The following is a 57,671-nucleotide window of genomic DNA, read 5'->3' as shown; positions in this document are numbered from 1 at the left end:
GCCCTGGAGCTGCGCGGCGTAGTCGGGGGTCTCGAGGCCTTCGGCTTCGAGCCAGGTGACGCGGAGTTTGAGGTTGTGGGCGAGGGCGCCGTGGACGAGAGCTTCCTTGAGTGACTTGTAGGAGTCTTCGTACTCGACGTATTTGCCGACGATGGCGATGGAGACCTCGTCCTTGGGGTTGTAGGCGCGGCGGACGATGTCCTGCCAGCGGGAGAGGTCGGGAGCCTTGGTCTCGATGCGGAGATATTTGAGGGCGAGGGTGTCTACGCCTTCAGCGGCGAATGTGAGGGGAACTTCGTAGATGCTGGCGACGTCGCGGGCGGCGATGACGGCGGGCTCTTCAACGTTGCAGAAGAGGGCGATCTTGTTGCGCATCTCGCGGGGGACGGCGCGGTCGGAGCGGCAGAGGAGGATGTCGGGCTGGATTCCGATGGAGAGCATCTCCTTGACGGAGTGCTGGGTGGGCTTGGTTTTGAGCTCCTGCGCGGCGGCGATCCAGGGGATGAGGGTGACGTGGACGAAGCAGGTGTTCTCGCGGCCGAGGTCCTGGCGCATCTGGCGGATGGCTTCGAGGAAGGGGAGGGATTCGATGTCGCCTACGGTGCCGCCGATCTCTACGATGGCGACTTCGCAGTCTGCGGCGACCTTGCGCATGGCGTTTTTGATCTCGTTGGTGACGTGGGGAATGACCTGGACGGTCTTGCCGAGGTAGTCGCCGCGGCGCTCTTTGGTGATGATCTGCTCGTAGATGCGGCCGGTGGTGAGGTTGTTGTCGCGGGTGAGCCTGGCGTGGGTGAAGCGCTCGTAGTGGCCGAGATCGAGGTCGGTCTCGGCGCCGTCGTCGGTGACGAAGACTTCGCCGTGCTGGAAGGGCGACATGGTGCCGGGATCGACGTTGAGATAGGGGTCAAACTTCATGAGGTTGACCTTGATGCCGCGGGCCTCGAGGAGACAGCCGATAGAGGCTGCGGCGAGACCCTTGCCGAGCGAAGACACGACTCCGCCAGTTACGAAGATGTACTTTGCAGACATGTCCGCGACCTCTTTGTATGTATTTGAAGTTTGTGCAGGATGGGCACGGTTAAGTATCGCAGGGTCCGGGCGCGGAAGCAATGGGTTGACTTTTTGAGGGGAAGTCAGGTTGAGTCGTGAAAATTTTGCGAGTCAGGCGGACGCGATTCTTCTATTTTCCGGGGATGGGATTCTTCGGGATGCCACGTGAGAGCCGCTTGACGACGAACTCCTGGATGAGGGAGGAGGCTGCGCCTGAGGCTGTGTCGATGAGCCCGTTTCTGATGGTGAGTCCTGCTCCGTTGCGATCGCTGGAGGGGTAATAGAGGTTCGAGATGCCTGCGGAGGCGAAGTTGCCGAGGATGAAGGAGTAGTTGGGCTGCCAGTGGCCGTTGTCTCCTTTGCAGATGAAGGCAGTGGACAGGGCATAGAGCGTGCGGGAGCGAATGGTTCCGGTGCCTTTGTAGAAGTAGCGCGGGTCCTGATGGAAGACGGAGGGAAGGATCGCGTTGCCGAGGATGTTGCCGATGAAGCCGTCGCCGTAGGAGGCTCCGAAGCGCTTGAAGTAGCCGGCGGTGCCCTGGCCGTAACCGCTGAAGGTGTCCTGAGACTGCTCGGTGCCTGCGATGATTGCGGGGATGGCGAAGGAGACGGGATCGTAGGCGGTTCTGAGGGCGAGGCGGAACTTCTGGCCGGAGCTGAGGGGCACAGCATCCCAGTTGTAGGAGACGTAGAAGTTGGGGAAGACGCCGAGGACGCGCTGTTTTTCTTCGAGCGACACCTGCTCCTCGGCGATGTCGTGGCGCGTGAAGTTGACGTCGACGTTTGTGTTGGCGGAGGAGAGTTGCAGGGTGATCGTCGGGAGCTCATAGAGCTGGCCTTTTTGGAGGACAAGGGCTGAGGACACCCAGTTCGCAAAACCTGATGATACGACTGCAACCTTAAAGGTGCCGGGGTTGATTGCGGTGAAGTTGAAGGAGCCGGTTGCATCGGTCGCGAGGGTGCGTTGGGGCCTGGAGTCGAGGAATTGGATCGAGACGAGAGCGCCTTCGACCTGGGCTCCGCTGGGGTCTAAGACGGTGCCGCTGATGCTGCCGGAGGGTTGCTGGTCGGATGAATCGGATGCGTCGGATGAGATGAAATTGGCGGATTGCTGTCCGGGTGCTTCTGGTAGATCGTCGTGGAGTGGGGTGGGGAGGGGGGCGAGGGTGGCGATCTGCGGGATTGCGGCTGCTGACGTTGAGGGGATTGGATACGAAGGCGACGTGAGGCCGGATTGGCGGGAGAGCGTCTGCGCGTGAGCATACGGGCTGAGCATCGTGCACAGCAGGGTGGTCAGGAGAATGGGGCCCGCATTACGTAAACCTTGCATATCAGCTACGTTTCCAATTGTAGATGTCCACGCGCCATGCTTCACGGGAGGTGCGAGTGAGGGAGCCGATCTTGCTGACGGGATTGATCTTCTTAATCTTCGCCCTCTGATCAGCGATTCCGCAATCACCCATCGGTCCAATCATCTGGATCAGCATCGACAGGAGCTGTTGTTGCGTTGGATTCCAATATCACTCTTAGAGTTTGCAACTGCCGGACGGTTGCTACGGATGATTCTTATTTTTAGAGGGATATCGCAGCGGATGTTTACAGGGTGTTGATGTCTTTGGGCTCGAGGACGGGGCGAGGGAAGCCGTGTTTGGCGACCAGGAGCATGGCGCGGCCGACCTGTTCGGTGGTGCCGATCTGCGCGGGGAAGGCGCGTCGCATGAGGGGGAGGACCGGGTTCAGGACGGTATAGAAGATGCTGTACAACTTCGTTTTGGAGACGATGCCGTGGAGCGGCTGGATGAATCCGATGCGGAACATGTAGGCAGCTTTGAAGGGGAGTTTGAGGATGTCGTTTTCGGTTTTGCCTTTGACGCGAGCCCACATGGTGCGACCGCGCTCGGTGCCGTCGGTTCCTGATCCTGAGACGTAGATGAAGGTCATGGAGGGGTTGAGCTTTGCCAGGGTTGTTGCAGCGGCGAGGGCGAGGTCGTGGGTGACGTGGGTGTACTGCGCCTCGGACATGCCGGCAGAGGTGACGCCGAGACAGAAGAAGCAGGCGTCGTAGCCGGTGAGGTCGGCTTCGATGGTGGAGTAGTCGAAGAGATCTGTGTGCACGAGTTCGCGGAGTTTGGGGTGATGCTGGCCGGTTGGGCTGCGGCCGATGGTGAGGACCTGCTTTACGTCGAGGTCCAGCAGGCACTCACGTAGAGCGCCCTGGCCGACCATGCCGGTTGCGCCGAAGAGAATCACGTTCATCGGTTTGCCCTCATGTTGAGTGCGCGCAGTGGTGGATGCTGCGCGGCCCACCGACGTTCGTGGTGCGGATTACGTCGATGGTTCCATGCTACAGGTGTGGTTCGAGGGAGGGTGATTGCTGCTAACGTGATTGCAAGGCCGCTAATGGGACTGCAAGACTGGGGAAGGTGGGTTGAGGATGTTCGGTTTGGTGGGGCCGAGCTCTACGATTGAGAGCTGGCCGTCGGTGAGCAGCTCGTCGCCGGTTGCGTTGGCGGTCTTCTTCGGGGCGTGCGGACGATCGACCAGCGCGTAGGAGGTTGCGGTGCCGGAGTAGAGGAGATCGGTTTCAATCCATTCGCGTTCGCGATCGACGTGGGGATCGATGCGGTGGGACCATTTGGTGTTCTTTCTGGCGGTTGAGATGGCGATGTCGTGAGTTGCGGCTCCGATCCAGACGTCGCGGCCCTGATAGGTTCCGGGCTCCTTCCAGATGCGGATGTGATGGCGTTTGGCAAAGGTGTCGAGGGACTTTTGAAAGACGAGATCGGGTGGTTTGCCGTTGACGGTTAGGAGAGACACGGGAGCGTTGGTGTATCCGGCGCCGCGAATGGTCGCCTGGACCGACTTTGCTGCAGAGCCCATGCTGAGGGAGTCTGCCTCGAACCATCCTGATTCCTTAAAGGCTGCTTCGAGTTGTTGCCGGGAGCCGAGGAACATGAGATTGGTTACGTCTGAGGGCTTGTTGTCTTTGGTGTGGACGCGTAGAGGGGCTGAGGTTACGAGTGCCTTGAGGGGTGCATCGACGGGCAGTACGGGCCAGCCTGACCAGGTGTCGCGGGTCTTCAGCATGGAGGGCCGGACGACCTGGATCTGCAGGTCGGTTCCTGCGGGGAAGAGAATCTCGCGTCGAATGGAGAGGCCGTAGACCGCGGAGACGCCTTTGATGGTGTATCCCGCGATGGGATTGACCATGCTGAGGCCGGCGAGAGCAATGGATCCCTTGGTGGAGGCGTGAGGCTGGATGATGCCGAGGATCTCGTTGTTGCGGACGGTCTCGCGGGCGTTATCGACATCGATGACGCGAGCGTAGAGTGGCGAGCGTGTGCCGTCGGCATGAATGATGTTGGAGAAGTCGAGGACAAGGCGTGGGCGGGAGTATTTGTCCGGAGCTTTTTGCGCGAAGAGGACGGTTGCCTGAACCTTCGTGCCGGGGGCGATGACGAGTTCGCCAGCGGGACAGGAGATGTTTTCTCCGCTCTTGCAGAGAGGATAGGTGACGGTGCCTTCGACTGGGTCGCCGGTGCGGGAGTGCTCGCTGTAGACGGGGCCGTTGAGCCGGACGCTCAAGGTTTGGCCGGGGGCGAGATCGGCTTTCCTTGACTGCGCTACGCTGGCGGCAATGGAGTGCGGCATGTCGCCGTTCTCCTGATTGAAGAAGTGGAAGAAGGCGGTGAGAAATCCGCTGGTTGCGCCGTTTTCTATCAGCAGGGTCTGGATCTCGAAGTTGGGGGAGTAGAGGAGGTAGTCGAGGGCGGTGTCGTTGTAGATGTCTTCGCGATTGATCTCTACGCCGTGTTGTATGAGCTGGTCTGCGATACCTTCGTAGGCCACGATGATCTTCGGCTTGGTGTTGTAGCTGGAGCCAAAGATGGTCCAGTGAAGCGCGGTGCGGCCGTACTGGTCTGTTGCTTTGACGTCGGCTCCGTCCGCGATTAGTTTTTTGGCTTCGGTGAGCCGGTCGAGGATGGGCTGCTCTTTGGTTTCGCGGGTGGCCTGGTAGAGCTTTTGAATGAGCGGTGAGGTGTGGGAGAGATCGAGGGTTACGGCGGCAGTGTCCAGCTCGTCGTCCGGTGTCTCCTGCGTGTCTGCAGTGGCCTCGGCGGCTTCAGGCGGCGATTGTTGATCGGCTTGAGTTGATGGTGCCGGCTGGCTTTGAGCGATCGCTTGATCTCGCGCGGGTCCGGCGAGAGTCAAGAAGACCCCAAGGAGAAAGAGCGATGCTCTCGATGCGCTTGGCATGTGTGACCTCTGATTTTCAGGGGGCCCGTATCTGAGTGTGGAACAGGGAAGAGTTGGCGTAAGGACAGCGGTTCCAAAGCCACGTATTCTACTCGGAGATGGTGGCTGAAATCATATACGAGAGAACGGACGACAGCTACGGTGTGGATTGATCTTCAGGCTTGGGCGATGCGCAGGCTGGATTCTCTGAGTGTCCGTCGCGAAGGGGTGCCTGCTCATCTCGCGACGGGCGAGCAGGGCGAACGGGAGGCTCTGTTCCATCTGCGCAGGTTAGGGTATACGGTCGTAGCGCAGAGGTGGAAGACCGCGAAGGTGTGGGGGGATATCGACCTGGTGGGGTGGGATGGGCCGACGTTGTGCTTTGTCGAGGTGAAGGCGCGCGGTGCAAGGGATGGGATGACGGCGGAGTCGGCCGTGGACCGGGACAAGCGAGAGATGCTGCGGAGGATGGCGCGGGCTTATCTGAAGGGATTTCCGGAGAAGCTGAGGGACAATGTTTCGGTGCGGTTCGATGTGGTGTCGGTATACTTGCTGCCAACTGGAACTGAGTTTGAAGTGTATAAGGGAGCGTTTGGATGGTGATGTATGCGCAGGAGTCGGATGCTGCACTGCTGGATTCAGCCGAGTTGAGCGAGCGGCTCGCGACGGTGCTGCGTGAGTGGATGCCGTGGCTGGTGACACTCTCCGAGGCTGAGGCGAGCGTGCCGGAGCGGCCGGGTAAGTGGAGCGCGAAGCAGGTGATTGGGCATCTTATCGATTCAGCGGTGAATAATCTGGGAAGAGTTGTTCGATTACAGATTGAGCCGGGACAGAGCGAGTCAGGATATGAGCAGGTGGAGTGGGTAAACCTTCAACACTACGCCGAACGCGAGTGGGCGCAGGTGCTGGCGCTTTGGTTTGCGCTCAATGAGCATATGACGTGGACGGTTCGTCATATCGAAAAGTCGCGTCTGACAAGTGTCGGGTTGATTGAAGGCGAGTCTTTGACGCTGGGGTTCCTGATCGAGGACTACGTCGCACATATGCAACATCACTTGCGACTGATGAAGGTATGGCTGGGAACCGGCGGCGAGAAGGTAAGGCAGTCGTCCGGAATGGATGGCGCCGGTGTCTAATAAATTTGATCTGTTTTGATCTACAAGGATGAGGAACTATGACACTGCTGAATGCACCGGAGTTCGATAACCGCCGCGAGACACGAAACCGTAATTTGTTGATCGCTTCAGGGGTTCTGATTGTGCTGTTGGTCGTATTGGGGATGGGTGGATTCCTGTTGGGACATGGGTGGTTCTTTTCCAATCTTCCGGCCGAACATAAGGTAAGCAACTTCTTCGGCGCTCTGGAGACCCAGGATTATGGCAAGGCGTTTGCGATTTATACAAACGACCCGGACTGGCAGCAGCATCCCGAACGTCATGTGGACTATCCGCTGAAGAGATTTACCGAAGACTGGACGACTGCGAGCCCTGTGGGGGCTCCGATCCGTTCTCATCACGTGGATATTTCGAAGACCGATGGGACGGGGGCGTTTGGAAGCGGAATTATTGTTGCAGTGAGGGTGAATGGCGACCACAAGATTTTTATGTGGTACGAGCGTAAGGATGGAACGCTGACAGAGCCGGCGCCACATGAGCTGCAGTATGACTAGGGTTGGGTAGGAAGCGTAGCGCAGGATGGGGTTCGTCCCACGCTTTCAAGTAGAATCACTGAAGCCTGCGCGGCGCACTAAGGAGAACCTAGTTTTTTGAAGAAAGCCCTTATTACCGGAGTCACTGGCCAGGACGGAGCGTATCTTGCCGAATTCCTCCTCGCTAAAGGTTATGAAGTTCACGGAATCAAGCGACGGGCCTCACTTTTCAATACCTCTCGGGTAGACCATCTCTACGAGGATCCGCATAGTCCCTCGACCCGCTTCTTTCTCCACTATGGCGATCTGACGGACTCTTCTTCGCTCATCCACATCGTCCAGAAAGTTCAGCCTGACGAGATCTACAATCTTGGCGCTCAGTCGCACGTCCACGTCTCTTTCGAGCAGCCTGAGTACACGGCCGATGCGGATGCTATGGGTCCGCTGCGCCTATTGGAGGCAATCCGCATTCTTGGTCTGGAAAAGAAGACCAAGTTCTACCAAGCCAGCACCTCCGAACTCTACGGGTTAGTGCAGGAGACTCCACAGAGAGAGACGACACCCTTCTACCCGCGCAGCCCGTACGCCGTTGCGAAGCTGTATGCCTACTGGATATGTATCAACTATCGCGAAGCTTACGGGATCTATGCCTGTAACGGGATCCTCTTCAATCATGAATCCCCTCTCCGCGGGGAGACTTTCGTCACTCGCAAGATTACTCGTGGCCTCGCGCGGGTCAAGGCTGGGCTTCAAGATCAGATCTTTCTAGGGAATCTGAGCGCGAAACGAGACTGGGGCCACGCCCGCGACTATGTTGAGATGCAGTGGCTTATGCTTCAGCAGGAGAAGCCTCAGGACTATGTGATTGCAACCGGAGAGCAGTACAGCGTCAGAGACTTTGTGCAACGCTGCGCTACGCTTCTCGACTTGAATCTAACGTGGCAGGGGAGCGGATTAGAGGAAAAGGCCCTTGATTCAAAGGGAAAAATGGTTGTCGCGGTCGATCCTCGGTACTTTCGACCAACCGAGGTGGAGACCTTGCTTGGCGATCCCGGCAAGGCGAAGCGCGAACTGGGCTGGACGCCACGAATCAGTTTCGACGAGCTTGTCCGCGAGATGGTCGAGGCTGACTTTAGCGCTGCCCAGCGAGATGCGCTTGTTCGAAAGCATGGCTTTGCCGCTTATAACGTTCGCGAGAACTAGGATGGCCCTCATAAAATCGGAGCACCAAGAGACAGCATTGTGAAGCACCCGGGATGCCCGAAGGTCCGGCCGCTGCAACCAGCCTTCGGAGCAGGCCCAGAGATACTCTATGAAACTAGACTCCCGCATCTACATCGCTGGCCATCGCGGCCTGGTTGGATCTGCTATTCATCGGGCACTTCAGCAGCGAGGCTATACCAACCTCCTGACGCGCACGCGCGCGCAACTGGACCTTCTCGAAGCCTCTTCCGTTGCCCGATTCTTCGCGGAAAATAAGCCTCAATATGTCTTCCTTGCTGCGGCCAAGGTTGGTGGAATCGCAGCTAATATCACGTTTCCTGCCGACTTCCTTCGCGAAAATCTTATTATCCAGATGAATATCATCGAGGCCGCGCGTCGATCGGACGTCTCCCGTCTTCTCTTTCTTGGGTCTTCCTGTATCTATCCGAGACTGGCTTCTCAGCCGATGCCAGAGTCTTCGCTGCTCACTGGACCCCTTGAACCTACGAACCGTCCCTACGCGCTCGCAAAGATCGCCGGAATCGAGATGTGCTGGAGCTACAACCGGCAATATGGTACGAAGTATCTCGCTGCACTGCCCTCCAACATTTATGGACCCAACGATAACTTCGATCCCAAGACCTCTCACGTGCTGCCTGCGCTCATCCGCAAGACCTTCGAGGCGATCCGGTCCGGTGCCAAGGAGATCACCGTCTGGGGTACAGGCACTCCTCGCCGTGAGTTTCTCTATTCCGGTGATCTCGCCGAAGCCTGTTTGTTCCTGATGAATCTCGACGACGCCAGCTTTCAGTCTCTGCTCGTCGAGGACGCTCCGCCTCTTATCAATCTCGGCACAGGGGAGGACTTGACGATTCGTGAACTTGCAGAAATAGTTTGTCGCACCTTGGGTTATTCCGGCGAACTTGTCTTCGACTCCAGCAAGCCCGATGGCACGCTTCGTAAGTTGATGGATGTTACCCGCTTACACGACCTGGGCTGGCGACACTCCACTGGGCTGGAGCAGGGAATTGGTCTGACTTGGAGCGCCGTTCGCGATACTCTTTCAAAGGTTAGCGAATAATGGTGGCGATCTAAGCAGGCAAACGGGGTTGAGCGATCTGCAGAGAAGCTTTAGCCGCGACCCGATGCTCCAAACTCAGTTACACTTAAAGATACTGGAACGAGGTTGTGATAAGTCCTCGATTGAATATTCACGGATGAAGACGGACATACTAGTAGTGGGCGCGGGATTTGCCGGCGCCGTAATGGCGGAGCGCTTTGCTTCACGCGGAAGATCTGTTCTTGTCATCGATAAACGCCCGCATATTGGTGGCAATGCCTTCGACCAGTTCGATAGTGCTGGCGTACTGGTGCATCAGTATGGCCCTCACATCTTCCATACCAACGCTTCCCATGTTGAAGCATACCTTTCCCGGTTTACTGAATGGAGGAAGTACGAGCACAGGGTACTCTCCTCAGTCGGGGGGAGCCTTTACCCCATGCCGATCAATCGGGAGACGATTAACCGGCTGTATGATCTTTCGCTTGACGAAGATGGCGTAGCGACGTTTCTTGAAGGTGTTCGAGAGAAGCGGATGCCCATCCGCAATAGTGAAGACCTGGTTCTTAATAATGTGGGTCGAGATCTGTGTGATAAATTTTTCAGGAACTACACTCGAAAACAGTGGGGACTGGATCTCTCGGAGCTAAGTCCGGCCGTCGCTGGAAGAATTCCAGTGCGCACAAACGACGACGATCGTTACTTTACTGATACATTCCAGAATATGCCTGCAGATGGCTACACCAGGATGTTCGAGAGGATGCTGGATCATCCGAATATCCGAGTGGAGCTTGAGACAGACTTCAGGGATATTCGCCATAAAGTCGCTGCCGAAAAGATCTTCTACTGTGGTCCGCTGGATGCCTATTTTGATTTCTGCTACGGGAAGCTTCCTTATCGGTCCTTGTCTTTTCGACATCAACATCTCCCTCATGTAGGACAGCACCAACCGGTTGGGACCATTAACTATCCAAACGATTACGAATACACCCGGATTACAGAGTTCAAACATCTCACAGGCCAGGTCCATGCGGGGACTTCGATAGTCTACGAATACCCGGAAACTCACGGGGAACCTTATTATCCGGTGCCTACAACGGAAAATCAGGCTCTATATCAAAGCTACAAAAAACTAGCGGATGCCGAATCCTCAACTTTTTTTATAGGCCGACTAGCGGAGTACCGCTACTACAATATGGATCAAGTGGTCGCTGCTGCCTTACTGCTTAGCGGCAAGCTTCTTAATTAGCCTCTCGAATGACTCCAAGCACAAATGCCGCAGTTGTTGTTACCTTCAATCGCAAGCAGCTTTTGGCTGAGTGTCTCGACGCCTTGCTGAATCAGAGCCTTCCTCTTGATGCAGTCTTTATCGTGGACAATGCAAGCTCGGACGGGACGGAACTATTTCTACAGGAGAGAGGTTATCTAGAGAATCCGCTTGTTAACTATGTTCGACTCGCTGAGAATTTGGGTGGTGCCGGAGGCTTCCACGCTGGAATGAGCGCTGCCTGCAACGCAGGATTCGATTGGATATGGGTTATGGATGATGACACGGAACCCTACCTCGACTCCCTGGAACTGATGAATGTGTGGAAGTCTTATCCTCGAGTAGTTGCCATTGCAAATATCAAAGTCGATCGACTTGGCAATGAGACGGCAGATGGACTCAGGTTGATGTCCAGAGTGGCCACAGGTCCTTACACGAAGGTTCGGTTTTCATCCTTTGTAGGGCTGCTTATCCGAAATGACTCGATTAAGAAGATTGGACTTCCCATTCCTGAGTTTTTTATTCACCGCGATGACACCGAATTTTGCATGCGTCTGAGAACGATCGGAGATATCGCACTTGCAAACGGCAGCATCGTCGCTCACAAAGAGGTTGCCCGGCGGCAAAAAAGCAAGCAGATTTTCTCTCATGTTTTCTATCAAAAGGATATTCAAGGTTTTTGCTTCGATTATTATCGTCATCGCAATACAGCCTGGATCGAACAGCATTATCGTAAGAATCCTGTGATTCGCTATCTGCTTCTTGCTGTCAGGTTTGCTTGTTTTGCAGCGGCGGTAATAATTTTTGATGCCGACCATCGATGGCTGAGAATCAAGATATTAGCTAAAGCATATTTCGATGGGATTCGCGGGTGTTTCGACAATGGCTTCCCACAGCGTCTCCGCGAACGTCTCAAAACACTCGAATCCGAAGGAAGATAACGTCCGACCCGGCGCGTGTAGCTGAATTATGGATTCCAGGTTTTCACTCCCAATAGCATTGTCAAGACGCGCTGACGGTGCCGACCTCGCAAGCTAACGAGAGCTGAACCATCGTTGCATGTCCTCAGACGTGGCTACTCGGTTCTGCTGTACGATCTTCCTTTTTCTTAAGATTCGGGGAAGCAGTCTGAAGAACTCAGGAATGCCAGCGATCAACTTAGGTTCGATCAGGACGAGGTAGCCGAACAAAAGCAGCTCTCTTGTGACGATGAAAGGCGAATCTCGCAGGAAGCTACGCCCGAAATCATTTTTGATGATCGAAAAGAGATGATTTCTCCAATCCCAATACACAACGCGAGTCGGCAAATTCCTTATGTGCCGTGTGAACTCAGACGGTTTTCGAAATCCGTGTTTGCTCTGCCCTGCGAATCGCGAGTGATAGATAATTGCATTGGGCACGTAAACGCAACGGAAGCCGGCCAATCGTATTCGCCATGACAGGTCCAGGTCTTCCCAGTAGGTAAAAAAATCCTCATCGAAGTATTCTGATTCTCCAAACTTGATCGTCTCCAATGCACTCTTCCGATAGGCGGCGGCCGTTGCTGAGACCCCAAAGACTTCGATAGCCAGGTCATACTGCCCATGGTCTACTTCTAATTGCCCCCTCTCGCGAGCTCTTCTTGCGCGAGACACGGTCATGCCGGTACCGTCCAATATCCAAAGACCATCTGGAAGAGGCTCTGGCTTCAGCATCTTTCCCTCTGCGGCCGCAACGAGCGGGTCGATAAATGCGATCAACAACCTGCTTAAATAATCTGGCGGCATCACAGTATCTGGATTTAGTGGCATCACGAATTCAGAGTCGGAGTCGCGGAAGAATTTATTGTTGGCGCCGGCGAAGCCCAAGTTCTTTTTGTTATCAGTGAAACGAAATCTTGGATGGGTGCCAAACTGCGCGAGCAAGGAACTCTCAACGGAATCGCTAGATCCGTTTTCGGTCACCGTGACAGTATAGTCGTCGAAGTCTTGATTGAGGGCGGCACGAATGCATCTCTCAAGCAGGTCCAGGTCTTGATTGAAGCGGACTATGTGTACAGCTATCTTTTGCAAACAGGTTACGCCTTTGGTCGATGTTCATGTTCTAGTTTTGCACTGACAGCATTGTCATGATTCAGAGGTCGGGGCTAAAAATTACCAGTCGGAAGATCATAAGCCCGGGACATCCCGATGTCCAAGTTTTGATTGCAACGAAAAAGCAGAAAGCACAAACCAAACGCGCTTCCCAGGGCTGAGATATATGGATTGGTGAGTCCTGACGCAAACCAACCCAAAAATATGACTGTAAAGAAAAGATTATTACGTCGCTTCAGGCATGCGTAAAGCATGCCAATAAGGTTACAAACAAACCAGCTAACGCCAATAAATCCAAACTGCATAGTCATCGCATACCACTGGGCCTCATAGAAGTAGGGCGTCGATTCACTTCTCTTGAAGGTAGAAACGCTAGAGCCTACGCCGGTCCCCATAATGGGATAGTCAGCGATCACTCGTTTGAGATAGCTCACCTGCTCAACGCGAATGTCATCAGAAGCCTGCGTTTCAGCACTTGCAAACCGCGATAGGAGGCTGTCGTATAACAAGACGCTGGCGACTAAAATGACTCCAATACTAAAAACCGAGATGAGGTCTACCCTTTTTATCCAAATTGCCCTGACCAAAGTACAAACAAGATAAAAAGCAAACAGATAACGCGAGAAGCTCAGCAGGATAACAATTGCGGCACTCAAGAGGAGGAGGCTATCTTTAACCTTGCTCTTTCCCCCTACGTAGGTAGCTATCAAAAAGGGGATAATGATATCCGAGGGAAATTGAAGTCTCTGAAGGCCAAATCCAATGCCCTCAGTCACTGAGTCGAACCCGAGTGCATCGTGAAAGGCGTCCACGGTGTACCACCCAGCAAGCGAACCCCCGAGGATGATGACCTTGAGCAACATCATGAGAACTGCGATGGAAAAGATCAAATTGTCTAGATAGGCCCTACTGAGGCGACACCTCTGTGAGACATATCCGCCGGTACTGAGCACCACAAAGAATATCAAGAGCCTTATGAAATGGTTGGTTACGTCGGCCCTGACTACCGCGTGGAACATTGCTCCTACCGAGGCTCCTATCAGGAGGTTCAGTAGAACTGAGAAGAACCAGATCACGGATAGGATTGTGAAGCTGTCATTCAGCAGCCAATAGGACCATACGAGGAGAATTGCTACTGCCTTGACGGCGGCAGTACCGGGCAATGCGACACAAAACAAGGAGAGAGCGAAGAAGACGGTGCTAAATCTTTTTTGAAAGCCAGCTTGCGCCGATGTGATTGCCACCATAAACTCGGATTCTCGTTTCTAACGATACGTAAGGCTCTTGTCTGTAGTCTCCCAAAGCGCTGAACGTCGGCGGTTGTAAATGCGTCGAAGCTTTGTAAGGCTCATCGTGCGGTTGTTCGTGAGCCTCGGGGCTCGATCACGCTCCGTGCTGGATATACTGTGGATGCCTAAGCCAGTATAGATCAGCTGTATGTCGAGCGAGACGTTGCATTTTCGGAAGGAAGCGACGGTGCCTCGGCTTTCTCGGGCGGCGCCGAGAGCGGGAATAAAAACGCTGTACGCCAAGTCGGGCCTGCTCAATGGGCGGTGTCCTGAAAAGTCGTCACTTCAAAATCTCAGACGGCGTGGTATGTGGATTGAATAGCTGTATTCTAGAGATGTAGAATTTGAGCAATCCAACTATGTCGTCGAGATTAGACCGTCCGAGCAGTCTCTATCAGCCTGAGGAGAGTTTCAGCGAACCCGCCGACAGACGCATCGACTTTTTGAGTGCACTTGTGATTCTGGCGAAGCGTCGGCGACTTCTGGCTGTTTGCACTCTGGGAGGTTTGATCCTCGGAGTCATCCTGAGCTTCGTCCTAAAGCCGACGTATACCGCAACTGCAACCATTCTGCCCCCTCAGCAGTCGACCTCGTCAGCGGCTGCCTTTATTGGTCAGTTTGGATCCCTTATTGGGGGTTCGGGATTGGGTGGAGGTCTAGGGCTCAAGAATCCCGCTGATATGTACATTGGTATGCTCGAGGGCCATACAATCTCCGATCACGTTATTGCGAGCTGCAACCTCAAAGATCTGTACAAGACGAAGTATCTTGAAGATGCGCGTGTGATGCTCCGCCGGCACGTAACCTTCGAAACGGGAAAAGACAATCTAATTCATCTCAGCGTCAAAGATGGCGACCCCAATCGAGCAAGCCAGATTGCGAATAGCTATCTCGACCAGCTGTACAACCTGAACTCAGAATTGGCTACGGGCGAAGCCGCGCAACGTCGCACTTTCTATGCGCAACGCCTTGCGGAAGAAAAAGCTGCTCTCTCGGACGCGGAGATTGCGCTGCGAAACACTCAGCAGAAAACCGGTTTAATCCAGTTGAGCGGTCAGGCTGTTTCGATCATCAACTCGATCGCGCAAGCAAGGGCTCAACTGGCGAGTCGCGAAGTTGAATTGCAGTCCCTGCGGACCTATGCGACCCAGGAAAATCCAGATGCCATTCGCTTACAGGAAGAGATTTCTGCGCTCCGATCCAATCTGGTGAATTTGGAGAATAGCCAGCGCGCGATTCAACCTGGAGACATTCAATTGCCCGCCGGTCAGGTGCCGGAGGCGGCCCTTCAGTACGAGCGACAGACCCGCGAACTGAAGTATCACGTGACACTTTATGAGCTGCTTTCGCGGCAATCAGAGGCAGCGAAACTTGACGAAGCAAAATCTGCTCCCGTCATTCAAGTCGTTGATCATGCAACTCCGCCCGATAAAAAGTCTGGACCGCCCCGTACCTTGATCACGGTGGGCTGCGCGTTCTTAGGATTGGTGATCAGCTCATTGTGGTGCTTCCTTTGCGCTTCGCTGGAAAGAATGAAGCTTATCCCCGAGCAAGCTCAAAAGCTCAACGATTTAAAATCTGCGTTGCGATTTTAGGAGCACTGATGTTTTTGTGTGTTGTCTGAGGAATGGTTTAGCCGACAGCCAACCCATCATGCTATCTTCGAAATCATTAGGCTAATTCTCGAGTCTTAATAAGCAATTTTTCATGACGACAGGGGACATCGTGTTGCCCTGTAGTCTCAATTCATTTAGCTGCTATGTTTTTGTCTTGGCGACAGCACCTTCTTCAACTATGTTCAAAGATACGTGTCTCTTGAGAAGTAGCACAGCTGAAGTGGAGGATTCTGCGACAGTCGAGTTTTGGCCGCGGCCTCAGGCGGCTGGGTTGTGGGCCTTTCTGTCTCGGATGCTGCATTCCTATTTTTTGCTTTCCGCGGCTTTGACCTGTCTATTCACAATGGGATGCTCCAACGTTTCCTGCCGCAATGCCCCCTCAATTACTGGTCAACCCGCGAATCAGACGGTTACGGTTGGGGAGCCAGCAATCTTCACAGTGGCGGCAACCGGCGTTCAGTCGTACCAATGGTTCAGGAATGGTCAGGCGATCGTCGGCGCTACTCAAGCTATCTATATCACCCCTGTATCTAACGCTGTAGACAACGGGGCATCTTTCAGTGTGTCTGTGTCCGGCTACTTCGGTATGCTCCGTAGCGGTCCTGCGACGTTGACGGTAAAGCCACCGGCTTTGAATCAGGTTCTCTTTGTCGCTCCCAACGGCGATGACTCTAACGCAGGCACGATCGATCAGCCGTATAAGACGATTCAACACTGCGCTGCCACAATCGATGAAGGAGGAACTTGCGAGATCCGCTCCGGAACTTATCGTGAAGCGATCACACCGAACTCCAATATTACCATCACGGCGTACCACTTTGAGCCTGTCGTGATAGACGGGTCAGACCCTGTGACTGGATGGATGCTTGATCACGGTTCCGTCTATAAGGCAAAGGTTACGCTGAACGCAGATGACAGCAATCAGATCTTCCTTGGTACCGAGATGATGACCGAGGCCCGTTGGCCCAACGGTAACGACCTCTTCTATATCAATTGGGCGAAGGCCGAGAAGGGGACCAGTAGTAGCCAGATTGTTGACTCTAAAATACCGCACCTTGATTGGACAGCGGCCAAGGTGCACCTCTGGAGCGGCTCCGATCCCTTCGGGCATCAGACCGGCAGTGTCATATCCTCTGGAGTCGGCCAAATAGGTATTGATGTGGGTCAAACCGCAATATGCCCTTTTATTTGCCCTTCGGAAAACGGCTACTTTTATCTCTATGGGACGCTCAAGGCTCTGGACGCTGAGCGCGAGTGGTTTTACGACGTCAACTCCTCGACGCTGTATTTCATGGCTCCGGGTGGGGCCGATCCCAATAAACTTGATGTCCGCAGCAAGCAACGTCCTTACGCGTTCGACCTTCGAGGGAAGACGGGAGTAACCGTTGCAAACTTATCGATCTTTGCCGGGACTATCATCACCGACGAACAGAGTTCGAACAACACTTTGGACCGCATCAATGCGCAATATGTCTCGCAGTTTACCGATTTACCTCCGGCGGCAGACGACCCCACCGGGATCAACTTCAGCCTCCTTCAGGTCCATGTTGGGGATACGGGGATTATCCTAAACGGCACGGGGAACACCATTCAAAACAGCTCCATTAACTTTAGTGCCGGCACTGGCATCGCCGTCCTAGGCAACAACAATACAGTCAGAAACAACCTAATCCAAAATGTCGACTACGTTGGCGACTATGCCTCCGGCATCTACCTGGATGGCAGCAACAACGCCGTCCAATACAACACGATTTCGAATGTAGGCCGACAAGGGATCTATCTTCAGGGCGTAGTCAATCAGGATTTGGGCTATAACAACATCTTCAACGGGATGTTGCTCAGCAGAGACGGCGGAGAGATCTACGCCTGCTGTAACCAAGCTGCTACTGGAACCAGAATTCACCACAACTGGCTACACGACACCCAGGCTGCGACCCCCGGCCAGGCAGATACTTATCCACTCTCAGGTCTCGGAATAGATAATGGCAGTGGTGGTTTCGAAGCATCTCAAAACGTGCTGTGGAACAACAAAAAATATAACATCTTGATCAACGGTGTGACGAACAATTCTCCCAACAACAATCTCATTGTGAACAATACGATTCCCGACAGTTCGTCGGGCGCCGAAATCGAGATTACCTATGTACAGAGTTGTGCCTCGACTCGGATAACCGATAACAAGGTTGTGAAGGAAGTAGCTGAATCGTCGAACGGGAGCTCGTGCACGTTGTCTAACAATAGCGGAATGGGTCCCGGGGCTACCGAGATGACGACCTCTAGTGAAGTTGGGTGCAACTTCTTTGGCTGCTCGTCGAACCGCCCCCCAGCGATTGTAGGTGAAGACTCCGTTACCTCGTGTCCAGTTGATCCCACTCAATCAGTTCCTTAGCTGATTTGATGCTTCACTGATGAAAGGCTTCCATATGCATACCGAAACAAAGATCGGCGGTCGACGACTGAATGAAACCTCGCAGGAGAACGAGCCCCTGGTTTCTATTATTACCGTGGTATTTCGAGCTAGCCAAGATCTTCCAGCACTGCTGGACAGTGTATTTCGCCTCAAGGGTAATGACGTGGAGTTGATCGTCGTGGATGGCGGGTCGAACGACGGAACCACCGATCTACTTCGTGAACACGACTCCCAAATAGACTACTGGATCAGCGAGGCCGATCGTGGAATTTACGATGCAATGAATAAAGCGATCAGGTCGGCGCGAGGAAAATTCTTGCTCCATCTCAATGCTGGAGACAGGCTCCTCTCCATTCCACGCCGCGAACTCGAAGAGGCTGCATCAAGCGGGGTAGAGATTGCCGCGTTCCGCGTATCCATTGATGGTCGCTACGACTTTAGGCCGTCTCACGGTATGGAACTCAGATTCAACAATACGTTGCACCACCAGGGGACATTTTTTCGGAGGGAGACGTTTCCTGTGTATGACATTCGGTACAAAGTATTCGCGGATTTCGATATGAATCAAAAGTTCGCTCTTGGCGGAGTGAAGATGAAGATGTTCGATCAAGTGGTCGCATTCCACTCAACAGATGGGGTTTCAAGCGCGCCAAGCCGCTCGACGAACAGGGAGTTTTTCCGAATCATTAGAAAAAACTATGGACTGCACTACCTTCCAGGAGCTTGGATGTTGTGCAAGTGGCGCGGCCTCAAATCGAGGTTAGGACTACACAACTAAGAAAGATGATGCCGCTGGTTTTGGCTTGAGATTACTCATAGAAGAGTTGCGAGGCGCGTCCCGGTGGGCGGCGTGCAGTGGGGCAGCGATCGCTTGTGAGAGAAGGTTATTTCGTAGACGGTACCAACTTGTTCACGATGGTCTGATATGCTTCTCCGAACTCTCGTTGCCGAGCGGGAAAGCGGGCCATGGCTCTCGTCTGCATATCGGCATCTTGATGAATATCAAATCCATCATTCGCAGCGATCATTGCTGCGGCTAGTTCATCCGGATTCTCTGGAGAGAAGAATATGCCGCGTTCCGGTGCCTGCTCGCGGTGTACCGGTATGTCAGAGAGGAGAACCTGCTTGCCCATCGACTTTGCCTCCTCGACGCTGGTGCTCCACCCCTCAAAAAGGGAGGGATTGATGAAGGCGGTTGCGTGCTGCATGAGGCCGGCAAGATGATGGAATGGAATCTGGCCCAGAACGCGAAAGCGGTCCAAGACGTCGCATTGTTCAGCGTATTGCATCAACGAAGGGAAGAAAGCGGGATTGCGATAGTCACTCGATGAACCGGTGGCGAGAACAAGAAATTTCTTATCTTGTAGTTTGAGCTGATGCAATGCACTGATCACGACTCGATGATTTTTGTGAGCCCAAAACTGATTTGGCAGCAGAAAAAAAGGCTCGGCAAAGTTGTAGATCTGTCTCAAGTCCTCCAGGCTGGCGGCGTTGGCGAGCGGTACTGGAGTGGCGACAAATCGGAGAAGCCTAACCTTATGGGCATACTGGGGAGCAAAAGATATCAGGTCGCCGGCAGCGCACTTGCTACTAACTACCACCGCGTCACAGTGTTCGCATGCGCTCATGAAGTCTCGGTCCCGGCGTGTTCGTTCTTCTGGAGTAAAAAACTTTGGAAGATGGATGTGCTGAAGATCGGGGATCCATCCGACTGTCTTGATCGTCTTGCTTTGCCCGGTTTGAAAAGAATGGGACAGAACCGAAATATGGTGTTTCTTCAGCAGTCTCCACAAGGGAATGTCCTGTGAGGCCGTTTTTATCAAAACCCTGCGTGCGAACCGGGCGGCAGTCTTGTGGTCAAACATCGACGAAGTGACGACTTCAATATCGTGGAAATCAGATAAATCTTCATGATGTTCCCCTGTGAAGATGACTGGGGTTATCGTATGGTCAGGCACTGCCTGGATGGCGGCGAACAGATTTCGCAGGTAGTTTTTTCCGCCAAGCCAATGTCCCGGAGGCAAGACAAATCCAATCCGTATCTTCTCGCTCATAGTCCCCGTGAACTGCTCTTCCACCACGCAGCGTATTCGTCCATCCCCTGTTTCCATTGGCGTTTGGGAGCCCATCCCCACTCCCTGGAACCCTTGATATCCGCTACGTACCGACTGGGATCTCCTGTTCTTTTAACCCCGGAGAATGTCAGCTTTGAATCTCTCTGAGGAAAACTGCTCTTGAGGTGAGTCAGGACCTCTCTCACGGTGATTCCCTCGCCGCTGCCACCGTTGACCGTAGGGCATTCGACGGACGCGTTTTCAGTGGCGGCAAGGAGCAGTTCTGCAGCATCCTCGACATGCAGCCAGTCACGCACTTCATCACCAGTTCCCGTAAAGATACTGTCGCCAGCGGCGAACTTGCGGCAGGCATCCCACAGCAACTGTTTCTGCAGGCCACAACCGTAGATGGAGAAGAGGCGCACGATGGCGGTGGATGTTCCAAACTGACGGGCATACGAAGCGATGAACAATTCGGCCATCAGCTTATGCACTCCGTACTGAGAGATAGGAGCCGCATTTTGGTCAGCCGTGATCGGGAGATGGTCGACCGCGCCATATACGCTCGCGCTTGAGGGATAGACGACGCTACATTGTGGAGCAACAGTGCGAACATATTCGAGTACCTGCGCGGTTGTTTCTACAGTGCGCATGAAGTCTGCGATGGGATTCTCGATCGAGAATGCGACCGATCCGCCGCCGGCGCAATGAACGATCACCGATGGATCTTCGGTGTGCTCCCTCAGCGTCGCCAGGGTTACATCTGCTGACGTCCACGCGGCGAGCCCCCACTGCTCCCACTCGTCCCGCAGCCATCCTCCGTGGCCGATTCCGAGCACGCGGTAGCCCTCCCGCGCAAAGACGCGGGCCACATGTCTACCAACAAAACCGTTCGCACCAGTAACGAGTACCGTTTGACGGGACATCTCAAGAAACCTCTACCAGAGGAAGTTGATTGAGAATGGCAAGCTCCTGCGAGTCTGTCATGACAGCCACTCTACCATCGGGGTCGCGTGACTCTCGAAACTGCGACTTCTTAAAGCCTTGTATGGAAGTGAGTTCCGGAAGGGTTGGAGGTCTCAACTCCTTTCGTACGAAAAAGGCATTGTTGCCGGCCGTGTTGCATCCGACGAAGGAGTATCCTTTTCGCTCACTCAACAGACAAAGTGCGGCCAGCGACGCGCCGTAATAGATATTTGAGCGGTGTGCGTTGCCTCTTACGAAACTGGCGTCATAGGGGACGGTCACCGATCTTTCGGGTCCGAAGCGGGAGTTGTACTCCAACACCACCACGCTCGGAATGATAACGTTGATGGCCTCCCACACCCAGTAGTCGTTCCCATCGATGTCAACTGACAGCAGGCCGATCGGGCCTTCGATGCCATTGCGAAGGATGAGATTGTTTACGTTATCTCGAGTAATGAACGAGTTTTCGGCCTTGAGGTTATAGCGCCAGTAGATATCGTCGTTCTTTATATAGTCGACGTGTTTGGAGCTCCCGTCGATGACCAGTCCCGCCCAGTTGTGATTCGTAAGCAGAAAACGAGTGTTTGATTCCGTGTAATTTTCTACTCCAAACTCCACAAAGACCTTCCGAGAGACTGCCACATGACGCAAAAGATGCTGCAAAATGCCATCTTCGCCCCACTGTGAAAAAGTTCTGAACTCGGCCCTCTGGAGGTCTGCGATCGGAAGATCTTGCAGCTGCCTTTGCTCGATTCTGCCCAATGCTTCCTGGATCTTTTTGCAGCGCTCTTCGATGGAGCGAAGGCTTCGCACGCTGGCTTTCAAAGCGGAAAAAAACATTCAATACACCTTTAAGGTATAAGTCTAAAGAACCGCTACGGAGGATCCTCCGGCTGTGACGTGTGATCTCGATTGTCTCGAAGATCATAAAGCGGCTCTCATTCACGATTGTACTGGAGTGCCCACGTTGTCGCTTCATCACATAGTCGGTGACCTTCAGCTATCAGGATCATGGCTAGGGTTCCGCATGGCCAATTGTTTTGGCCGGATTGCCGGCGACGATTGCATAGGCAGGAACATCCTTTGTCACGACGGTCGCCGCTCCAACTATCGCTCCGCGGCCTATCCTTACGCCCTTGAGAATGGTTGAATTGAAACCGATCCAAGCATCATCTTCAATCACGATGGGGGCAGACGCAACATCTTCGAGATGAACAGGGTGGCCTTTAGAAAAAATCTCAATGATGTGCAGACGGCGTTTTTCGGCTGATAACGAATGAGCATTATGATCGTGGATGTTTACATTGTGCGAGATGAGTACCCTGTCCCCAATCGCGATTGAATCCGCCGACCAGATACGGGAATGTTCTCCAACAAAGCAGGATTCCCCAATCTTAATGATTCCTCCGTGGCCGAGAACAAGAAGTTGTCCTAAAATCTGAGAGCGAGCAGCGATTACTATGGCTTCCCTTTTCGCTTGATTGTTCTCGACCCGGCTTGAGGGATGCAAATGCGCGCCTTCTCCAAGGAGGCAGCTCTCTTTTTTGTGAAGAAGTTCCGCTTTTTCGACGAGCCGAGAGAATGTACAAAAAAACTTGTGAGCTAATTTGAAAAAAGTCTTCATCTAAATCTCCGCCCTTGTGATTTAGCCGAGTGGCTGTATATTTTCTGCGGTCATTCAGTCTTTAAAACACTTGTCTGAAATTTGGCGGAGCCTTCGCGAGATACGATGGACCAGCGACGTTGTAAACAGACCTTGAAGGTACCGATCGGTACTACGTGATGGAACGAAACTGGATGGATGGCGGAGAGGAAACTCGATGGCTCTTCGGGGTTGAATAAGGCGTGAGTCTATCTCCGCTGTGTGCGTTGCATCCATCCCGAAACCTATGTTCGATATCAGATTGGTTCGCGGGATGATATTGAGCGAATTGTTCTTCAATCGCGTGTAGAGCCATTGATAATCCCAGGTATTTGGTCCTGTGCGGTTGTGCATCGCATCGAAGATCTCTGTCCAATAGGCGACCGCTTTCGAGTCTCCAAAGATTTCAGAGAGCATCTTCTCCTGTTTCAGCTTCGGCCAATCTTTGAGATAGCGATCATATCGCTGCCACTCCGATCTCCAACTTGCCCACCCCCAGATGCCGCCCAGTTGGGAGAAGTAGTAGCTGGAATCCGTGTTGAGGTATTTCTCCACCAGATTCGTGCCAGTGATGGAGGCGACTCGGTCATCTCCGCGATATCGCTCAAGCAACTCCTGACAGAACGGGAAAAAAGACAGGTCGGGAAGGCAGTCGTCCTCCAGGATTATTGCCTCTTCCACCAGCGAGAAGACCCAGTCCAAGCCACTTATAACCCTTTCCTGGCAGCCAAGGTTTCCGTCAGCGAAGTTTGTGTAGACCTCGCATGGCCAATCGACCTGTGCAACGATGTCGCGCACTTTGAGACAGGCTTCTGCTTCGCCGTGGCGATCGTTTCTAGGGCCATCTGCTACTAGCAGCAATTTTATTGGTCGGACCTGTGCGATAGCCTCGAACACCTGGCGTGTGGTCTCGGGCCGCTTAAACACAAACAACGCCACAGGAGTTTGCAGTGCTTCGGGTTGCATGAACGTGGTCTACCTACCTCAGCCGAAGGATAGCGGGATCAGACGAACCTGCTGACCTCCTTGCTATAGTCTACAGATAGGAAGACGCACCATGCCGCGACGATACGAGTATTCCTCCTGGCGAGAAGACCGGGGTCGAATGACGAGTGCTGAAGATACCGCGAAATGGGAGATTCGGTTCTCCTCTCCAATACGCCAATGGTTCAAAGGGATCTCGACTTGAAGCAGTCAGTACTTGGCGCCCGCATAGCAAGAGAGTCAGACAAAATTGGACCCGGACTCCGCAAGATCATGGGGAACATGGGCTGGTTGATGGTCGACCGGATCGTCCGAATGGGAACAGGGCTTTTCGTCGGGGTGTGGGTCGCACGATATCTCGGCCCTGCGCAGTTTGGCAGTTTGAACTTTGCCCTCGCGTTCGTCGCTTTGTTTGCGACGATCACCACGCTCGGCCTCGACGGCATCGTGATCCGCGAACTTCTGCATCATCCCGAGGACGCCCACGAGATTCTGGGCACGTCCCTTGCGCTGCGAAGCGTTGGCAGTCTGGTAGCAGTATGCGGGTCAATCGGTAGTCTTAGGCTGATCCAGCCTAACGACAGGCAAGCTCTGCTGCTGGTGAGCATCATCTCGCTGACGTTGATCTTCCAGGCGTTCGATACGATCGACTATCTCTTCCAATCGCAGGTGCAATCCAAGATCACGGTCTGGGCGAAGAACGCGGCTTTTCTGATCTTCGCTGTGGTACGAGTGTCGCTGATCTATGTCAAAGCGCCTCTATGGACATTTGCAGCGGCAAACGCTGGTGAGTTTGCGCTGGGCGCGATCGGGCTCGTGCTCGGCTATCGCTTCTCAGGTGGCAGAATGATCTCCTGGAAGAGCAGCAAGAAAAGGGCAATACAGTTGCTTCAACAGAGTTGGCCCGCGCTGTTTTCTGGGATGGCGATCATGATCTATATGCGGCTGGACATGGTCATGCTCAAGATGATGAAGGGAGATCTGGCGGTCGGTCTGTACTCGGCAGCTACGAAAATATCGGAGATCTGGTACTTTATTCCAGCTGCCATCGTCTCTTCCGTTTCTCCTGCGATTATGCGGGCAAAGGACGATCACGAACTCTTTTATGGAAGGCTGCGCAAACTATTCTCGTTGATGACGATGCTAGCCTGCGTCATCGGTTCGCTGGTGGCGCTGGCCTCCCACGCAATCGTTCGCATCCTGTACTCGAATAGTTACAGCGGAGCGGCGCCAGTGCTCGCAGTTCACATCTGGGCGTCTGTTTTTGTTTTTCTGGGCCTCGCGCAGGCTCCCTGGGACATTACCAAGAACCTGTTGAAATTGTCCCTCTACCGATCGATTGCAGGGGCGGTTATCAATGTTGCCTTCAACGTCGTTCTGATTCCTAGATATGCAGCGTTGGGGGCTGCCATCGCCACGGTGGTCTCCTATGCAATTTCGGCAGTATTTGCGAATGCACTGAGCCGCGAGACTCGGCCAATATTCTTTATGCAAATGCGATCGTTTTTGCCGGCAAAGATCTGGAACTTTTCAGATTGAACTCAAGAGGCTAGAGACTGTTTTTGTGCAGAGAACCCTGCATCTCTAAGAGCTTCAGGATCGGATGTTTTTGCCTTCCGTGCGCTCGAGTCAACTTGAGAGGGCGGCAACAATCGAAACAGCACGGTGTTCATCGTCTTTGCGACGATCGAGTAGTTCTGGCTTAACAGCAGATGCCCCGCGGCGTCAGAGCTGATCTCTTCGAAAGTTGTGGAACCGAAACACTCTACCAGAATGAACTCTGGCGAGTATCGGCGCCAATCGTTCGATAGAAGTACATCAAAGTCCAAACCCTCAACATCGACAGTCAACAGATCAATCTTGGTATCTGGAGGAACATACTGATCGAGCAACTGCCACAATGGTCTGGTCGTTATGTTGACCTTCTTGATGATGGAATAGATCCCACCGACACGGTCCATTGCGAGATCTTCTTTGAAGGTATTCAGCGCGGGCTCATTGAAAATGTAGTAAGTCAGTTCCTGGGCGGCAGAGGACACTGCAGCTTCCACGTTGATGTCCTTCGGGCGGATCTGCTTGAACAAGGTCATGCTACCTGGATTGGCATCTATGTTGAGCCCACGCCACCCCCTGCGATACAGGTTATAGGTGTTTGAGTATCGTTTGGGGTGGTGTGCTCCGACATCGACATAAAAACCAGATTGCTTTTGCTCAAGAAATCGCTCCAGGATCATGTCCTCGCCCTCTTGAGAGTAGGATTTTTTGGCGTAAGTTTTCAACCAATTCTCTCGAAAGGGATAGAGGGCCCTCAAGAGTGTTTTTGGCAAGAGAGCTTTGATCAAACTTCTCATTTTCCTCCAATGATATCGCTGAACCGAGTAGTCTTTAATAGACTATCGCACCGTCCTCCGTGTTTGTCTTTACAGAGTGTTCGCCATCTATCTACCCGTGTGTGTCAAGTCTCAGTCCATTGGGCTAGTCAAGTCAAAGCCGCAGACATGCTCACCAGATTCGCGAAAGATCAGTGAGGTTTCAGCGTGAGTGGCTCAGCCAGGTCTTAGGATTGCTCCGACAACGACAGCAGTGATGGAGCCTGTGACGTTTTACCTGCGCGATCGAACGCGTTCCCCGATGACGCCGTAATCTTCTATCGGTTGGACCCGGTCGCTTCTCCCATGATTGGATGAGATGCCGCAAACGGCGCTGCCCCCGCTCAACACGCTGTCAGTAGCTACCGACGCTCTCACAACATCGTGCTTCAGCAGATAGAACGATACCGCCAGCAGCACGACGTCTTTCATCAGGAAGGCGACGTTCCCCACCATCGCAGGAAATCCGCCCGCCGACTGAGCCCAGCCATCTGGCATAAACGGGATGATCGTGATTGTCGTGATAAACGTCATCACCGAGCCCAGTGCTCCCAGTGCTCCCAGCTTCTTGTTCCAGAAGCCCGCCAGGATCAACGCGCCGAACAACCACTCGGAGACACCCAGAAGATACGTCGAGCCCTTCATCCCGAAGACCGAGTACATCCAGAAGATCAAAGGCCCATGTGTGAAGAACGGAACGAGACCTTGCATCTCGTAGTCAAACCACTTCTGATACCCAAAGAAGAAGTAGATGATCACCATCGAAACCCGAATCAGGTGATAGTCCAGGTCTCCCTGAAACGGCGCTGCCTTTGATAGAAACTTAGTAAGCTTGTCCATAGTTGTCTCCATTCGCTCCGGGAGCGCAACGCTGTACACGCGGCTCACAGCTTCACCTCAACTACAGGAAAGTCGATCTCGGTATCGGCAAGTTCATTGGCATAGTTGGTGAACGTATTCACAACGACATTGGCAACGACCTCCATCATCAGGCCGTCATCAATTCCAGCCTTTCGCGCGCGCTCAATATCCTTGTCCGAAACATGACCACGTTGACGAACGATGCTCTTCGCAAACGAGGCCAGCGCGCGCTCAAATGGATCCTCGCTGTCTGCTGTACGCGCCTTCAGCGCCTCCGCCTCGCTCACACCGGCAGACTTCGCCAACGCGGTATGCGCCGCGAGGCAGTACCGGCACTCGTTCTCCTGCGCCACGGTTAGCGACAGAATCTCGCGCTGACGGGCGGAAAGGCGGCCATGCGACAGCGCCTTCGACAGCGACAGAAATCCATCGAGAGCCACGGACGAATGTGCAAGCGTGGCAAAGAGGTTCGGGACCATACCCAGGCTCGCCTTCACCTGATTGAGGGTGGTGGCAACCTTAGGACTAACATTCGACGAAACAACAGGGGCAATACGGGACATCGTCTTCTCCAATCTCCTGTGACGCCTCAGCGCCCATCAGGAACCATCTGGAGATAAGATGGTACGTATTGTTGCTTAGGATATCGTTTGTATACCTTCTAGTCTCATGGGGATCACATGGATCGACTCGCCCCATTCTTCGAGCAGTTCACCCTCTCCGCCCGGATGTTCTACTCCGGAGCCTTCTGCGGTATCTCCCCGAACCTCGACGAACAGGCCGGCTATCTTCATGTGCTCAAAGAGGGAAGACTGACGATCGCTCACCCCAATGCTCGGCCGATCGTCGTCGATACCCCGAGCATCGTCTTCCTCCCACGCCCTCACGAGCATCGCCTTCACGCCTCAGAGGAGGAGCGCACCGAACTCATCTGCGCAACCGTCGAGTTTGGCACCGGCATGTTGAACCCCCTCACTGCCTCCTTCCCCGAGCCATTCGTCGTCCCTCTCGACGCCCTGCCCGAACTCGCCCCCACCCTCGAGCTCCTCTTCTCCGAGTCCTCCTCCGACTACCCCGGTCGCCAGACCGCCCTCGATCGCCTCTTCGAATACGTCCTCGTGCTCCTCTTCCGCTCAGCCATGAACGCACACCTCGTTGATAGCGGCGTATTGCTTGGGCTCAGCGATGATCGTCTCAGCAAGGCCATCGGGGCCATGCACAAGCAGCCTGAAATCTCCTGGTCGCTGGAACAGTTGGCGCAAATCTCAGGGATGTCACGGGCCCGCTTCGCCGCCCATTTCCGCAAGGTCGTCGGCATCACGCCGTTCGATTACCTGACGAACTGGCGCCTGGGAGTCGCCCAAACCATGTTGCGCAAGGGCAGTTCGCTCAAACTCATCGCAACCGCCGTCGGGTACACCAATGCCACCGCTCTCACCCGGGTCTTCACCCGGCGCCTCGGAATGTCTCCCTCCGACTGGCTGACTCGCAGCAAGCCTGGCACTGTCAAGAATCAAAGCTGATCTGAAGCCGCGCAACGTCACAAACCAAACCGTCCAGATCCAAAAGATCGGTCCAACTTGCAGGTGCTGCTGGCCTAATCCCACGCAATACCTTCAGTGCACTGAGGAGCGGGGAATTGAGATCTGGTGGGCCCGGAGGGATTTGAACCCCCAACCAAGGGATTATGAGTCCCCTGCTCTAACCGTTGAGCTACAGGCCCTTCGATAACATACGATCCTTCGAGACGCGCTGTGTTGGGATTTTGTGGAGGTCGAAGCCCCCTGCCCGTTCCAGAGCCCTACGACTGAAGGTCCGAGCCGGTTAAAGGCGAGTTGCACAGACTCCGGCGTTGCAGGAACATATCGCTGGCTCACTGTCACGCTGGAATGACCGGCCAGCTCTTTGATTGTAAATGCATCGGCGGCCACCTGACCAAGCGAGGTCGATACCCGATTCACCCGAGGAAAGAGTGTTTCCGACGAAGATGTCTTCGTCGTCAGGTTGAGTGAAGCTCCCGCGACTATGAACGCTCCTTGGACAGGTAGATCGGGCGCGCTCTCGTCCCGAATTTAGTGGCGCTTGACGCAGCTACTCAGACCAGAGCAATAAGTGTGTCTACCGCGGACTCCGATTTTGGAAGAGGATTCTGTTAAATCCAGTTAAGGATTACTAGCGTTCTTTCGCGGAGTTACTCCACGTACTTTGGTGCTGTTTCAAGAGTTCAGCCATTCTTCTGCTACTTCATTTTGAATTAATATCGGTTGCGCCAAACGGGCGTTATCCATAGATGAAGTCAGAGGAAGTCGCCGCGGGTTTCCAGATGCCCTGAAAGATACTAATACTTCCGTTTGCCCTGCAATGTTCTGCGCATTGATAACTATAGAGTCTACGATTCCACGGAATCTTTGGGGTTTTCCTTTGGCATGGCACGTGCTTGTTGAATGGCACAACCAAGGGTCATAAACGATAAGGTCCACCCGTGTACCGGCACAATTTCCTGATCCAAGCTGTGATTGCAGATCGTCACCTGAGTATTTCTGGAGGAATACAGAAAATGAAACATCTTCTTCGCGTCCTTTTTGTTCTGGCTCTGCTTTGTGGCGGTTCCAGCCTCGCCCATGCAAACGGCGTCGACTTCCGTATGACAGTTCTTGACCCTCCTTCGTGTGAACAAGGCAATACGTTTTGCCAAGAGTTCGATGGGGCAGATACCCTTCCCAGCGTTAGCCTGTCGACGGCTGCCTGCAACTCGGTGGGCATCAACCTTGGTCCGAACGCAACGCCGTACGGATGCTTTGTCCTGAGTAACTTTTCGGGTGAAACCATTGACAGCCTAACGCTTCATTTTCTTCTTGGGCCTCTTGGTAATCAGGATGCTAGCTGCGATTCACAGGGTCAGAGCGGAATTCCGAGTGCTCTAAACGTAGTGTCGTGTACTAATAACGAACAGACTGGGTTCTACGATCTCGTCTTTGGCGGTGGAGCAGGCGTTCCTACCGGCCAGAATCTCATTGTCTTCGAGCAAGGTGCAGACCCCAACCTGTTCCAGGGAGGAAACGGAACAGTTGGCGTTACACCTGAGCCTGACTCACTGCTATTGTTTTCGACCGGCGTCATGATGGCCGGCCTGTATATGTCGCGTCGGATCTGGACGACTTTCAGGAAAACCGCTGACGACAATCGCTGAGCAGAAGAGGTTTCTGAAACGGTTGTACTGTTATGTGAAGTGAGAAGAAAGCCCGGGCTCAGGCCTGGGCTTATTCGTTAAGAGAGGCGTCGGTAATCCCTGTGGTTGTTTAAGCAATGACCAATGAGGATCACTGCCTGTCCGATAGGCGGGCAGAGGTTTTGTACTGGGACCGGGTGGTTCGCAACTGATGGGGAACTGCTGTTACGTGGCCTGGATGGCAGATCGCGAGCCTGCAGCATTGCGGGACTGTGCCGCAAAGTCTCATCGTGTCAGAAAGATGACGTTGACAGGGGAGCTTCGATTTGCGTAACCTGCGGAGCAAGCACCCTGTGGGCTAACTACCTCCTCACCCGAATTTTCTTTGCCCGGCGATCGTTGGCACAGGGCTTTTTGGTAAGTCCCAAGAGAACCTCACTCGGAATCAGACGCGGGTTGATGTAAGGACAGTCGCAGCTGCCTTAGCGCAGTCTAGGGGAGCAGTGCTCGGGTTTTCATTCATGCTGACGGATTTTTATCAACAGGTCTTGAGAGTTGCATCTATGCGCCGTGCAAGAATTTCGACCGTGTTGTTGCTGCTCTTCGGTTTTGCAGCTGTACTGCGTGGACAGAAATCCCCGGCAGCTCCTGCACCTAGAGCGCAGCTCGAGGCCACGCTCGGAGACGGCACCGTCGAACTCTCTGGCCTCTGGAAGTTCCGCATGGGCGATGACATGGCCTGGGCGCAACCGGATTTCGACGACTCGAGTTGGGGGACGATCGATGTAACTCCGCCGGCTGGGTCGGCGAATCCGGAACTAGGCACCAGCGGATATATTCCGGGTTGGACGGCGAACGGCTACCCGAAACAGAGTGGGTTTGCGTGGTATCGGCTCAAAGTCAACGTACAGAGTTCTCATGGCAGGCTGGCGATCAAGATGCCGAACGAGGTCGACGATGCGTATCAGCTCTACGTCAACGGTCAGCTAATCGGGGAACTCGGCAAATTTGACGCACATAAGGCAACGGCTTATAGCACGCTGCCTCGAGAGTTTCGACTACCGAGAGAACTTCGCAACGGGCAAATAACTATTGCCGTCCGGATATATATGGACAGCGCGTCTCTCTTCCTTACTCCGGACGCCGGCGGGATGCATGAACCTCCGGTTCTTGGGCATGCCGGAGTAATCGGAACCCTGATTCAGATGGACTGGGACAATACCGCGCATGTTGTCGGCAGCGGCTTCCTCGAGATGCTGATTCTGCTCCTTGCGTGGATGGTGGCAGTCAGCCTTCTTTCGATGGACCGTACCGAACCTTCGTACTTATGGCTGAGCCTGGTTTGCGCTGTCACGATCCTGGGTAATGGCGTCGTTCTCATCGTCAGCTTCGTACCGTGGATTGCCCTTACGCCCGGAATTTTTCTACAGTCTGTCATTATTGGTCCGATTCGAATCGGGCTTTGGGTCATCTTCTGGGGCTATTGGTTCCGGATCAGCCGGATGCAGTGGGTTCATCGCATCGTGTGGACGCTTGTCGGTCTTACCATGATCGGAACGGCCATGATGAGTGCGCCGATTTATGGTGAACATATCCCCGTACACGCGGCCGTCTATCTGCTACCTATTCTGCTAGGGCTTAGGCTTAGTTTTGCGGCACTGTTATGCGCGATTACGTTCCGAGGGATTCACAAACAGAAGACTGAGGGATGGCTCGCCCTTTCGGCAGTGGTTCTGGTGGCTATCGCTCTTTTTCAGAGCCAGCTTCGCCTTCTTCATGTCCCGACTGCATTCAATATTCTCGGATTCGACGTTGAGTTGGGCACCATCTCGACGATCTTTTCCCTCTTTCTTATCACGGTCATGTTGGTTCGGCGATTCCTGAATACCCAGCGGGTCCGCGAGCAGTGGAAGGCGGAGATCGAACAGGCGCGGCAGATTCAACACGTGCTTATTCCAGAGCATCTACCGAAGACACCTGGTCTTGCTATCGAAAGTGAGTATCGTCCGGCACGTGAGGTTGGTGGGGACTTCTTCCAGATTCTGCCTGTGCAGGAGGATGGCAGCGTATTGATCGTGGTTGGCGACGTTACAGGGAAGGGCCTGCAGGCTGGAATGCTCGTTGCGCTGATCGTTGGAGCGATACGGACGGCGGTTCAATACGACTCCGATCCCTTGACCCTGATGAACAGCCTCAATGATCGACTGTGGGGGCGTGGCCGTGCCAGTGCGACCTGTCTCATCCTTCAGATCTGCACCGATGGACGGGTGACGCTGGCAAACGCGGGACATCTGCCGCCGTATTTGAATGGGATAGAGGTTGAGATGGGTGGGTCACTCCCCATCGGTGTGGTGCCAGGCGCGGAGTTCTTTGTCTCCCATTTCACACTGGAGCCGGGGGACACGTTGATGCTGATGTCCGACGGAGTCGCTGAGGCGCAGGATCAACAGAAGCAGTTATTTGGGTTTGAACGCATCGAGAAGATGCTGCAACAGCCTATCTCGGCCGCAGAGTTGGCGTCGGCTGCTCAGAACTTTGGGCAGGAGGATGACATTCTTGTGCTGCGGATTCAGCGCAGGCTTCAGCCTGAGAATGTTCCCGATGAGAAGGGTATTCTGACAGCGACCTGAACGGCGGATTTCAGCGGAGACGATTCGGTGGCTTTAGCGTGGCTCAGGTCTATTCGAAGCCAGCACAGGCGGCGGCTTCGTCAGGGTAGAGTTTGGTGTACTTCGTAATGCCTACCATGGTGAAGACTTTTTGGAAGTGCGGTGTCAGGCCAAACGTCTGGACGGTTTGTCCTTTTTGACTTGCAGCGTAAAGCAGTTGAATGATCAGTGCGATGCCGCTGGAGTTGAGATACTCCACCTTGGAAAAATCGAGCAGGATGCGCTTGGACGTCTCGGGGGAGAGGCCTCCATATGTGCCCAACACCGCAGGCTCGGACGAACTCGTAATATCACCGGCGAAACGCAGCACCGTGATTGGATCGCCAGAAGCGCATTTAACCTGCTCCATTTTGACTTTCGTACCTGAGTCCGCCATCTTGATCTCTCCTCAATCTTCAGTGTTGTTTAAGCGTATGACGAGTCGGGCGTAGCTTCCAGTGAGAGGCGCACTCACCCATTCTGCCTCGTCCACCAAAGACTGAATAAGAAACATTCCCATGCCGCGACTAGCCTCTTCTCCGTGCATTTTTTTGTCCATATCCGGGGCGTGAACCACGCCCGGAGGCCCGGTGCCCGTGTCGAGCACCTTTACTTCAAGGGAACCCTCGTTCATGGAGAGAATGACGTCGACAATCAGGGATTCGTCGAGTTTGTTTCCATGCTCCATGGCATTGATGCAAGCTTCGGCGACAGCGGTTTTAAGATCTTCAACTCGGTCAGGAGCGAAGCCCATCAGCTTGGCGACGCTGGAGGCCGTGCTCATTGCAACTTTTTCAAAGCCGAGACGCGAAGGAAGACGCAGCTCGATGCTGTTCACGTTCTTTCCGTTCACTTCCCCTCCTACGGCTTTCGTCCAATTACGAGTGCGGTCATATCGTCTGATTGGTTTTCCTGATTGGAGAAAGCATCCAGAGTCTGCCAAATAGAGTTCAGTGTTCCAGTCGCGTCCGAGAGTCGGCAGGTGCGGAATGCCTCCATGAGGCGATCCTGACCGAATTCTTCGTCACCTTTAAACACCTCAGTCATTCCGTCGGTGTAGATTAGCAGCTTCGCCTTATCGGACAGTACATATTTTTCTGCCGAGTAACCAGAGAAAGGCAACATCCCGACCGGGGTTCCGCTGGCCTCAATCAACTCAGGCGTATCGCTGCCGTTGAGAAGAAAGGCGGGATTGTGCCCGGCGTTAACTACTTCGACAGTATGGGTCTTTGGATCAAGCCTCAGGAACATGGCCGTGACATAGCGGCGGCGCGACTCTTCACCCTCTTTGTAATGAAGGAGGTTCATGTGTGTCGCCATGTCGGCGAGCGGCATCCCCGAGTTCGCGATGGCTCGCAATGCCGCCCGAAACGAGCTGCCAACCAGAGCCGAGGCGAGGCCTTTGCCCGCGACATCGGCTACGACGATCATGTATTCCCCTGATGAGAGTTCCATAAGATCGAGGTAGTCGCCGCCGACCTCGTAGCAGGTCTGCGAACGACCAGCGATGCTGTATCCCGAGATATTGGGAAACGTCTGTGGAAGAAGGCTTCGCTGGATGTCACGGGCGCAGGAGAGGTCCTGTTTTACCCGCTCCATATCCAGGGTTTGTTCATGATAGCGGGCGTTTTCGATAGCGACGGCAGCCTGGACCGCAAGATGCTCGAGGAAATCCTGTTCGAAGAGGGAGAGCGGCGCACCGTCACGGGTGATGACGACCATTTCGGTGAGGACTGCGCCGTGGCGATCCAGCAAGGGGAAGCGGTAACAACCACGTCTCGGATCAGAGGACGGCGGATGCAAGAGGAATCGTGGGGGGATCTCTCCGTAAGAAAACGGAAAGGCCGTGAAAAATGCACCCGCCATCTCAAGTTCGCGCACGGTGATCTGCAGGACGCTGCGGAGAACACTGTCCAGCTCAATGGTGCTATGGATTCTGTGGGTCGTGTCGAGGAGTGCCTGGAGCCGTGCGATTTGCTGTTGAAGATGGAGACTGCTTTCGATTTCCATGGAACTGCTCCTTCACGTAACCCCTTTCAGACGACGATAGAACTCTCTGCCGCATAGGCCGGCGAAGAGTTCGCTTCTGCCGTGGTCCACCCGTCTGTTGCGGATTCGTCTGCTGAATCCTACTCAAACAGGAGCGCAAACTTGATCGGAGCCGTGGCGGCAACAGATATCGACGTCTTGTAGGTCCTTTCAGGAGATATCACGGATGATAGACATTGAACAGAACAATCTTATTTCTTGTCGGTGGTGCCTGGGGTAGTGTTCGCATCTTCCGGCGCAGAGGGATTGATGCGCCCCTGATTGTTTTCCGGAGTGTTGGAGGTGACCGTCGTGGATCCCGGGCCTGCGGTCGACGGATTATCTCCCTTGGGACCTGAGGGTTCTACGGCGTGTTTAGGGTCGACAGGGTGCGTCTGATAGCGGGTTTGATTCGACTGTTGATTATTCGTGGTCATAAGGGTCACCTTTCGCGTCTCGATCTCCATTGGAGAGAACGGTGGAGTTTGCAGTTGCCTGGTTCTTCGCGAAGTCTAGAGAGGGTGCCGGGAAGTGACTCTGTAACGAGGTTCCCTGCGGAGATACAAAAGATGGATCATTTTTACGCAACCAGCCTGCAAATCCTGCCAAATAGACCCGTAACGAAGAGCGGCCTTTCGGCATCTCGCCGGATGGTGAAGGGGGAGGTAGCCTATATTAAAACTTGGAGTCGAAGTTCGGAGGCATTAGCAGCAACATGAGATTAGCAGCAGAGTCAGACGCGATCACGTGCAGTGATTCCGTTCTAGTGACCGGCGGAGCCGGGTTTATAGGAAGCAACTTCCTGCTGGACTGGCTGGCTGCGGGCCATGGGCCGATCGTCAATCTGGACAAGCTGACGTATGCGGGGAATCCGGAGAACCTTGCGTCTGTTGAGCACAGCTCTGCCTACACGTTTGTGCAGGGGGATATCTGCGACGCGAAGATGGTTGCCAGCTTGCTGCAAAGATACCGCCCGCGAGCGGTGATTCATTTCGCTGCCGAGAGCCATGTCGACCGTTCGATTTTGGGTCCCGAAGCGTTTCTGCGAACCAATATCGATGGCACATTTATCTTGCTCCAGGCGGCACGGGCATACTACGAGAGGCTCGCAAGCACAGATCGGGAGAGGTTCCGGTTTCTGCATGTTTCGACCGATGAGGTGTATGGCACGCTGACACCGGAGGCGCCGGCTTTCCATGAGGAGACGCCATACGCTCCAAACAGTCCTTATGCGGCGTCGAAGGCAGCGTCGGACCATCTGGTGAGGGCATGGGTGCATACCTATGGCTTACCGGCCATCATCACGAACTGCTCGAATAACTACGGGCCGTATCAGTTTCCAGAGAAGCTGATTCCGCTGATGATTACGAATGCGCTGCAGGGTAAACCACTGCCTGTATATGGAGATGGACAACAGGTTAGAGACTGGCTGTACGTGGGAGACCACACGAGTGCTCTGCGCACGGTTCTGGAGCGAGGCCGTATAGGCGAGACCTACAACGTCGGCGGCGGAAATCAACGCAGCAATCTCGAGGTAGTGACGACGGCATGCTCGCTGCTGGATGAGTTGGTGCCTCAGTCAACGTTCAAACCACATTTGCAACTGGTGAAATATGTAGCCGACCGGCCGGGACATGACCGGCGTTATGCGATCGATGCGCGAAAGCTTGAGGGGGAACTCGGCTGGCGAGCGCAGGAGAGCTTTGAGACGGGACTGAGGAAGACAGTGAAGTGGTACCTCGAAAACGCGTCATGGGTGGAGAATGTGACCAGCGGGGCCTATCAGCAGTGGGTGGTCCAAAACTACTCAAGTCGCGAAGATCAGGTCGCTGTTGCTGAGCGTGGCTCGATGACCGAGGCAGGCGAGAGGGTTCGATGAAGGGGATTATTCTTGCTGGGGGCTCTGGGACGAGGCTGCATCCAGTGACGCAGGTCGTTTCAAAGCAACTGCTGCCCGTCTATGACAAGCCGATGATCTACTATCCCCTTTCGGCGCTTTTGCTGGCGGGCGTTCGGGAGATTCTGGTGATCTCGACACCGGAGGACACGCCGCGTTTCGAACAGCTTCTAGGAGGTGGTGAACAGTGGGGAATCAAGCTGCAGTATGCCGTACAACCGTCCCCTGACGGTCTGGCGCAGGCGTTCTTGATTGGAAAGGGGTTTCTTGCGGGAGAGGGTTGTTGCCTGGTACTGGGAGACAACATCTTCTACGGACATGATTTTGCGAAGACCTTACGCGAGGCTGCTGCGGGTGGTCCGGGCGCGACGGTGTTCGCTTACCCGGTCCTTGACCCGGAGCGATACGGGGTGGTGGAGTTCGACAAGAGCCGCCGTGCGATCTCAATTGAAGAGAAGCCGCTGAAGGCAAAGTCTCGTTATGCGGTAACGGGAATCTACTTTTATGACGCGCAGGTGGTCGGCATCGCTGAGGGCCTAAAGCCATCTCCACGTGGCGAACTCGAGATCACCGATGTAAATCGCTGGTACCTGGAGCACGGGCAGTTGCGGACGCAGGTGCTCGGACGAGGAATCGCATGGCTCGATACCGGGACACACGATTCGCTGCTCGAGGCGGCGACGTTCATCCACACGATTGAGAAACGGCAGGGCCTCAAGGTGGCTTGCCCTGAAGAGATTGTGTACCGGCTCGGTTACATAAATGCCGATCAGCTGCGAACACTGGCATCGAAGATCGCCAAGAGCACATATGGACAATATCTGCTGCGAGTGCTGGAAGAGACGGTGTACTAATGGTGTTTGGGAGGCTGCCATCGGAGGAGCGGATTCTGCTGACGGGAGCTAAGGGCCAGGTTGGTGGGGAGTTATTGAAGACTCTGGAGCCGTTGGGCGTTGTGATTGCTCCGGAGCGCGCGATGATGGATCTTGCGGATGCGACTTCTGTTCGCGATACGATTCGGGCAGTGCGGCCAAGGTGGATCGTGAATCCCGGAGCCTATACGGAAGTGGATCGAGCGGAAAGCGAGCCGGATCTGGCCTACGCGATCAATGCTGAGGCCGTCAAAGTGATAGGAGAAGAGGCGCGAGTGCTGGGCGCTGGTGTCATCCACTTCTCCACAGACTATGTTTTTGATGGATCAGGAGAGGAACCTTATGTTGAAACTGATACTGTCGGACCGATGAGTGTCTACGGCGCCAGTAAACTCGCCGGAGAGAGGGCGTTGGCTGAGAGCGGCGCAGGCCACATGATCTTTCGGACGAGTTGGGTTTACGGGGCACGAGGGAAGAACTTTTTGCTGACGATCCTGAAGCTTGCGCGAGAGCGGGAGGCGTTACGGATCGTGGACGATCAGCATGGTGCTCCAACCTGGAGCCGCGATCTGGCGAGGATGACAGCGCACGTGATCAAGCGTTGTGAAGCAACTGCCCAGACGATAGGATGGAAGGCTGCGTTGCAGGACGCGAGCGGGGTTTACCACGCCGCTGGCGGGGGCGACACTTCCTGGTTCGAATTTGCAGCGGAGGCGGTTCAACAACAGCGCGAGAAGGAGCCTGGAGTGCGATTCGCGAAGATCGAGTCGATATCGACCGATCAGTATCCGACCCCTGCCAGGCGCCCGTCGAACTCGCGATTGAACTGTACCAAGCTAAAGGAACGGTTCGAATGGACCATGATGTACTGGCGGGACTCGCTGCGAGAGGTGCTGTCGGAGCTATGAAGCAGCGAGCGTTATTTCTAGATCGGGATGGGGTCGTAAATGAAGAGGTGGGATATCTGCATCGAGCCGAGGAGGTGAGGTTTGTCGACGGAATCTTTTCGCTTTGCAGGACCGCTGTGGGACTTGGATATCGCCTGATTGTTGTGACGAATCAGGCAGGCATCGCGCGAGGCTACTATTCGGAGGCTGATTTTCACAACCTGATGACGTTCATGCGTGGAAAGCTCCACGCGGAAGGAGTTGAGCTCGATGCCGTTTATTATTGTCCGTTCCATCCCGAGCACGGCGTGGGGGAGTACAAACGTGAGCATGAGGACCGGAAACCTGGCACGGGGATGCTGAGACGCGGAGTCGCTGAGTTTGGAGTGGTGCTAAGCGAGAGTGTGATGGTTGGCGACCGGTGCTCAGATGTGGCGGCGGCGAATGCGGCTGGATTGCGGCAGGCTTTTTTGATCGGCGGGACTGAGACTGCCGGCTGTAGTGGAGAACATCTGAAGGTGCAATCATTGGCTGAAGTGGAACGTTGGCTGGTGGCGTGCGGATAGCGTAGACCACTGGTCGACATGTCGAGACAAGCTTCGCTTCAAAGCTGTGTAGCGGGTAGATTCAGAGATCAGCCGATCAGGGATATCGCCAGGGCCTCCTTGTGCAGAGCTTTAGACCAGATGAGGCGCTTCGACCGGCGGGAGTTCGGCTTCGAGGAAGTGCTTCCCAAGAGCATCCTTTGGACTGACAGAGGGTGGGACGCCGTTAAGCGCCTCGATAGGCCAATCGATGGCAAGGACGGGATCGTTCCAGAGGATGGAGCGTTCTCCGGCCCGGTGGTAGAGGTTCGTGGTCTTGTAGAAGACCTCTGCGGTGTCCGAGAGGACAACAAAGCCGTGGGCAAAGCCTTCGGGAATCCAGAGGAGCTGCAGTTGGTCAGCGGAGGACTGGGCTTTCAGATGGAATCCGGCCCATCTGCCGAAGTCGGGGGATTCGCGCCGAAGATCGACCGCCACGTCCCAAATATGGCCGGAGAGAACTCGGACGAGCTTGGCTTGAGGCCTGCCGAGTTGATAGTGAAGGCCGCGAAGTACTCCTTTGACCGAGAAGGACTGATTGTCTTGCACAAAATTCGCCGATAGCCCGGCAGCGGCGAAGGTTGATTGATTGAATACCTCTGCAAACCAACCGCGACTATCTTCGAAGCGTTGGGGTTGAAGTAGCTTAACGTCACGTAGAGGCGTTTCAAGAACCTGCATTCGAGTAGTTTAGTGTCCTTAACTCGTACATGAAAACAGCGTGATGTGTTGTTCCAAAGTGGAACGAATAAAAGGCGAACCCAGTATGCGTAAACTCCTTTTTCAGAACACCGTCGGTTAGAATGGTGAAGTTGTGTCAGTGCGCTTTGTTTTCCCAGTCGTCGACTTGGTCCAACCCGACTTATAGAGAGGCCATCGTAAGGTCCATAGGCGGGTAGCATGAGCAGGCAGGTGGAAGTGATTTGGAAGCGCGGCCGTTTCCTGGGCTCATTGAGGCTCCAGGAGCGGGCTAGAGAAGGTACCGCGATACAAGGCGTGTAACAGGAACCGGTCCGGCTGATGAACGCAGAACATGCGCACATGCGAGCCGAACAGATACAGGATTCGAATGCAGGCTGAATACCAATCCCCCGAGTCGCGGACAGCGGCTATCGAAGGTTCTTATTCGTATCCGGAGTCGGTTGGTGGCTCGCTGGAAATTTCGCATCGAGCAGACGAAACTCCGTCAGAGTTTTTCCGATACCGGGTTATCAAACGCTGCGTCGATGTTGTGTTGGTTTTGATTTCGATGCCCATTGTGCTGTTGTTACTCGGTGTTGTGGCCGTCTCCGTGAAACTGAGTTCGCCTGGGCCAGTCTTTTATTCGCATCGGCGGATTCGCAAAAATGGCGCCTTTTTCTCGATGTGGAAGTTCCGCACGATGTGTATCAACTCGGCTGAAGTGCTGGAGACTCATCTGGCGCGATATCCAAAGGCCCGTGCGGAATGGAACAAGACCCACAAACTTCGTAAAGATCCACGGATTACTCCTGTGGGGCTTTTTCTTCGGCGATACAGCTTGGATGAGTTGCCGCAACTTTGGAATGTGCTTGCTGGGCAGATGAGCTTGGTGGGGCCACGGCCGATTGTAGCGGCGGAAGTAGAGAAGTACGGTGATTGCTTCGATTGCTACTGCAGGGTGAAGCCTGGATTGACGGGGCTTTGGCAGGTATCGGGACGCAGTGCCTTGAGCTACGAGAGACGTGTCGCACTCGACTGTGAATACGTGGAACGATGGTCGCTGATGAGCGACCTCTGGATTCTGATGAAGACGTTTGCGTCTGTAGTAAACCAGGATGGCGCGTATTAGCCTGACTCTCATAAAATGAAGAGCGGCGGGGCTGCAACCGTCTGTTCCCTCATCCACCAACGCGTGGAGTTGATTTTGTCGTTGTGCGGGTTTGCATTTTTGACTTAGCTCGTGCGGACGCTCCGTTAGATAAAACCTCTCTTCGTCGGATTGCCGATTTAACAATGAGCCATGAAGTTGGCAGATGTCCGACTCTAGCGGAAACTTCCTTTCAACTCCCCGCCGAGAATCTCAACCGTGACAACTTGATCGGAGCTTGCTGATGTCTTTAGAGGGAATGCGGGACATGCTGAAAGGTTCCCTGGGGAGGAGCCTGCAAGCGCTCCGGGAGGAGGATAGGCTGGCGGCAGCGTGGCCGGTGGCGTGTGGAAGGGCCATGGCGGAGCGGGGGCAGGTCGTAGGATTTGAGGATGGCGTGGTCCGAGTAGAGGTGGAAGATGGCGCATGGTTGCGGCAGTTGCTAAGTATGCGTCGACAGCTTGCCGCAGAGCTGTCGCGTATTTCGGGGGTGACTGTAAGCGAGATACACTTTGAGAAGAAGGGGAACTACAAGCGATGAAGGAACAGGCTGGCGTTACTCTGGAGGATGTGCGGCGGGTCGCAGAGTTGGCGAACCTGGAGCTGACGGCGGAGGAAGAGCCAAGGATGCAAAGAGACTTGAACGCCATTCTTGGCCATATCGATCAATTGAATGAGCTGGATACTTCCGGGATTCCTGCGATGGCGCAGGTAGGTGAGATGTTGGGGGGCACTTTGCTCGCTCGTGGAGAAGCGTTGCGGATGGACGAAGTACGGACGTCGCTTGACCGCGCGGAAGTGATGTCCGCGGCCCCGGATACCGACGGCCGGTTTTTCAAGGTTCCGAAGGTGATCGAAAGGTGAGCGCAAAAGTAGTGAACTTGGAAAATCTGACAATCGATGACACACGTCAAGCGATAGCTTCGGGTGAAACCACAGCAACAGCGCTTGCAGGGCAGCACTATGAGCGTATCGCCTTCCAGGATGGCGAGATCCATAGCTTTCTGGCGTTAAGTCGTGAGCGGGCGATGGCCCAGGCTAAGAAGATCGATGAGATGGCCGCCAAGGGTGACCCGTTGCCGCCGCTGGCGGGAGTTCCGGTGGGGATTAAAGATGTTCTCGTAATGAGGGGGGCCCCGGCCACTGCTGGTTCACTCATTTTGAAAGGGTACCGGCCACCGTATGATGCGACTGCCGTCGCGAAGCTGGAAGAGGCCGGGGCGGTGTTGTTGGGAAAGTTGAATTGCGACGAGTTTGCGATGGGTTCGTCGAATGAGAATTCAGCTTACGGACCTGTACTGAATCCAAAGGCGTTAGACCGTGTTCCGGGCGGCTCGAGCGGCGGTTCGGCGGCTGCGGTAGCGGCGAACTTCGCGGTAGCTACACTTGGAACCGATACTGGCGGGTCGATTCGCCAGCCGGCGGCCTTTTGCGGCGTGGTCGGAGTGTTGCCCACGTACGGCAGGGTTAGCCGCTATGGATTGATTGCGTTCGCCTCTTCGCTGGATCGCGTTGGGCCATTGACGACGACCGTAAAAGACGCGGCAACTGTGCTGCAAGTTATTGCAGGAAAAGATGTTATGGATGCAACTTCATCGACCAGGCCGGTGGATGACTATGTTGACGGACTGGCGAAACCTGTTCAGGGCTTGCGGATCGGAGTGCCCGAGGAGTACTTCGGCGAGGGATTGGATCCGGAGATTCGTAGCGCAATCGATGGTGTAGTTGCTGGTCTGAAGCTGGTAGGATGCGTGGTAAAGCCGGTCAGTTTACCCCACACCAAATACGCGATTCCAACCTACTACGTCATTGCTACAGCCGAGGCATCCTCAAATCTCTCTCGGTTCGATGGGGTCAGGTTCGGGTTGAGGGCGGAAGAGGCGAACACGTTATCCGCGATGTTTCGCAAGACTCGAGATGCAGGCTTTGGCGCCGAAGTGAAGCGGCGGATCCTGCTGGGCACCTATGCCCTCAGTGCGGGCTATTATGACGCGTACTACCGCAAGGCGCAGCAGGTTCGAACTCTCCTGACCCGCGACTTTCTGACAGCGTTTGCTGATGTGGATGTGCTGGTGGCTCCGGTAACTCCGACCCCTGCGTTCAAGCTGGGCGAAAAGACGGACGACCCTGTCCAGATGTATCTGGAGGACATTTACTCGGTGGCAGCGAGTCTGGCGGGTATCTGCGGCGTGTCCGTGCCCTGCGGGCAGACGAAGGAAGGACTGCCGATCGGCGTGCAGGTCCTGGGTAAGCATTTCGATGAATCGACCATGCTCCGGGTAGCGCAAGCCGTGGAGACGCAACAAGCGAGTCGGGAATCTGGTGCCTGAGGCCGGGTCCTCTATGCGGGACGTACTCCGCCATTTGGATGTGATCGGGCCGTCGGATATGTCCGTATGTCAGGTGCTCGATAGCTCTTTTCAGTGAGTTTGACTGCTGATTGTATGATGAACGATATCAGGCTAAAAGAAGGTTGCGAGGATTAGAGCAGATGCAGTTTGGTAGTTCCCCCAGAGTACGCAGGTTTGGATATGTGCTTCTAGTCAGCGTGTTCGGAACGCTAACGTCATCTGCTCAGTTCGACCAATTTGGTCAGGCGCTCAGTGGGCAAACTTCACAGCAGCAGTCTTGCGACCCGAATGATCCGACGTGTCAGTCTTCCGGAGATCAAAGCAACCTACAGACCCGCACCCCGTTGGCCAATCAGCAGCAGACTCTAACCCCCCAGATCGTTGTGCCTGGACAGCAGGATACGCAGACTACCACACAAAATAACAATCGCAACCTGCAGCAAAATCAGAACCCCCAGACTCCTCTTCCGTTGGACTCTCCAACAGAGTTTCAGCTTCTGGTTGCTAATTCGATCGGCAAGATGCTGCCGATCTATGGTGTGAATCTATTTCGCAACTTGCCGTCTACCTTTGCGCCGGTCAACATGGTCCCGGTGACGCCGGACTATGTAGTCGGACCGGGAGACGAATTACTCATCCAGATGTGGGGCCAGGTTACGCTGAACGGCCGCTTTCTGGTAGATCGATCTGGAAGCATCTTCGTGCCCCAGGTAGGCTCGATTCACGTTGCTGGCGTGAAGTTCGAGCAGATGCACGATTTCTTGAAGAGTCAGGTTAGCAGGGTCTTCCGAAACTTCGATCTCAATGTGAATCTGGGCCAGTTGAGGTCAATCCAGGTATTTGTCGTTGGACAGGCGCGCAGGCCTGGAAGCTATACGATCAGCTCGCTGAGCACACTCACCAACGCTCTTTTCGCCACGGGTGGACCAACTCCACAGGGTAGCCTGCGACACATTCAGTTGAAACGCGGCGATAAAGTCGTCGTTGATTTCGATTTGTATGATCTCTTGCAGCGTGGCGACAAATCGAAGGACGAGAAACTTCTGCCCGGCGATGTCATCTACATCCCGCCTGTCGGTCCGCAGGTAGCTGTCACTGGAAGTGTCAATCACCCAGCGATCTACGAACTCAAGTCCCTGGGCGATACAACCGTCGGTGATGTTCTCGAGTTGGCGGCAGGTTTGACGAACGTTGCTTCGGGACAGAGAGTTCGGTTAGAGAGAGTGGACGAGCGCAGTAGGCGCAGCATGCTTGAGATATCTCTTGACTCGCAGGGAAGAGCGATCGTGATGCAGAACGGCGACCTGTTGGAGCTGAACGCGGTGGTCAGCCAATACAAGGATGCAGTCACACTGCGCGGGAATGTGGCCAATCCGGGACGTTACACCTGGAAGCCGGGAATGCGCGTTCGCGATCTGCTGCCGGATAAAGATGCATTGATCACGCGCGACTATTGGTTGAAGCGAAGCCAACTCGGTCAGCCCACACTGACCTATATTCCTACATGCCTCCCATTGACCCCCTACGGTATTCCAAATCTACGTTACGGAATTCCTGTTGGAGAAGAGGGGACGAACCCCAACTGGAGATACTCCTCTACCAGGAATCCAAATTTAATTGGGCTGGCCTTCGGAGGCGAAGAGGGAAGTAGTTATCGAACGACAGGCGATACGGACAGCGACACGGATGCCCCCACTGATGGCGGACTCGACTGCATCAAAATTCCAGCTTCGCAGACTGCGTTGAGTGGAAGCAATGATCGGTATACCCCGTCCGCAGCAGCAAATGCAGCAAATGCAGCCGATGGAACCAATGGATCGAATTCGACGAACAACAATCAAAACGCCTACAGCGGTAGCAACTCCAACCCATCCGGGTTCCCGCAAAACGGCTCCCAGTTCAACACGCCACCTTCAAATCGCGTGAGTGCAGCCAGCGCCAGTTTGGGTTCAACCGTGGCAAATGCATCGTCTGGAGAATTTCGGCCGCGGAACAATGTGAAGTTGAGCGAGCCCGATATTGACTGGAGCTACGCTGTTATCGAGCGTCAGAGCAAGGCGAACCTGACGACATCCCTCCTTCCATTCAATCTTGGTAAGGCGGTGTTGGAGGAAGACGCCTCTCAAAATCTTGAGTTGCTTCCCGAGGACGTCGTTACTATCTTCTCGAAGGCAGATATTCGGGTGCCCCAGGCGCAACAGACCCGATTCGTGCGGCTGGAGGGAGAGTTTGCCTCCTCTGGTGTCTACAGCGTTCTGCCGGGCGAGACCTTGCGGCAGTTGGTAGAGCGTGCTGGCGGGTTTACCTCGGAAGCATACCTCTATGGCTCGGAGTTCACTCGCGAATCTACACGTCGGGTTCAACAACAACGCCTGAATCAATACGTCGACGAGATCGCGCTGCAGGTGAGTACAAACGCAACAAATAATGCGGGTCGAGCTATAAGCGCTTCGGACACCGCAGCTGCAGCTGCAACTCAGGCCCAGAATCAGAACATCATCGCCAGCTTGCGGCAAGCGAGGGCGACCGGACGCATCGTGCTGGATTTGAAGCCTGACAGCCGCGACTTGAGCCAGATCCCTGATCTCCCACTCGAAGATGGAGATCGTTTCATCGTGCCGCGTGTTCCCTCTACCATAAGCGTCGATGGAGCGGTCTACAACCAGAACTCTTTTGTTTTCGAGCCACAGCGCAGACTTGGCGGCTACATAAGACTAGCCGGCGGCTCCAACAGAGATGCTGATAAGAGCCGGGCTTATGTTATTCGAGCGAGCGGATCCGTGATCAGCAAGCAATATAGTTCTTCTCTGCGGGGAAACAACTTTGATTCGCTCCATTTGTATCCTGGCGACACGGTTGTCGTGCCTCTGAATCTTACGAAAGGCAACACGATACGACTCATTGTAGATATTGCCCAGATCGTCGGCCAATTTGGAATCGCTATAGCAGCAGCTAACGTCGTGTTCTAAGAGAAAAGCGAAGTGACCTGTTTTGTAGTCATACCCACCCTGAATGCTGTCAAAGACTGGCATCGCCTGGCGCCACCACTCCTCGAATCTATGGCCTCAGATCGTGTGCTGATTCTTGATTCTTCTTCTGTGGACGGGACGGCGGATTTGGCAAAAGCTGCTGGTTTTCGTGTGCATACGATTGCGAAATCTGAGTTCAATCACGGCGGAACAAGGCAAGTTGCAGTTGAGTTACTGCCTGATGCTGAAGTACTCGTGTTTTTAACGCAAGACGTGGAACTCGCGCAACCTGATGCTATTAGTCTGTTGCTCGAAGCCTTTGTTGATCCGGCTGTTGCGGCTGCCTATGGGCGCCAACTTCCGCGTCGCAGCGCGACCCCAATTGAAGCGCATGCGCGTTTGTATAACTACCCGGAACAATCCAGTGTGCGCACTTGGGCCAGCCGAGAACAGTTCGGATTTAAAACCATCTTCCTCTCAAATTCGTTTGCGGCTTATCGGCGCAATGCCCTCATGGCCGTCGGCGGCTTTCCATGCGACGTCATTTTCGGGGAAGATACAATCACTGCCGCAAGACTGCTGATGGCAGGGTGGAAGGTAGCTTATGTGGCCGAAGCACAGGTCTACCACTCCCATAACTACACGTGGGTGCAGGAATTCAAGCGATATTTCGACATTGGGGCGTTGCACGCGAAAGAGGATTGGTTGCTGGATAAGTTTGGACGCGCGGGCGGCGAAGGCAGTCGCTTCGTCCGATCGGAGCTTAGATATCTTTGGCAATCATCCAAGTTGTTGATCCCTTCAGCGCTTTTTCGAACCGTAATTAAGCTGGCGGGCTACAAATTCGGCAGCTTGGAGAAGAAGCTGAGTTTGGAATGGAAGCGCAGACTCAGTATGCATCCCGCATTCTGGAAGTGATAGTAGTTTAGTCATGTCCGCGGCTCTAACTCAACTCCTCCCCTCTACGGACTATCCGTGATCGCGCAGGGATTTGAGTAATCGACAGGCGTGCGTTAGGCTGTCAGACAGCGTGGAATCCCTACTGCTTTGAGAGAAGCAAGGTGCCGAAATCGATACTCTTTCGGATTACAGAGGGGCAGTTAAAGGGTACAAACGTAGGTAACGTCAGGGGTCAGTATATGGATCGTAGCCAATATGCAGCAATTATTGAAGAAAGACTTAGCGATGAACTCGAGCGGCTCCGTGACGAGTTCCGAGAGCATACTGTTCAGAGTTGTGTAATCGATCATCTGTTGCCGGAAGAGGAGGTTCTTAAAATCTTTAAGGCCTTTCCCGACAAAGACACAATGATGCTTAAGAAGAGCCTTCGAGAAAACAAGTATGTTGCGGCACAGATGAACAAGTATTCCGCAATTCTCGAGGAGATCATCTTTGCGTTTCAGGATCCGAGGGTCTTGAAGGTGGTAGAAGAGATAACCGGCATTTACGAGATGGTCCCCGACGAACACCTTTATGCCGGCGGGATCAGCCTTATGGCAAAGGATAATTTTCTTAATCCTCATCTGGATAACTCTCATGACAAGAACCGGCAGATGTACCGAGTCCTGAATCTTCTCTACTATGTGACTCCTGATTGGCACGAGGAATTCGGTGGAAACTTGGAACTTTGGGATAACGGTCCCAAAGAACCTCAACGTGTCATCGCTGCAAATTTTAATCGGCTTGCCCTCATGGCGACTCATGAAAAATCTTGGCACTCCGTGAGCCAAGTCGTCGTTGATCGTTCGCGGTGTTGTGTGTCGAACTACTACTTTTCTGCAAAACCGCTTGAGGATCATGAATACTTTCATGTCACTTCCTTTCGCGGTCGACCCGAACAACCAGTACGCGATCTGGTATTGCAGGGTGATATCGCTCTACGCCAAGCGGTTCGTACAGTATTCAAAAAAGGTATTGTCGAGAACAAGCACGTTTATAAGAAAGATTAGAAGACCACATCAAATTGACAGACAAGGGTGCCGGTCGAAGCAGGCACCCTTTGTCGGTGAGGTCATTACATGCTGTGAGTCGAAGAAAGAGGAGACCCTTCGAATAATGGGCCTAGCGGTGCAGATGAATCTCTGGTGTCCAGGTAATTTGCAACCATCCGCTTGTGTTGTGTTGTGAACCGCTCATGTAAGAGGGAATGAGAAACCGTTCGTACTGCGTGAAGAGCTGCGCCTGCCAGTGTTGATTGAAGGCATACGTGCTGTTTACAAATCCATCCGAAATCGTACTTCCGCCAGGAAGAAACAGGTTTCCCCCTTTATTCTGGCGGTAGCCGGCTTCGACTCGAGTGCGGGCGGAGAACCAATAACCTGAACGGGCTTCGATAGCGCGGCCATCGCGGCCCACAGCGTTGCCCAGCAGGAATCCTTTGTTGGTATTTCCGTCCAGGTATTGGTTATTGATGAAGAAATGCTGGCCGCCGAAGTCGTTCACAAGCCCCTGTGAACTGACGGCCTCGACGCGTAAATCCATGTGCGGTAGAAGGGGCAATCGCGCAAAGTAGATACCAGGGCTCCAGGCAGCCCTGCGGGGTGCATCGATTGGACTGGGGTCATCGTCGGAGTATGCATCCGCGTAGAGGGTGACGGCCCGTCTCAAAAATGGCAGGCGATAGCTGAAGTCGAAGTTGCTCTTGCGGTCGCCAGGATCGGCTCGGTCGCCATAGCCCCCGCTTCCACCATTTCCGGTAGTGATGTCACCGGTTGAGTTGAAGCTGAATACATTGTTCTTGAAGGTGTGGAGTGTGATGGGGTGCCCGACGCCCCAAAAGATGGACCAGCGTGTAAAGCTCATCTCGAGGTTATCGCCGAAATTAATGTCAAGCTTTTGCCCATTGAACCAAGGACGTGCGGGATAGCTGTGTCCGGATAGCTTTCCGAGCACGATATCGAAGCGATAGGTGCCCAGCGATGGTAGGAACGGTATCGGGTGTGGACGAGTTGATACGAAGCGCAGGTTGTACGTCGGCTCTGCATTGCTGGAGAAGGCGAGCGGACCTATCGTAGTCGGTCCCCAGTAGAGCTCCTGTTTACCCAAAGAAAGCGCATTACCCTCGAAGGCAACGCCTGCGTATAGCTCAATCGGCCGTTGACGAGTGTAGGCTGATCTTTCGGGGATTGGCTGTATGTACGGGTCGCCGAAATTCGGTATTCGATCCAACGCGTTGATCAGCTGATTTGTTGCCTGCGATTCAGCCGGATTCCCAGGACTCTGCTGCAGTTCCTGGCGATCGTAGAAGAACAGTCGCCCGTAGTTGGCGCGTATCGAGTATCCGGCGATGGCGCTGCCGCCACGGCCAAGCGGACGGCCGAAGTCGTTCCACCAGGTCTGTCCGAAGTGGAAGCTGTCTGCCAGCGCGGGACCTGCAATCGCGCCGTACCGTGCGTAGGCTGATTCGAGACTCAACGACTCGTAGTAGTTAGGTTCGGTCTCGAATTCATGTTGGAGATCGGCCATGAGGCGGCGAGCTTCAGAGACCAGCTTGGGGCTGTTGTATTGCTCCATGTCAATCTGATCCTCCGCTACTCTAAGCTGACGGAGGCACTCCTGCCGGGTCCACGGGCGGATCGAGACACTCTGACCAGGGATGAATCCCATCGCGGCGAGTCGTTCCAGCGCCGGATAGACCCAACTGTCCATGGGGACGTTGGTCGATCCGATCGAATCCGGATCGTCATCTTCGGTGAAGAGCCGCGGCGGATGATGAGCGACAGGCGCCGGCTGAGAAGCTCCCTGCGCTTGTGGCGTCTTGTGGGTCCGGGGCACCCCGAAGTCATCCGGCATCGCCTTGGAGTCGAATGGGTTCAGGCTGAAGTTGTGGTGCGCGCGATAGACGTAATGACCGATCAGCCATCCGGTCGCGCTTCCGATCAGAACGTCTGAGGGGAAGTGCTGTTCGGCCAGCACGCGGCTGACGCTCACGCCGGTGGCCAGTCCATAGACCGCAGTGCGGGTAATCCAGCCCGGATATTCCTCTCCAATTACTGAAGCCATGGCCCATGCCGCAGTCGCGTGATTTGAGGGGAAGCCTGACGTAGACGGGCTGGAGTTGAAGAAGTCACCCTTGGCATTGTTTACAAGGGGACGGTCGCGCAGGGAGATGAATTTGCCTACTTCGCTTACCGCGAGGCTGTCCGCCAGCGCTTCTCCTGTCAGCAGGCCAGTCTCGTGAGCCTGGGGCGCGTCGTTGAAGAGGCTCCAGAGGTACATGGCTGCCGGCGCCGCCCCAAGCGCCACCACGCCGGCGTTCGAAAAGGTGTTGAACTTGCTCCGATCATCCGCGTTGATTTGGATCAACGATGTCATGGTGTGTTGGTCGCTGCCGATCAACAAACCTGTCGTCGCGCCAAGGGGAGCCAACCAGATTGCGTCACTGGGCCGAAGATGCAGAGGGCTGGTCCAGATGGCCTTCTGATCGGCCAGGAGACGCCGTGGGGTGCCAGCCAGGGTGATCGGGGTCTCAGCCTTATCCTCCGTTGTTTTGGGGGCCGGGTCGGTGGCGACTTGCGGCTCCGGCGCATCTGGCAGAGAGCTTGACGCCTCCACTGAAGCATTCATCGACGCTGGCTGTACGGCTGCGTTTTGAGCGAAGCACAGTCGCCCAATCGAAAGCAAAAGGAATGCTGTGAGGCGGAGGTATCGATCAGGTTGTGGTTGAGCTACAAGCATCGGCAACGGTTCGGGGTGGGCGTACTCGGATAATGCAACCCCTTGCAGGAGGCTACCATAGCTGGGCGATCCCCGATGACACCGTGACGAAAGCGTGACAACTTTCCCACCCGAGACTCCCGCTTTGCTCGACGACAATCTGCGAAACGGGAGCGCCCACAAAGTGGTGATTTTAGAGATGGAAGAAGTGGTTGGCACCCAGGACGAGCAGCAGGGTAATGGCGGCGATAGCGACCTCGCCGACAGCTCCCACGATGAACGGCCTGGCTCCTTGCTTGAAGAGATCCTTCAGGTTCGTGCGCAGACCTACGCCGGCAAAGGTGAGCAGGAAGGCCCATCGGCTGAGATTCCCTAACGCTGCGAGCTGAGGCTTCGAGAAGCCCAGCGCGGCTACATGAGGGTTGGTCGAAGAGCCCAGGGTGGCCAGCAAAGAGATAAAGAGGAAGCCGAGGACGAACTTGGGGAACTTCTTCCAGAGGAATGCGGCTTTGTTCTCGAGCTGCGCTGTGGCGGCACGGCTGGCGAGGCCCTTCCGTGCCCACTGGATCGCGTAGGCCAGCACGACGAAGCCGATGAGGGCGTTGCGGCAGGTCTTGGCGAGCACGGCGAACTTGCCGGCGGCGTCCGAGTAGAGGGCTCCGGCGGCGGTGGCTTCGGCGGTATTGTCGACCGCGAGACCGGCCCAAAGACCGTAGGCGCGGTCGCTCATGTGCAGCGCGTGGCCGATGAGCGGAAAGGTGAACAGCGAGATTGCGCCGAGAGCGAGAATGGCGGCGATGGCAGTCGAGGAGTCCTCTTCGTCGGCGTCAATCGCGCCTTGGGTGGCAATGATGGCAGAGACGCCGCAGACGCTGGAGCCAACGGCTAACAGCGTAGTGAGTTGAGGGCCTAGTTTGAAGGTGCGGCCCAGCCACGTCATGAAGGTCAGCGAGAAGGCGAAGGCGACGAAGACCAGGGCCAGTGAGATGCCGCCGAGTTTAAGGATATCGCCAAGAATAAAGCGCGCGCCTAGCAGGATGATGCCTGCCTTTAGCCAGAACTCGTAGGTAGCGACGCCCGCGCGAAAGATCCGGGGTAGACCGACGGTGTTGGCGATGAGGATCCCAAAAAGAATAGCCCAGAGCACATATTCGATGTTGGGCAGGACGTAGTGGTGAGCCTTCCCGTAGGTGTTGATGAAGTGCTCGACGAACTTGCCCGCGTAGCCGACGACGGCCAGAAGCGCAATGCCTGGAAGCAGGCCGAGGAGGGAGGAGCGTTCGGCTGGGACGCGGCCCGGCGCGTGTGGGGGGTACTCAGTGCGAAGATCGGGTAGATCGATTGAGGCGGCCATAGACTCTCCTTCGTGCTATTTGTTTGGGGCGCGGACTTCGATGCTTACCAGGCGACCGATTTGAGCAGGCCTGCGCGGACGATGATGGCGAGAGCAAGAGACAACACAATTGCCCAGGTGTCGGTGGAAAAAGAGAGACGGGTGCGAGGGATGGACATGGAGAAGTCTCCTTGGAGAAAGAGTGGTGCACACGAAGCGACGTGTGGGCTACAACACTGAACTTGTAGAAAAAGGGGGAACTGCGAAGGAAGGACTAGCTACAACAACAACGAGTCGGCATGAGGTGCAGCTGCGCGGGTTGGCGGAAGACCGTCATGTCAGAGTCCAGTGTACACCAGGGGGCAGGCGGTCGGCTGCTCAGGCTTTCAAAAGATGCGCCGCCTTCGACTCAGCCTGGCGCCGCAACAGTCCAGCCTTCGCGTAAAGCTTTTTGATGACAGGACTTCCACTCGGCAGCCGGGTCTGAGCTCGATCCAGCAGAAGAAGATAGTCGTGCCACGCGCCGGTTGTCTGCTGGACGTCCTCCAAGCGTTTCGCAAACTTCGCTGCGGCCTTGGACTCCTCGCTGCCGATCTCTGCGATGTACCGTGCGGTCTTGCAGGCCTTCCGGATCGAATGAAGGTCACCATCCTCGTGAGGATCGAGCCCGCTAACCGCCGGTGCTAGCCAGCTTCGCGCGACGTGGATCAGTCTTTCTCCACTAAGATTGAAGTCATTTACTCCCGCAAAAACCATCTCGAGTTTGTCGAGCGCGCGGAGGATTTCATCTTCGTCGGCGCTGATCTGCTGTTGCAATTTCTTCACCTTCTTTTTTCTCGATGCTTCCAGTTGCGTCTCCAACTCAGTCGCGCCACCTGTCGTTTGATAGGGGCCGAGAAGTTCACGGTGAACATCCAGATCGCGGACGTCGCCGGCGATGCGTCGGATCTTACGGACGGAACGTTTGAAGGCGCTGGACCTCTTCGGCAGAGCGGGCAGGTCGGCCGCAGGAGTCAGTAGTTCGAGCACAGCCTCCAGCCGACGAGTGCTCGAGCGAAGCTGGTGAACAGCCTTGGGCTTTGGGTCGGCGAGGCAATCGGCAAGTGCTGCTTTCAGCTCAAGCGAATAGCGAAGAAAGGTGATGACCGGTTGCGGCATAGAACACCCTGCTTGTTACAGATGCAGCTTTTGCGGATTTGGACTTCACGACACCGGATCGCCGCGATAGTTGCGCGCAACCGGTTCGAGTAAGGTGGGTTTCATTGGGTGTAGGCAGGAGGTTGTTATGAAGATCACAAACGTAAAAGCGATGGTTGCAAAGGGTGTAACGGTTGGCTTACTGGCAGGTGCGTTTGTGTTGGCAGCACCCGCGAAGGCTGACGCACAGCAGTTCGCAGTGGGGGTACGGGTTGGCTATCCGGCTTACTATGGCTATCCCGCTTACGGCTACTACGGGCCCGACTACTATGCTCATCTGCGCTTCGAACAGGAGCGTCGGCACGCCGAGTGGGTGCGAGCGCATGAGTTTGAGCGCTACCACCACGATCATCGCGGACGCTGGTAGTCCACGCATAAGGCTGCAGTCTTGCAGCGCCTAACAATGTTCGCAGGCCGGTTGCGGAGAGGTTTCCGCGCCGGCCTTGCTGTTGTTAGAGAGCTCCGCTTCCGTAAGCGGCCGATAGTAGCGGGCCTCGGGAAAGGCGCACCCCTGGCAAAGTGTTCTTCCGTCGCGCAGGTACTCGCGATCGTAGTTGATGCCCTCGCCGCACTGCGCGCAGGTGATACGCGCCGACTTGTAGCCAGGCATCTCACGCGAGTGGATCGGCACTGCAACCCACTCTTCGTGGAAGAGATCTTCGTCAGGCAGCTCGCGATAAGCACGCATCTGCTGCTCGTTCTTGTTCTCAATGTGCGGGAAGAGTTCGCGGGCACGTTGCTTGGATGATTCGAGCGCGGCAATCCGCAGAGCTTTGAAAACAGGAGTATCGCCCTGCGGTGTCAGGGGTGACGTCAGGTCGACAAAGGTAGCCGCCATCTTGCCCCAGTCGCGAAACTTGATGGCGCGCTTGCCCAGGCGGCAGCCAGTGACGACGGCAATGGCGTCCGTTGCGCAGCGGTCGATCTCGATGAAGGTGACCAGGCGCTTGCGGTCGGCACCCTTGGGATCTTCGACGCCAAGCCGTTCGCAGCCCAGCATGGCCATGCGGACGCCGAGAATCTGGCCGGCGCAAAGGTGGCCGTGGGCGATCTCGGCTTCGTGGAGAAGTGCGTCAAAAGACTGCATAGCCTGATGATACTGCTGGACGCGGGAGCGCGTTTTTAAGTGTTTGCGCGAGGTTGCTCAGGGGGGGTACTATTCGATGCCCGAGGTGACCCATGAGTGAGTTTGGAACGACGATTGGTATGGTGCTGAAGCAGAAGTCCGGGCCAGTGGCTACGATCGCGCCCGATGCCTCCGTCTATCAGGCCATCGAGATGATGGCAGAGCGGCAGGTAGGCGCGCTGCTGGTGATGACCCAGCAATCGCTTCTCGGAATCATCTCCGAACGGGACTACGCGCGCAAAGTTATCCTGCAGGGCCGCTCGTCGAAGGACACCCCGGTCGCGGAGATCATGAGCAGCCCTGTGATCTCAGTCTCGCCAAAACACACGGTGGGCGAGTGCATGCGCATCATCACCAAAAATCGCATTCGGCACCTGCCGGTGGTCGAGGGCGGCGCAGTCGTCGGCGTCGTCTCGATCGGCGACCTCGTCAACACTGTGATCAGCGAGCAGGAGATGACGATCCGGCATCTCGAAGCCTATATCTCGGGTGCGGCTACGACTTAACGGATGGCTGCGCTGCCGCGATGGACAACGCCGGGTTCTTCGCCGCGAATGCCTCGAAGGCGTCGAGCGCGTCGTGCAGCCGATTGAAGATCCATGCGCTGCCGATGACCTCGGTCAGGTGATGGCGGTCGAAGTCTGCCCTCGTGTTCCATGGCACTCGAGCGAATCCCAGCTGGACGCCGGCATCTGTCAGATTTTTCTTCAACTCCTCAACCACTCGCGCAGCGCTGTAGTCCAGGTTGGTAATCGCCTCGGCATCAACGATGAACCAGCGCACGGTGGTCGGGGATGGGCCTACCAGGCCGAGAACCTCGTCGGAGAACCGGCTCGCGTTGGCGTAGAACAGCGCGGCGCCAAAGCGGTACATCACTAACCCAGGTTCGGTTACTGCGCCCGGAGTCGGAGGAATCAGCTTCCATACATTGGCCTCGTCCGGAATCATGACGCCGGTGCGGGGATGATAGCTGTGATGCACGATGCGCAGCAGCGACAGGACCATCGCCAGCACGATACCCACCTCGACGCCCGCGGTAATCACGACGAGGGTAGTTGTCACGGCAAGCGCGAATTCGGCAGGGCTTTCGCGGAGAATATCCTTCAGACTGCGTAGCTTGATCAGCCGGATCGCGACCAGGAAGACCAGTGTGCCAAGTACGCACTGAGGCAGGTATTGAAGCGGCTTGGTCAGAAACAGCAGGACCAGCGCGACGACGATCGCCGTGGTGACCTGCGCGACCTGGCTCCGACTGCCAACGCTTTCCACCATGGCGGTCTGCGTCGGGCTACCGTTGACGACGAACGTCCCGCTGAACGCAGCGGCTGCGTTGGCCGCGGACAGGCCGATGAGGTCCTGATTCTCGTCCAGCCGTTGATGATGACGCGCAGCGTAGATGCGTGAGGTGGCAGCGCTCTGGGTAAGGATCATGATGGCGCATGACCCGGCGACCGGGAGCAGTGGTCGGATGTCGCTCCAGCTGACGTCCGGCATCGCAAGGTGAGGCAGACCGCCAGCCACTGCGCCAATGATGGCGATGCCATGTCCGGCAAAGTTCCATAGCGCGCTTGCTGCTGTGGCCAGAATGACGGCCAGCATTGGCCCCGGCGCCTTCGGGGCAGACCAGCGGAGAGCAAAAACGAACGCAAGCACGGCAAGGGTCACCGCCAGCGTGTGCAGATGCACCTTCGGGAGGTTGCGACTGATCTCGACGAGTTGGAGAATCGATCTGCGAGAGGTGACCTGAATGCCAAGCATCTGTCCCAGAACCGCAATGCCGACCTGAAGTCCTATGCCCGTCAGAAAGCCGACGAGCACCGTCTGCGACAGGAAGTCGGCGACGAATCCCAACCCGCACAACCGCCCCAACAGTAGGAAGACGGCGGTGAGCAGCGCCACCAGGCTCGCCAGTGCAACATATCGGGTGCTCGCGGCTGGCGCCATGCCGGCCAGGCCGCTATGAAGGATGGCTGCGGTGGCCGAGTCGGCGGCGACGACCAGAAACCGCGACGAACCGAAGGTTGCAAAGGCAAATAGCGGCAACAGAAGGGAATAGAGGCCGGTTACGACAGGCATTCCTGCGATCCGGGTGTACCCGAGAGCCTGAGGAATGTTCATCGCGGCAAACGCAACCCCGGCAACGGCGTCTCGTACAACGCCGTTTCGCTTCACGGGTCTGATGCCTTGGAACAGATTCAACAAATTCGAAACTCCTGCCTGGGGAGACAGCGCAAAGTTCCCAGCCTTCGCAGCGGTTGTCTTGTAACTAGACGTTGATCCTAAACCAAATACCGCTGATTTGATGCAGGTCGTGTCGCGAATCCTCAACCCTGGCGACCAGCCGACGCTCTACTATTCGTCTGAGTTATCGCCCTCTTCCAGCAGAGAGACGGTGCCGACCACGTCGTAAGTGGTGGCCTCGCCGCCAGTCGGCTTTAGTGTCACCCGCATGGGCAGCCGCTGCCACTGAGCAGGCTGGCAGACCGGGATAAAGTGATCAGACTCGGGCCACTTTCCAATCTGCTTCTGGACCACAGGGCGACGCGCTCCCAGTTCGGCCACAATGGCGTAGAGGCCTCCCTTGGCCGTCGTGGCGATGCCGCAGTACGCCGCATAGTCGCGGAACCAAACCACGTCGGAGACAGCGAAGTCGAAGTCGGGCAGGTGGAGCACCGTGATGTGGCCAGTGACGCGATCAACCGAAAGCCACGGTCCAGGCTGCCAGATCCAATGCGGCGCAGCATCATTCGGCAGCGCGTCGTTGAGCCGAAGCGCGCGACGAACAGTAAAGGTGCGGTCTGTGACATCGTGGACCTCGCCCGTCGTCCACTCCTTCTGGCGGTCATCTACGAAGAGCGGGCGCACCTTCAGGCTGCTGGTCTCGTCCACTTTCGTGTCGGGGGTGGCGTCCGGCTGCGTGTAGGGAACCTTGCGGTACGCCCCCAGCGTGACCGTATGAATCTTAGGGCCGGCCGCCAGAAGCGGATGTCCCGAATAAATCGATGACAAAGTCAAAAAAAATAATGTCGGGAGAAGATGAGAAAACTGCAGCCTGGCGCGGGTCGTGCAGGGAGTCGAACTCAAAGGATAGGGCTCTCACAGAGGAATTTTCAGTTGTTGCCATCCTACCTGACACACAGTCTTTTCTATGCGGTAGGGGCTTTAAGCCACATACCACTTTCGAGGTGGAAGAAAAGTGGGAAAAGGGAGAAGAAACTTCGGAGGAGTCGGAAAGAACTCCATAGGTAACGGAAAAGGTACAAACGTTGTGGAATAGATTGTGAATACGGGGCAATCCACGGGCCTTTGCAGAGTAGTATCGTGGAAAGTATGCGTGCTGCCGTCGTGGTAGCGCGTGCGACAGACCGCGGCGGATCATTTGAAGCAGTACGAAAG

General features: G+C 55.1%; 53 protein-coding genes and 1 tRNA gene (1 of these 54 only partly in view). 28 read left to right on the top strand and 26 right to left on the bottom strand.

What is annotated here, in order from left to right:
* The 4 genes from pyrG to HDF09_RS09345 form a co-directional block, all read right to left on the bottom strand.
* Positions 1-1,032, bottom strand: the 5' portion of a protein-coding gene (gene pyrG, locus HDF09_RS09360; protein ID WP_183765093.1) for a CTP synthase. 612 nt of this gene lie to the left of the window's left edge; 1,032 of the gene's 1,644 nt are visible here — the first part of the coding sequence; its start codon is at positions 1,030-1,032; its stop codon lies beyond the left edge, outside the window.
* Positions 1,033-1,183: 151 nt separating this feature from the next.
* The gene (locus HDF09_RS09355) at positions 1,184-2,383 is read right to left on the bottom strand and encodes a carboxypeptidase-like regulatory domain-containing protein (RefSeq protein WP_183765089.1); all 1,200 of its coding nucleotides are present in this window, start codon (positions 2,381-2,383) and stop codon (positions 1,184-1,186) included.
* 266 nt (positions 2,384-2,649) lie between these two features.
* The gene (locus HDF09_RS09350; RefSeq protein ID WP_183765086.1) at positions 2,650-3,309 is read right to left on the bottom strand and encodes an NAD-dependent epimerase/dehydratase family protein; all 660 of its coding nucleotides are present in this window, start codon (positions 3,307-3,309) and stop codon (positions 2,650-2,652) included.
* Positions 3,310-3,450: 141 nt separating this feature from the next.
* The gene (locus HDF09_RS09345; protein ID WP_183765083.1) at positions 3,451-5,310 is read right to left on the bottom strand and encodes an LssY C-terminal domain-containing protein; all 1,860 of its coding nucleotides are present in this window, start codon (positions 5,308-5,310) and stop codon (positions 3,451-3,453) included.
* A 141-nt stretch (positions 5,311-5,451) separates the two neighbouring features.
* On the opposite strand from HDF09_RS09345, the gene HDF09_RS09340 reads away from it, so the two are divergent.
* From HDF09_RS09340 to HDF09_RS09310, 7 genes are all read left to right on the top strand, one after another.
* Complete coding sequence (locus tag HDF09_RS09340; protein WP_311719131.1) at positions 5,452-5,892, top strand: YraN family protein; 441 nt, start codon at positions 5,452-5,454, stop codon at positions 5,890-5,892.
* Positions 5,886-6,425, top strand: a complete 540-nt coding sequence (locus HDF09_RS09335; protein WP_183765080.1) for a DinB family protein — start codon at positions 5,886-5,888, stop codon at positions 6,423-6,425. Before HDF09_RS09340 ends, HDF09_RS09335 begins: the two co-directional genes overlap by 7 nt.
* Before the next feature lie 38 nt (positions 6,426-6,463).
* Positions 6,464-6,958, top strand: a complete 495-nt coding sequence (locus HDF09_RS09330; protein ID WP_183765077.1) for a hypothetical protein — start codon at positions 6,464-6,466, stop codon at positions 6,956-6,958.
* Positions 6,959-7,054: 96 nt separating this feature from the next.
* A complete protein-coding gene (gmd, locus tag HDF09_RS09325) occupies positions 7,055-8,140 on the top strand; it encodes a GDP-mannose 4,6-dehydratase (protein ID WP_183765072.1) in 1,086 nt (361 codons plus the stop codon).
* Positions 8,141-8,249: 109 nt separating this feature from the next.
* Positions 8,250-9,221 (top strand): GDP-L-fucose synthase family protein, encoded by a 972-nt coding sequence (locus HDF09_RS09320; protein ID WP_183765069.1) that lies wholly within the window; start codon positions 8,250-8,252, stop codon positions 9,219-9,221.
* A 28-nt stretch (positions 9,222-9,249) separates the two neighbouring features.
* Positions 9,250-10,449 carry a UDP-galactopyranose mutase gene (gene glf / locus HDF09_RS09315; RefSeq protein ID WP_260181044.1) on the top strand — a complete coding sequence of 400 codons (1,200 nt, stop codon included), beginning with the start codon at positions 9,250-9,252 and terminating at the stop codon, positions 10,447-10,449.
* 8 nt (positions 10,450-10,457) lie between these two features.
* Positions 10,458-11,408 (top strand): glycosyltransferase, encoded by a 951-nt coding sequence (locus HDF09_RS09310; protein ID WP_183765066.1) that lies wholly within the window; start codon positions 10,458-10,460, stop codon positions 11,406-11,408.
* 93 nt (positions 11,409-11,501) lie between these two features.
* Here HDF09_RS09310 and HDF09_RS09305 read toward each other — a convergent pair whose 3' ends face one another.
* On the bottom strand, positions 11,502-12,518 hold the full coding sequence (locus HDF09_RS09305; protein WP_183765062.1) for a glycosyltransferase family 2 protein: 1,017 nt from the start codon (positions 12,516-12,518) through the stop codon (positions 11,502-11,504).
* A 74-nt stretch (positions 12,519-12,592) separates the two neighbouring features.
* Complete coding sequence (locus HDF09_RS09300) at positions 12,593-13,786, bottom strand: O-antigen ligase family protein (RefSeq protein WP_183765059.1); 1,194 nt, start codon at positions 13,784-13,786, stop codon at positions 12,593-12,595.
* Between the two features lie 386 nt (positions 13,787-14,172).
* Between HDF09_RS09300 and HDF09_RS09295 the strand changes: the two genes are divergently transcribed.
* The 3 genes from HDF09_RS09295 (at position 14,173) to HDF09_RS09285 (ending at position 18,632) form a co-directional block, all read left to right on the top strand.
* A complete protein-coding gene (locus HDF09_RS09295; RefSeq protein ID WP_183765056.1) occupies positions 14,173-15,423 on the top strand; it encodes a GumC family protein in 1,251 nt (416 codons plus the stop codon).
* Between the two features lie 460 nt (positions 15,424-15,883).
* Positions 15,884-17,833: a right-handed parallel beta-helix repeat-containing protein gene (locus HDF09_RS21120; protein ID WP_183765053.1), complete on the top strand. Its 1,950-nt coding sequence runs from the start codon at positions 15,884-15,886 to the stop codon at positions 17,831-17,833.
* Positions 17,834-17,867: 34 nt separating this feature from the next.
* Entirely contained in the window at positions 17,868-18,632 is a 765-nt protein-coding gene (locus HDF09_RS09285; protein ID WP_183765050.1) for a glycosyltransferase family 2 protein, read from the top strand.
* A gap of 106 nt (positions 18,633-18,738) precedes the next feature.
* Here the strand turns inward: HDF09_RS09285 and HDF09_RS09280 are convergent, their stop codons facing one another.
* From HDF09_RS09280 to HDF09_RS09260, 5 genes are all read right to left on the bottom strand, one after another.
* Positions 18,739-19,908, bottom strand: coding sequence for a glycosyltransferase family 4 protein (locus HDF09_RS09280; RefSeq protein WP_183765047.1), 1,170 nt, complete (start codon positions 19,906-19,908; stop codon positions 18,739-18,741).
* Positions 19,905-20,834 (bottom strand): NAD-dependent epimerase/dehydratase family protein, encoded by a 930-nt coding sequence (locus HDF09_RS09275; RefSeq protein WP_183765044.1) that lies wholly within the window; start codon positions 20,832-20,834, stop codon positions 19,905-19,907. Before HDF09_RS09275 ends, HDF09_RS09280 begins: the two co-directional genes overlap by 4 nt.
* Before the next feature lies 1 nt (position 20,835).
* Positions 20,836-21,537 (bottom strand): hypothetical protein, encoded by a 702-nt coding sequence (locus HDF09_RS09270; RefSeq protein ID WP_221270082.1) that lies wholly within the window; start codon positions 21,535-21,537, stop codon positions 20,836-20,838.
* A 352-nt stretch (positions 21,538-21,889) separates the two neighbouring features.
* Positions 21,890-22,498, bottom strand: coding sequence for an acyltransferase (locus HDF09_RS09265; protein WP_183765039.1), 609 nt, complete (start codon positions 22,496-22,498; stop codon positions 21,890-21,892).
* 54 nt (positions 22,499-22,552) lie between these two features.
* Positions 22,553-23,482 carry a glycosyltransferase family 2 protein gene (locus tag HDF09_RS09260; protein WP_183765036.1) on the bottom strand — a complete coding sequence of 310 codons (930 nt, stop codon included), beginning with the start codon at positions 23,480-23,482 and terminating at the stop codon, positions 22,553-22,555.
* Positions 23,483-23,647: 165 nt separating this feature from the next.
* On the opposite strand from HDF09_RS09260, the gene HDF09_RS09255 reads away from it, so the two are divergent.
* Complete coding sequence (locus tag HDF09_RS09255) at positions 23,648-25,039, top strand: flippase (RefSeq protein ID WP_311719122.1); 1,392 nt, start codon at positions 23,648-23,650, stop codon at positions 25,037-25,039.
* 2 nt (positions 25,040-25,041) lie between these two features.
* On the opposite strand, the gene HDF09_RS09250 is transcribed toward HDF09_RS09255, so the two are convergent.
* The 3 genes from HDF09_RS09250 to HDF09_RS09240 form a co-directional block, all read right to left on the bottom strand.
* A complete protein-coding gene (locus tag HDF09_RS09250) occupies positions 25,042-25,779 on the bottom strand; it encodes an FkbM family methyltransferase (protein WP_221270080.1) in 738 nt (245 codons plus the stop codon).
* Positions 25,780-26,103: 324 nt separating this feature from the next.
* Positions 26,104-26,709: a YkgB family protein gene (locus HDF09_RS09245; protein WP_183765029.1), complete on the bottom strand. Its 606-nt coding sequence runs from the start codon at positions 26,707-26,709 to the stop codon at positions 26,104-26,106.
* A 44-nt stretch (positions 26,710-26,753) separates the two neighbouring features.
* Positions 26,754-27,293 carry a carboxymuconolactone decarboxylase family protein gene (locus tag HDF09_RS09240; protein ID WP_183765026.1) on the bottom strand — a complete coding sequence of 180 codons (540 nt, stop codon included), beginning with the start codon at positions 27,291-27,293 and terminating at the stop codon, positions 26,754-26,756.
* A 117-nt stretch (positions 27,294-27,410) separates the two neighbouring features.
* Between HDF09_RS09240 and HDF09_RS09235 the strand changes: the two genes are divergently transcribed.
* Entirely contained in the window at positions 27,411-28,253 is an 843-nt protein-coding gene (locus HDF09_RS09235) for an AraC family transcriptional regulator (RefSeq protein WP_183765023.1), read from the top strand.
* A gap of 124 nt (positions 28,254-28,377) precedes the next feature.
* Here the strand turns inward: HDF09_RS09235 and HDF09_RS09230 are convergent.
* Positions 28,378-28,453: transfer RNA gene (locus tag HDF09_RS09230), tRNA-Ile, on the bottom strand.
* Positions 28,454-29,287: 834 nt separating this feature from the next.
* On the opposite strand from HDF09_RS09230, the gene HDF09_RS09225 reads away from it, so the two are divergent.
* Both HDF09_RS09225 and HDF09_RS09220 read left to right on the top strand, forming a co-directional pair.
* On the top strand, positions 29,288-29,920 hold the full coding sequence (locus HDF09_RS09225) for a hypothetical protein (protein ID WP_183765020.1): 633 nt from the start codon (positions 29,288-29,290) through the stop codon (positions 29,918-29,920).
* A 542-nt stretch (positions 29,921-30,462) separates the two neighbouring features.
* Complete coding sequence (locus HDF09_RS09220) at positions 30,463-32,529, top strand: PP2C family protein-serine/threonine phosphatase (protein ID WP_183765017.1); 2,067 nt, start codon at positions 30,463-30,465, stop codon at positions 32,527-32,529.
* 49 nt (positions 32,530-32,578) lie between these two features.
* Here the strand turns inward: HDF09_RS09220 and HDF09_RS09215 are convergent, their stop codons facing one another.
* The 4 genes from HDF09_RS09215 to HDF09_RS09200 form a co-directional block, all read right to left on the bottom strand.
* On the bottom strand, positions 32,579-32,944 hold the full coding sequence (locus HDF09_RS09215; protein ID WP_183765013.1) for an STAS domain-containing protein: 366 nt from the start codon (positions 32,942-32,944) through the stop codon (positions 32,579-32,581).
* A gap of 12 nt (positions 32,945-32,956) precedes the next feature.
* Positions 32,957-33,400: an ATP-binding protein gene (locus HDF09_RS09210; protein WP_311719118.1), complete on the bottom strand. Its 444-nt coding sequence runs from the start codon at positions 33,398-33,400 to the stop codon at positions 32,957-32,959.
* 8 nt (positions 33,401-33,408) lie between these two features.
* Complete coding sequence (locus HDF09_RS09205; protein WP_183765010.1) at positions 33,409-34,557, bottom strand: PP2C family protein-serine/threonine phosphatase; 1,149 nt, start codon at positions 34,555-34,557, stop codon at positions 33,409-33,411.
* Positions 34,558-34,787: 230 nt separating this feature from the next.
* Positions 34,788-35,012: a hypothetical protein gene (locus HDF09_RS09200; RefSeq protein WP_183765007.1), complete on the bottom strand. Its 225-nt coding sequence runs from the start codon at positions 35,010-35,012 to the stop codon at positions 34,788-34,790.
* Positions 35,013-35,290: 278 nt separating this feature from the next.
* Between HDF09_RS09200 and rfbB the strand changes: the two genes are divergently transcribed.
* Genes rfbB through HDF09_RS09180 form a run of 4 tightly spaced genes read left to right on the top strand, consistent with a single transcriptional unit; the run spans position 35,291 to position 38,797 of the window.
* Entirely contained in the window at positions 35,291-36,454 is a 1,164-nt protein-coding gene (rfbB, locus tag HDF09_RS09195) for a dTDP-glucose 4,6-dehydratase (protein ID WP_183765004.1), read from the top strand.
* Positions 36,451-37,326 (top strand): glucose-1-phosphate thymidylyltransferase RfbA, encoded by an 876-nt coding sequence (rfbA, locus tag HDF09_RS09190; protein WP_183765000.1) that lies wholly within the window; start codon positions 36,451-36,453, stop codon positions 37,324-37,326. The genes rfbB and rfbA overlap by 4 nt, the downstream gene beginning before the upstream one ends.
* Positions 37,326-38,252, top strand: a complete 927-nt coding sequence (rfbD, locus tag HDF09_RS09185; RefSeq protein ID WP_183764997.1) for a dTDP-4-dehydrorhamnose reductase — start codon at positions 37,326-37,328, stop codon at positions 38,250-38,252. Before rfbA ends, rfbD begins: the two co-directional genes overlap by 1 nt.
* Positions 38,249-38,797, top strand: coding sequence for a D-glycero-alpha-D-manno-heptose-1,7-bisphosphate 7-phosphatase (locus tag HDF09_RS09180; RefSeq protein ID WP_183764994.1), 549 nt, complete (start codon positions 38,249-38,251; stop codon positions 38,795-38,797). Before rfbD ends, HDF09_RS09180 begins: the two co-directional genes overlap by 4 nt.
* Positions 38,798-38,908: 111 nt before the next feature.
* On the opposite strand, the gene rfbC is transcribed toward HDF09_RS09180, so the two are convergent.
* The gene (gene rfbC / locus HDF09_RS09175; protein WP_183764991.1) at positions 38,909-39,496 is read right to left on the bottom strand and encodes a dTDP-4-dehydrorhamnose 3,5-epimerase; all 588 of its coding nucleotides are present in this window, start codon (positions 39,494-39,496) and stop codon (positions 38,909-38,911) included.
* A 388-nt stretch (positions 39,497-39,884) separates the two neighbouring features.
* Between rfbC and HDF09_RS09170 the strand changes: the two genes are divergently transcribed.
* The 7 genes from HDF09_RS09170 to HDF09_RS09140 all read left to right on the top strand — a co-directional run bounded on the left by HDF09_RS09170 (position 39,885) and on the right by HDF09_RS09140 (position 47,912).
* The gene (locus HDF09_RS09170) at positions 39,885-40,625 is read left to right on the top strand and encodes a sugar transferase (RefSeq protein WP_183764987.1); all 741 of its coding nucleotides are present in this window, start codon (positions 39,885-39,887) and stop codon (positions 40,623-40,625) included.
* 262 nt (positions 40,626-40,887) lie between these two features.
* Positions 40,888-41,184 carry a DciA family protein gene (locus HDF09_RS09165; protein WP_183764984.1) on the top strand — a complete coding sequence of 99 codons (297 nt, stop codon included), beginning with the start codon at positions 40,888-40,890 and terminating at the stop codon, positions 41,182-41,184.
* Positions 41,181-41,507, top strand: a complete 327-nt coding sequence (gene gatC / locus HDF09_RS09160; protein WP_183764981.1) for an Asp-tRNA(Asn)/Glu-tRNA(Gln) amidotransferase subunit GatC — start codon at positions 41,181-41,183, stop codon at positions 41,505-41,507. Before HDF09_RS09165 ends, gatC begins: the two co-directional genes overlap by 4 nt.
* 11 nt (positions 41,508-41,518) lie before the next feature.
* Positions 41,519-42,973 (top strand): Asp-tRNA(Asn)/Glu-tRNA(Gln) amidotransferase subunit GatA, encoded by a 1,455-nt coding sequence (gatA, locus tag HDF09_RS09155; protein WP_183766166.1) that lies wholly within the window; start codon positions 41,519-41,521, stop codon positions 42,971-42,973.
* A 365-nt stretch (positions 42,974-43,338) separates the two neighbouring features.
* Positions 43,339-45,963 (top strand): SLBB domain-containing protein, encoded by a 2,625-nt coding sequence (locus HDF09_RS09150; protein ID WP_183764979.1) that lies wholly within the window; start codon positions 43,339-43,341, stop codon positions 45,961-45,963.
* Between the two features lie 12 nt (positions 45,964-45,975).
* Complete coding sequence (locus tag HDF09_RS09145; protein ID WP_183764975.1) at positions 45,976-46,881, top strand: glycosyltransferase family 2 protein; 906 nt, start codon at positions 45,976-45,978, stop codon at positions 46,879-46,881.
* A 221-nt stretch (positions 46,882-47,102) separates the two neighbouring features.
* The gene (locus tag HDF09_RS09140) at positions 47,103-47,912 is read left to right on the top strand and encodes a 2OG-Fe(II) oxygenase (RefSeq protein WP_183764971.1); all 810 of its coding nucleotides are present in this window, start codon (positions 47,103-47,105) and stop codon (positions 47,910-47,912) included.
* Between the two features lie 112 nt (positions 47,913-48,024).
* Here the strand turns inward: HDF09_RS09140 and HDF09_RS09135 are convergent, their stop codons facing one another.
* From HDF09_RS09135 to HDF09_RS09125, 3 genes are all read right to left on the bottom strand, one after another.
* Positions 48,025-50,529: a capsule assembly Wzi family protein gene (locus tag HDF09_RS09135; protein ID WP_183764968.1), complete on the bottom strand. Its 2,505-nt coding sequence runs from the start codon at positions 50,527-50,529 to the stop codon at positions 48,025-48,027.
* Positions 50,530-50,812: 283 nt separating this feature from the next.
* A complete protein-coding gene (locus HDF09_RS09130; RefSeq protein WP_183764965.1) occupies positions 50,813-51,973 on the bottom strand; it encodes a YeiH family protein in 1,161 nt (386 codons plus the stop codon).
* Positions 51,974-52,330: 357 nt separating this feature from the next.
* Positions 52,331-53,110 (bottom strand): CHAD domain-containing protein, encoded by a 780-nt coding sequence (locus tag HDF09_RS09125; RefSeq protein WP_183764961.1) that lies wholly within the window; start codon positions 53,108-53,110, stop codon positions 52,331-52,333.
* Between the two features lie 127 nt (positions 53,111-53,237).
* Between HDF09_RS09125 and HDF09_RS09120 the strand changes: the two genes are divergently transcribed.
* Positions 53,238-53,516 (top strand): hypothetical protein, encoded by a 279-nt coding sequence (locus HDF09_RS09120; protein WP_183764958.1) that lies wholly within the window; start codon positions 53,238-53,240, stop codon positions 53,514-53,516.
* Positions 53,517-53,546: 30 nt separating this feature from the next.
* On the opposite strand, the gene HDF09_RS09115 is transcribed toward HDF09_RS09120, so the two are convergent.
* A complete protein-coding gene (locus tag HDF09_RS09115; RefSeq protein ID WP_183764955.1) occupies positions 53,547-54,236 on the bottom strand; it encodes an FmdE family protein in 690 nt (229 codons plus the stop codon).
* 92 nt (positions 54,237-54,328) lie between these two features.
* On the opposite strand from HDF09_RS09115, the gene HDF09_RS09110 reads away from it, so the two are divergent.
* On the top strand, positions 54,329-54,781 hold the full coding sequence (locus HDF09_RS09110; protein WP_183764953.1) for a CBS domain-containing protein: 453 nt from the start codon (positions 54,329-54,331) through the stop codon (positions 54,779-54,781).
* On the opposite strand, the gene HDF09_RS09105 is transcribed toward HDF09_RS09110, so the two are convergent.
* Positions 54,771-56,474, bottom strand: a complete 1,704-nt coding sequence (locus HDF09_RS09105; RefSeq protein WP_260181043.1) for a SulP family inorganic anion transporter — start codon at positions 56,472-56,474, stop codon at positions 54,771-54,773. The genes HDF09_RS09110 and HDF09_RS09105 overlap by 11 nt on opposite strands.
* A gap of 153 nt (positions 56,475-56,627) precedes the next feature.
* Complete coding sequence (locus HDF09_RS09100; protein ID WP_260181042.1) at positions 56,628-57,290, bottom strand: hypothetical protein; 663 nt, start codon at positions 57,288-57,290, stop codon at positions 56,628-56,630.
* Here HDF09_RS09100 and HDF09_RS09095 point away from each other — a divergent pair.
* On the top strand, positions 57,278-57,520 hold the full coding sequence (locus HDF09_RS09095) for a hypothetical protein (protein WP_183764948.1): 243 nt from the start codon (positions 57,278-57,280) through the stop codon (positions 57,518-57,520). The two genes, HDF09_RS09100 and HDF09_RS09095, sit on opposite strands and share 13 nt — an antisense overlap.
* Positions 57,521-57,671: the final 151 nt, after the last annotated feature.

The sequence above is a fragment of the Edaphobacter lichenicola genome (assembly GCF_014201315.1).
GTDB lineage: Bacteria > Acidobacteriota > Terriglobia > Terriglobales > Acidobacteriaceae > Edaphobacter > Edaphobacter lichenicola_B.
Note: the sequence above shows the minus strand (reverse complement) of the source record. Positions and strands in the feature narration are given on the sequence as shown.

Coding starts and splice junctions, on each gene's coding strand:
- HDF09_RS09355 (WP_183765089.1), bottom strand. CDS start 2,383: ATGCAAGGTTTACGTAATGCGGGCCCCATTCTCCTGACCACCCTGCTG.
- HDF09_RS09350 (WP_183765086.1), bottom strand. CDS start 3,309: ATGAACGTGATTCTCTTCGGCGCAACCGGCATGGTCGGCCAGGGCGCT.
- HDF09_RS09345 (WP_183765083.1), bottom strand. CDS start 5,310: ATGCCAAGCGCATCGAGAGCATCGCTCTTTCTCCTTGGGGTCTTCTTG.
- HDF09_RS09335 (WP_183765080.1), top strand. CDS start 5,886: ATGGTGATGTATGCGCAGGAGTCGGATGCTGCACTGCTGGATTCAGCC.
- HDF09_RS09330 (WP_183765077.1), top strand. CDS start 6,464: ATGACACTGCTGAATGCACCGGAGTTCGATAACCGCCGCGAGACACGA.
- HDF09_RS09320 (WP_183765069.1), top strand. CDS start 8,250: ATGAAACTAGACTCCCGCATCTACATCGCTGGCCATCGCGGCCTGGTT.
- HDF09_RS09310 (WP_183765066.1), top strand. CDS start 10,458: ATGACTCCAAGCACAAATGCCGCAGTTGTTGTTACCTTCAATCGCAAG.
- HDF09_RS09300 (WP_183765059.1), bottom strand. CDS start 13,786: ATGGTGGCAATCACATCGGCGCAAGCTGGCTTTCAAAAAAGATTTAGC.
- HDF09_RS09285 (WP_183765050.1), top strand. CDS start 17,868: ATGCATACCGAAACAAAGATCGGCGGTCGACGACTGAATGAAACCTCG.
- HDF09_RS09280 (WP_183765047.1), bottom strand. CDS start 19,908: ATGAGCGAGAAGATACGGATTGGATTTGTCTTGCCTCCGGGACATTGG.
- HDF09_RS09275 (WP_183765044.1), bottom strand. CDS start 20,834: ATGTCCCGTCAAACGGTACTCGTTACTGGTGCGAACGGTTTTGTTGGT.
- HDF09_RS09265 (WP_183765039.1), bottom strand. CDS start 22,498: ATGAAGACTTTTTTCAAATTAGCTCACAAGTTTTTTTGTACATTCTCT.
- HDF09_RS09260 (WP_183765036.1), bottom strand. CDS start 23,482: ATGCAACCCGAAGCACTGCAAACTCCTGTGGCGTTGTTTGTGTTTAAG.
- HDF09_RS09255 (WP_311719122.1), top strand. CDS start 23,648: ATGGGAGATTCGGTTCTCCTCTCCAATACGCCAATGGTTCAAAGGGAT.
- HDF09_RS09245 (WP_183765029.1), bottom strand. CDS start 26,709: ATGGACAAGCTTACTAAGTTTCTATCAAAGGCAGCGCCGTTTCAGGGA.
- HDF09_RS09240 (WP_183765026.1), bottom strand. CDS start 27,293: ATGTCCCGTATTGCCCCTGTTGTTTCGTCGAATGTTAGTCCTAAGGTT.
- HDF09_RS09235 (WP_183765023.1), top strand. CDS start 27,411: ATGGATCGACTCGCCCCATTCTTCGAGCAGTTCACCCTCTCCGCCCGG.
- HDF09_RS09225 (WP_183765020.1), top strand. CDS start 29,288: ATGAAACATCTTCTTCGCGTCCTTTTTGTTCTGGCTCTGCTTTGTGGC.
- HDF09_RS09220 (WP_183765017.1), top strand. CDS start 30,463: ATGCGCCGTGCAAGAATTTCGACCGTGTTGTTGCTGCTCTTCGGTTTT.
- HDF09_RS09215 (WP_183765013.1), bottom strand. CDS start 32,944: ATGGCGGACTCAGGTACGAAAGTCAAAATGGAGCAGGTTAAATGCGCT.
- HDF09_RS09205 (WP_183765010.1), bottom strand. CDS start 34,557: ATGGAAATCGAAAGCAGTCTCCATCTTCAACAGCAAATCGCACGGCTC.
- HDF09_RS09200 (WP_183765007.1), bottom strand. CDS start 35,012: ATGACCACGAATAATCAACAGTCGAATCAAACCCGCTATCAGACGCAC.
- rfbB (WP_183765004.1), top strand. CDS start 35,291: ATGAGATTAGCAGCAGAGTCAGACGCGATCACGTGCAGTGATTCCGTT.
- rfbA (WP_183765000.1), top strand. CDS start 36,451: ATGAAGGGGATTATTCTTGCTGGGGGCTCTGGGACGAGGCTGCATCCA.
- rfbD (WP_183764997.1), top strand. CDS start 37,326: ATGGTGTTTGGGAGGCTGCCATCGGAGGAGCGGATTCTGCTGACGGGA.
- HDF09_RS09180 (WP_183764994.1), top strand. CDS start 38,249: ATGAAGCAGCGAGCGTTATTTCTAGATCGGGATGGGGTCGTAAATGAA.
- rfbC (WP_183764991.1), bottom strand. CDS start 39,496: ATGCAGGTTCTTGAAACGCCTCTACGTGACGTTAAGCTACTTCAACCC.
- HDF09_RS09170 (WP_183764987.1), top strand. CDS start 39,885: ATGCAGGCTGAATACCAATCCCCCGAGTCGCGGACAGCGGCTATCGAA.
- HDF09_RS09165 (WP_183764984.1), top strand. CDS start 40,888: ATGTCTTTAGAGGGAATGCGGGACATGCTGAAAGGTTCCCTGGGGAGG.
- gatC (WP_183764981.1), top strand. CDS start 41,181: ATGAAGGAACAGGCTGGCGTTACTCTGGAGGATGTGCGGCGGGTCGCA.
- HDF09_RS09140 (WP_183764971.1), top strand. CDS start 47,103: ATGGATCGTAGCCAATATGCAGCAATTATTGAAGAAAGACTTAGCGAT.
- HDF09_RS09135 (WP_183764968.1), bottom strand. CDS start 50,529: ATGAATGCTTCAGTGGAGGCGTCAAGCTCTCTGCCAGATGCGCCGGAG.
- HDF09_RS09130 (WP_183764965.1), bottom strand. CDS start 51,973: ATGGCCGCCTCAATCGATCTACCCGATCTTCGCACTGAGTACCCCCCA.
- HDF09_RS09125 (WP_183764961.1), bottom strand. CDS start 53,110: ATGCCGCAACCGGTCATCACCTTTCTTCGCTATTCGCTTGAGCTGAAA.
- HDF09_RS09120 (WP_183764958.1), top strand. CDS start 53,238: ATGAAGATCACAAACGTAAAAGCGATGGTTGCAAAGGGTGTAACGGTT.
- HDF09_RS09115 (WP_183764955.1), bottom strand. CDS start 54,236: ATGCAGTCTTTTGACGCACTTCTCCACGAAGCCGAGATCGCCCACGGC.
- HDF09_RS09110 (WP_183764953.1), top strand. CDS start 54,329: ATGAGTGAGTTTGGAACGACGATTGGTATGGTGCTGAAGCAGAAGTCC.
- HDF09_RS09095 (WP_183764948.1), top strand. CDS start 57,278: ATGACAAAGTCAAAAAAAATAATGTCGGGAGAAGATGAGAAAACTGCA.